The following is a 56,361-nucleotide window of genomic DNA, read 5'->3' on the forward strand; positions in this document are numbered from 1 at the left end:
AAGCCGAAGCCGAAGCCGAAGCCGAAGCCGAAGCCGAAGCCGAAGCCGAAGCCGAAGCCGAAGCCGAAGCCGAAGCCTCTCTTACGTCGCCTGATCAGACCGTCGCAGAACCGCCGGTCGAAAAACGCGGCGGCTTTATCCCGGCGCTTATTGGCGGTGCGATTGCTGCGGCGGTCGGGTTCATTCTGGGTCAAAGCGGCGCGTTCTCCTCGGGTGAGTCCGACGCAATCGCCGCGCTTGAGGCGAAGCTGACCGCACAATCCGATCAGATATCAACACTGTCGAAGTCTCTGACCGACGGGTCGGATCTGTCCCAGAAGATTGACACGCTGACCGGCCAAATCGCGCCAATCACCGCTGATCTGGATGGGGTGAAATCCAGAATATCCGATCTGACCAACAAGGTTGATCCGCTTGCCAGCCGTTTGGCCGAGTTGGAAAGTGGCGCGCTGACGCAGGGCGCTTCACCTGAAACCGGCGCGGCCATCGAGGCCGAGCTGAAAAAACTCCAGGACTCTTTGGCCGCGCAACGGGCCGAGGTGGAAAAGATGGTGTCCGACGCTCAGACGCTCGAGGCCGAGGCTGCAGCAAAATCGCTGGCGGCGACCAATGCAGCCCTTCTGTCACGGGTGCATGAACAGTTGAATACGGGTCAACCTTATGGCGACCTGATCGCCGAACTGAAGGCCGCAGGCGTAACCGTTCCCGAGGCGCTGGCAGCACCGGCAACCGAAGGTGTCGCGACGATTGCAGCACTTCAGGACAGCTTTGCGCCCGCTGCGCGCACGGCGTTGGCCGATGCGCGGGACGCGGACAAGGGCACCGGAATTGTCGCGTTTTTGCAGCGCCAGACAGGTGCACGTTCGGTTACCCCGCAAGAAGGTGACAGCCCCGATGCGGTCCTATCGCGGGCTCAAGCCGCTTTGTCGGGCGGAGATGTCTCTGCTGCCCTGGATGAGCTGAAATCCCTGCCCGATGCAGCCAAAGCTGCATTTGAAGGGTGGGAACAGGCGGCCCAGACGCGGGTTTCTGCTGTGGATTCTGCAAATGCGCTTGCCTCAAGCGCGAACTCGAACTGAGGGGCCTGCTATGCTGTGGTCACTGTTTAAGATCCTTGTTTTTGTTGCGATTGTCGGCTTGTTGGCTCTTGGCGCCGGATTCCTTATGGAAACCAAAGGCGGGGTGCAGATCACAGCGGGTGGCACGGAATACACGCTTGGTCCGCTTCAATCGGTCATTGCGCTGGGCGTGATGATCATTGCGATCTGGCTGTTCTTCAAGCTGCTGACCCTGCTGATCGCCACGCTGAAATTCCTCAACGGGGATGAAACAGCCCTGTCGCGTTATTTCGACCGCAGCCGGGAACAGCGCGGATATCAGGCATTAACCGATGGGATCATGGCGCTTGCCTCGGGTGAGGGGCGGATCGCGATGAACAAGGCGGCCAAGGCCGAAAAGCTGCTGAACAAACCCGAACTGACCAACCTGCTGGTGGCCCAGGCCGCCGAGATGAATGGCGATACCCAAAAGGCATCTGAAACCTATAAGAAACTGGTGACGAATAATGCCACGCGTTTTGTGGGGGTGCGCGGTATCATGAAGCAGAAGCTGGCCGAAGGCGATGATGACACCGCCCGGAAGCTGGCCGAAAAGGCATTGGCCATCAAGCCACGCCATCAAGAAACGCAAGATATCCTGCTGGGCCTGCAGACCAAGTCGCAGGATTGGGCTGGGGCGCGATCAACGCTGACCGCCAAGCTGAAATCCGGGCATTTGCCCCGCGATGTGTTCAAGCGCCGCGATGCGGTGCTCGCCTTGTCCGAGGCAAAGGGCATTCTGGACGAAAACTCGACCGTAGAACAGCAGGAACAGGCAATCGAGGCCAACCGCCTTTCCCCTGATTTGGTGCCTGCCGCAGCGATGGCTGCCCGTGCCTATATCGAAAAAGGCAAGCCGCGTGCCGCAACGAAGATTCTAAAAAAGGCATGGGAGGCACAGCCACATCCCGATCTGGCCCATGCTTTTGCCGATATTGCACCGGATGAATCACCGGCCGAGCGCATCAAACGCTTTGCGACGTTGACCCGCATACACTCGCAGAATCCGGAAACCTGCCTGATTCTGGCCGAGTTGAACATCGTCGCCGAAGATTTCCCCGAAGCCCGCCGCGCGCTGGGGGATGTGGTCGAAAAACAGGCTGATGCCCGCGCCTATACGCTGATGGCAGCGATTGAACGTGGCGAAGGGGCCTCGGATGTGGTTGTGCAGGGCTGGCTGGCAAAGGCGCTGAACGCGCCGCGCGGGCCGCAATGGGTCTGCGACAACTGCCATGACATTCAGCCAGAATGGGGTCCAGTCTGTCAGAACTGCCACAGCTTTGACACGCTCAGCTGGCAAACGCCTCAAACGCCAGAGATCGCCTCGGCCACCGGTGTTCACATGCTGCCGCTGATCGTTGGCGCGCTTGAGGACAAGGCCGACACCGATATGGATGAGGTCGACGAGGCCGATGAGCCTGAGGTTATCGAGGCAGAGATCGAACCGGTTCGGCCTGATATCGAACCGGCCATCGACGAAAAGACCTAGCGCGCACTTTCCACGTCGAAGGCGTCGTTCCACAGCTTGAACAGCTCGGCCCGTCGGTTCTGATCTCTGGCTACCAATAGGGCCGGCGATAGGGCGATGAACCTTCGGGCGCTGGGCGTTAACCCCGTATCGGCGGTGTCCATCTGGGCGACGAGACCCGAAGTTGCCAGCAGGGTTTGCGCCTGTGGCGACAGGAGAAAATCCAAGAATTCCGTGGCGGCTTGTTTGTTCCGCACCTGGCGCGGGATCATCAGGGCGCGTGACAGGACCAGAGTATAGTCTTCTGGCAGGATCACCCCAATGCCCGGGGCCTTGGCATTGGCCACATAAGACCCCAAAACGTTATAGGCGATCAAAAAGCGCCCGTTGGCCACATCGCGGATGATTTCCGCAGAACAGCAAGTGGCCACCGCGTCGATACGTGCAAAACCTTCGATCAAAGAGCCGAAAGTCGTGGCCTCAAGGCTGTCTCCATAGGCAAACAGATAACCCAGACCCGAGGCCGCGATGTCATAGGTTGCCACGCGCCCACGCAACAGATCCGGCTGGGTTCGCATCATGTCCAGCAGGGCGAACCGGCTGCGTGGGACGTTCTGATCCTGTAACAAGGTCTTGTTATAGACGATGACGGCGGGTTCGGTGGTGATCCCCCACAGCTCATCCCGCCAGCGTCGCGCGGCGGGCAGGGCATTGGTAAGGTCGGATTGAAACCGGTGTCCGCAGGCCGAATTCACCAGCCAAACCATCTGTTGAATCGCGGATGAGAACACGATGTCTGCAGAATTCTCACCTGATTTACAGACCGTGCGGCTGTGTTGGAACAGAGCGTTAGATCCCCATTGTTCATAAGTGACCTGCAGATTGGGGTTCAGCGCCGTGAATCGTTCGAGCACGGGGGCGATGATCGCAATGTCGGTGGTTGACCGGATCAACATCGGATCCTGACCTGCGCCGAATTCTGCGATGGCTTCTTGGGCGCGCGAAAGCGAAGGAATCAAACTCAGCGCTACAAGGGCTAGGGCTCGGATCATGTGCTGCTCTCATCTGTTCTGGCCGGGAAACTCAGCGCAGCGCGAAACCCGGTTTCATCCCGCCCCATCTCGACTCGGCCGTCAAAGGCCTCAGCGGTGGATTTCACGATGGACAGGCCCAGGCCGGTGCTGTCCTCGCCCGAACCGGTGCTGCGATTGAACCGGTCCCCCAGCTGATCGGCGATTATGGTCGCAGGTCCGGGACCCTGATCGCGCACCCACAGAACAGCGCGCGCGCCCTCTTGCGCGGCGCCAATACGGACGGGTGGCAGACCATGACGCAGAGCGTTGCCAAGCAGGTTCTTGGCGGCTTCGCCGATCGAAAAGGCATCGCCATTCACAAGAACTGGCGTATCGCCGATTTCCAGACGCACCTCGATGGTGGGGGCCATCAATTCATGATCGCTGTGTTCCAGCACGTCCAGCGCCACTTCGCGTAGGTCGACGGGCAGGCGCGGGGCGCTGTCGATACGGTGGATCACCATGGCGCGCGACAGCAACTGATCCAGCAGCGTGCCCAGTGACCGGGTGCGCCCCAACAACCGATCCAGCGCGCGCGTGCGGGCTGGAAGGTCGGGATCGTCCTGCGCAATCTCGGCCTGGACCCGGATGGCGGCCACGGGTGTGCGCAGCTGATGAGCGGTGTCGGCAATCAGGTTGCGCATCGTGTCCACTTGCCGGTCCAGCCGCCCCATGAACCGGTTCATTGCGCTTAGCATCACCTGCAATTCGCGTGGCAACCCGTCGCTGGCCATCGGTGTCAGGTCATAAGGATCGCGACGGGTCAGGTCATCGGACAGCGCCTCAAGCGGGCGCAGGGCCGAGCGGGTGACAAACCACGACATGATCAGCAGCAACATCCCGGCCACAGCCATCGGCAGCAAGGCATCCCGCATCAGCCCCACGGTCATGGTTTGACGCGCGCGCAATGTCTGACCGACCAGAATCTCCACCTCGCCCGAGAAATCACGCTCGGCAAACAGGCGGGCGACACGGACGAAACGTGCGGGTTCGTCATTCAGATCAGCGGCGAAATAGAACGGCGCAGTGCCAGTCTGTGGCGGCACCTCGATCACGGTGTCCCGGTCCAGCCCGGTTATGAACGGGCCATCCGGTACCTGAACCGCATAGAAAATACGGTCATCAGGCGCCTGTGCCAACAGTTGAAAGGCCGAGACTGGAAGGTCGACAAAGGGTTGGCCATCTTGAATGCGAACGGATTCGGCAATGTCGCTGGCCGCGCCCAGCAGCAGCCGGTCATAGGCCTGCCGCGCAGCAAGGCGACCATTGGCCCAGATCGACAGACCAACGAGAAACCCGCCCAGAATCAGGATCAAAACCACCGCGCTAAGAACGCGGGCCGTCAGGCTGTGGGGCAGGCGCAGCCTAGTCATTCAGACCGATCCGATACCCCACCCCACGCTGGGTGGTAATGCTGATGGCGCTGCCGGTGAATTTTTTGCGGAGCCGTGCGATATACAGCTCGATCGCGTTTTCCCCCACATCGGCGTCTTCGAACCCGTAAAGCGAGTTATACAGCCGTGATTTCGACAGATACTGACCTTCGTGCCGGATCAGGGCGTCCAGGACCGCCGCCTCGCGCGCGGTTAGGTTCAAGCGTTTACCGTTCAGCGTGGCGCTGCGATCCTTGGCGGCATAGCTCAGCGGACCCAGCGTGATCTGTTCGCTTTTGCGATCGGCATCGCGCCGGACAAGGGCGCGCAACCGCGCCTCAAGCTCGCGCTGGTCAAAAGGCTTGCCCAAATAATCGTCGGCACCTTTGTCCAAAGCGGCGACACGATCTTCGACCGAAGTCAGTGCCGTCAGCATTAGCACTGGGGTGCGGTCGCCGCTGTCTCGGATTTTGCCCAGAAAGTTCAGGCCGGACCCGTCAGGCAGGTTTATATCCAAAAGCATCGCGTCATAGGTTTGAACTGCGCGGAAATCACGTGCGGATTCGACAGTGGTCGCCAGATCACAAACGACGCCCGACCGCGCCAGATGAGCTATTACGCCTTCGGCCAGATCTACGGCATCCTCGATCATCAATACGCGCATTGTCCCCCCGCGCCCTGCCCTGAATTTCTGTGACAGGTTCGTGACAGCATTATTCTGTAAACAGTACCAGCCCGCAAGGACAGTCCCTTGCGGGAACAGGTTTCGGTTGCAGGACGCAGCCCAAAAAGACCAGAGGAGGAGACACGAATGAAACTGTTTGGAACAAGCGGCGCGATTGCGGCTGCTGTTTTTGCCCTGTCCGGCGTGAGCGCCAGCGCACAGGAATGTATTGCCCCGGCCAACCCCGGCGGCGGTTGGGATTTCACCTGCCGTCAGGTCGGTAAATCTCTGCAGGATCTGGGTCTGATCGACCAGACCATGCAGGTTGTGAACCTGGCCGGCGGCGGTGGCGGTGTTGCCTTTGCCGAGGTCGTCAACAAGCGCGGCGAGGATAATGAGCTGATCGTAGCGGCCAGCGCAGCCACGGCGACCCGCCTGGCGCAGGGCGCCTATCCAGGCAACACCATGGATCAGGTGCGTTGGCTAGCGGCCATCGGTGCGGATTATGGCGTGATCGCCGTTGCAGCCGATAGCGCGGTTAACACGCTGCCCGACCTGTTGGATCAGATCAAATCCGATCCGACGTCTGTGTCCGTGGCGGGCGGTTCCGCCGTAGGCGGTTGGGATCACCTGAAGGTTCTGATCGCGGCCAATGCCTATGGCATCGAGGACGTACGGTCGGTCAAATACATCGCCTTTGATGGCGGCGGCGAAGCTGTGACCCAACTGTTGGCCGGTTCGGTTCAAGCCTTTACCGGTGACATCTCGGAAGCCAAGGGTTTTGTCGACTCGGGCGATATCAAAGTCATCGCCGTATTGGCGCCTGAACGTCTGCCCGGCGAATTCGCTGATTTCCCGACGGCCAAGGAACAGGGCATTGATGCCATCGGTGCAAACTGGCGCGGGTTCTACGCCCCTGGCGGAATGAGCGATGAGGCCTATGGCGATTGGGTCGGTAAGATCGGTGATCTTTACGCCTCAGATGAATGGAAAGAGGTCATGGCCGCCAATGGTCTGGCCCCGCTGGACCTGCAAGGCGCAGCTTTCCAGGATTTTGTTGCGCAATCCGTGGGTCAGATCCAGACCATCTCGAAAGAGATCGGGATCATCAAATAAGACCAGCACTCACCTGAGAGCGGGGTGTCGCGCCGGGCGCGCGGCACCCCGACCAGACCCATACTTCCCTTACATAGGAGATACCCATGAGTGATCGCATATTCGGGGTCTTCGGCATTCTTCTTGCCATCGGCTTTGCTCTGTCAGCGCTGGCGATTGAAGAGAGCTTTCTGTCAGACGCGGTTGGCCCCAAGGCCTTTCCACTGATTGTCGCCGCCATCCTTGGCCTGTCCAGCGCGGTCATCGCGTTGCGCCCGGATGCCGAGCCCGAGTGGCCCGCGCTGGGCCGGCTGGTCGAAGTCGGCGCCGCTGTAGTCGTGATGATGTTCTATGCCGAGCTGTTGCCGGTTCTGGGATTTGTAATCTCTACCGCCTTTGCTGCGGCTTACCTGGCCTGGCGGCTGGGATCTGGTCCGATCGAAAGCGTAGTGGTCGGAATCGGTACTTCTGTCGGTATCTACGTCATCTTCCATCTGGTTCTGGGCCTGTCACTGGCTCGCGGACCATTGGGTTTCTAAGGGGAACGTCATGGAAACTCTTGCATCCCTTAGCGATGGATTCGCTATCGCGCTGACATGGCAAAACTTGTTGCTGGCCCTGTTGGGTTGTTTTCTGGGCACGATCATGGGCGCGTTGCCCGGTCTGGGCCCGTCGAACGGCGTGGCCATTCTGATCCCTCTTGCGTTCACGCTGGGGCTGGGCGCGACGCCGTCTCTGATCCTGCTGACCAGTGTTTATTATGGGGCAATGTATGGCGGGAGAATCTCATCGATCCTGCTGAACATCCCTGGGGACGAGCCTGCGATGATGACCTGCTTGGACGGGCATCCGATGGCCAAAAAAGGCCTTGCGGGCGAGGCGCTCTCGCTGTCCGGTATCGCCTCATTCATTGGTGCGTTTCTGGCCACATGGGGCCTGATCTTTTTGGCGCCGCAGCTTGTCAAGATCGCGCTGCTGTTTGGACCGGCTGAGTATTTCGCCCTGTTCGCGCTGGCCTTCATGACGCTGGGCGGCGTGTCCTCGACCAATCAGGCGAAATCGGCCTTTGCCGCTGCGCTGGGCCTTGGGTTGGCGACCATTGGTGTCGATACCCAGACCGGCGTGCCGCGGTTCACCTTTGGAGAGGTGCATCTGTATGACGGTCTGGACTTCCTTGTCGCCATTGTCGGTCTTTTTGCCCTGTCTGAAGTGTTCATCTTTTTGGAGAACCGCCATGGCGGGTCGGATGCCGCTGGGCGCAAGTTGAATATTGGGCGGCTTTACCCGCCGATGTCGATGATCAAGCAATGCATGCCGACCATGCTGCGGACCTCATTCCTGGGCTTTCTGGCGGGGGTTCTGCCGGGGGCCGGGGCGTCTCTGGGCTCGTTTATTTCCTATTCGATGGAGAAACGGCTGGTCGACAAGGACAACACATTCGGCACCGGTGATCCGCGTGGCGTGGCCGCGCCCGAGGCTGGCAACAACGCCGCCGCCGGGGGGGCCCTGGTGCCGATGCTGGCGCTGGGCGTGCCGGGGTCAGGGACCACAGCCGTGTTGCTGGCGGTTCTGCTGGCGTTGAATATTACGCCCGGGCCGTTGCTGTTCACCCAGAACCCGGATGTGGTCTGGGGCCTGATTGCGGCACTCTTCATTGCCAACTTTATGTTGCTCGCGATGAATATCCCGATGGTGGGCCTGTTCACCCGCGTCCTGATGGTGCCTTCGCGTATCCTGATGCCCGTTGTGGCGATGGTCAGCTTTGTGGGTATTTACGGCATCTCGGGGTCCAGCTTTGATCTGCTGGTGATGATTGGGTTCGGTGTCATGGGCTGGGTTCTGCGCAAGCTGGACGTGCCGCTGGTGCCGATCATTCTGGGCACGCTGCTGGGCAACTCGATGGAGAATAACTTGCGCCGCGCAGTCACCATCGACAATGGCAACTGGTGGACGCTGGTTGACAGCCCGCTGGCCATCGGCTTGTGGTCCATTGCCCTGATCGGATTTGTTCTGCCTCTGATCGTAGGCGCGCGTGTCAAAGCCAAGATGCATCAGCGCCGCGACGAAGAGGGCGCGATCAGCGACTGACCGCATTGGGCGTCACCGCAAACCGGTGGCGCCCGATTAGGTAAGATTTGGGGTCGCGTATCCTGATCTGAAACAAAAATCTGAAACAAAAAATTGAAACATTTGGCAAAAACCGCGTTATTGATAGGCACAAAGCTGTTGTGCGAAGGATGCCAGAATGGAACTCAGTGACGAAATCCGCATCGCTGCCCCGCGGGACGTGGTGTATGAGGCGCTGAACAACCCCGATATCCTGCAGGAATGTATCCCCGGCTGCGAAGAGCTGACCCAATCTTCGCCGCAAGACCTTGAGGCAAAGGTGGTTCTGAAAATCGGCCCGGTGAAAGCGCGGTTCGCGGGTCAGGTCACGCTGGATAAATCCAAGGCACCGGACGGATTTTCGCTGCAGGGCGAGGGCAAAGGCGGGGCTGCGGGGTTTGCCAAGGGCGGTGCCGATGTGACCCTGACCGAAGACGGGTCCGAGACGGTTCTTGCCTATACTGCTAAGGTGGATGTCGGCGGCAAGATCGCCCAACTTGGCAGCCGTTTGATTGCCGGGACTGCCAAGAAACTGTCGGGGAAATTCTTTACCCGGCTCGGAGAGATCGTCTCAGAACAATCCGGCAGCTAGCCAGTTTCGCGCATTTCAGTTGACGGCGACCTCATTCGGCGCAATCACAAGAAAAACTGGCGGGCCAAATCCGCAGCAGGAGGCCAGAGTGATGGATTACGCGCAGCTGGAACGTCTTGAAAAGCGGGTTTCACTCAAGCCCAATGACCGACAGGCCATCCGGCAGCTTGTGACGATGCTGGAATATTCCAACCTGCCGAAACAGCATCTGGGCGCCTACAGCAAAGCGCAGCTTGAGGTGATGGGCGGGTTGAAAAAGGGCTGGCAGGCAGCCCTGGTCGACACAGGGCGGCAGACCACCGCCTATTCTGGTTGGATGAAAGCCCTGGACATACAGAATATCCAGTTGGCCGTGCCCATCGCCCAGATCTATGTGGGTCAAACCATCACCATCAATGGCGAGCATGGGAATTGCGGCCAACGCCTGAATTTCTTTGAAGAAACCAAGGTGATTTGTGGCCTGTGCCACGAGTGCTACAAGGTGCAGATCCTGCCAGAGAACCTTGAGGGGATGTTTCAGGTCTATTTCTTGCTGCTCAACCTGCAGCTGCCCAGGGACAATGCCAGAAAAAGCATGATTGAGCTGCGCGAAGCGGTCAAGTTCCCCTATAAGGCGTATATCTATTGTGAGTCGATCGCAGAGGCGAAAGAGTGTCTTGCGATTTTCCGTGCCGCACAGGCGGAATTTGAGATCACCGGGGTTCACTCAAAAATATCCCACGGATGTTCTGAATACAGTATGGAATTCCCCGCGTTTAAGTATTCCGAGGGTGCGGGGGACGACTTTGAAACACCATCCGATTGGAGCGGGATCGAAGAGGCGTATTTTACCGACATCCCTATGCCCGCCCCGGAAAGGGCCAGCAATTCCAAGCCGATCCTCAGCCTGCGGGATGTTTTTGCCTTTCGGACATGGGTCAGGTTCGCCGAGCTGATCGGTGATAAATCCTGCGAGAAATACGGAACGCGCCTCGGCCCGGATCTGCCGCAGCCCTTCGTCAAGCGTGTACAGGGGCAGGCGCGGGACCGTCACAAGGAACTGCTTGAGCTTTGCGCGCAGGGATAAGCTGTCGCCGTGTCAGACTGGGAAGTCCAACCCCAGATCCACCGTGCGCGCCGAATGGGTCAACGCACCCGATGAGATATAGTCGACTCCCGTCGCCGCGATTGAGGCGATGCGATCCAGCTTCACATTGCCCGAGGCTTCGGTCTTGAGCTTGCCATCCACCATCGCCACCGCTTCGCGCAGCATGTCATTGTCCATATTGTCCAACAGGACGACCGAGGCGCCTCCGACCTCAAGTACTTCGGCCAGTTGGTCCAGGCGGTCCACCTCAATCTCGACGGCCATCATGTGGCTGGCATGTGCCTTGGTGGCCTCCAGCACCTGACGCACCCCGCCAGCGGCTGCGATGTGGTTGTCCTTGATCAGGATCGCATCTGACAGAGAGTATCGGTGGTTGAACCCGTCGCCATGCAGCACCGCCAGTTTCTCAACCAGGCGCAGGCCGGGGGTTGTTTTGCGGGTGCAGGTGACGCGGGCAGAGGTGCCTTTGGTCTCGGCCACGAAGCCTGCAGTCTTTGTCGCGATCCCGGTCAGGCGACCGGCAAAGTTCAGGGCCACCCGTTCGCCCGACAGGATTGAGGCGGCCGATCCCTTGATGGTCATCAGCGTATCGCCTGCCTTACAGGGTTGGCCATCGGCAATATGCGTGGTGATGTCCAATGAGGGGTCGATCAGGCGAAACGCCAGCGCCGCGACTTGCATGCCGGACACGACCGCATCCTCGCGCGCGTTCAGGCAGGCGTCATAGGTGGTGCCCGCCGGGATCACCGCGCGGGTGGTGACGTCACCATAGCTGCCCAGATCCTCCATCAACGCAGTGCGGATCATCGGTTCAAGGACAAGATCGGGAACGGTGGAGAAACTCATTACGGCTCCTTGCAGGCCTGCGCGCGAATGGCGAGCGCTTGGGAAAAGTACATTTCGGACCTTTTGCCGGGTCCGGCTGAGGGGTCGGGAAAATCGGATCGCTCATGCGCGCCGCGGCTTTCTTCGCGCGCTAAAGCGCCCGCCGCGATCAACGTGGCGGTGGCGCACATGTTCAGGAAAGACGGGTTGTCGCTGTTTGCCGCCTCGAGCCGCGCGATGGTGCCAAGCGCTTTGGTCAGGCCCTTGCGATCACGGATAACGCCAACATAGCGAGTCATGGTCTGGCGCAGCTCGGCCACGGCGGCGGGGTCTGACGGAGTGCCGCCGTCCTCGAAACTGATTTCCAGCGGCGGCGTCGCGCCGGTTGCTGGCAAGGTTCCGGCGATGCCTTCCGCGCAGATGCGGGCATAGACCAAGGCCTCGAGCAGCCCGTTCGAGGCCAGACGGTTGGCGCCGTGCAACCCGGTCGAGGATGCCTCACCGCAGACCCATAAGCCGTCGATACTGGCGTAGCCGCTGGTGTCGGTCGCGATGCCACCCATGTGGTAATGCGCAGCGGGGGCGACGGGGATGGGCTCCTGCGCCGGGTCGATTCCATTGCGGGCGCAATATTCCGCGACCGAGGGGAACTGAGCCTTGATCGCCTCGCCCAGAACCTCGCGCGTGTCCAGCATGGGACGGTTGCCCGCCTGAACCTGCGCATAGATGGCGCGGGCCACGACGTCGCGCGGGGCAAGCTCGGCATCGGGGTGGATGGCCTGCATGAACCGCGCGCCATGACGGTTGACCAGAATGGCGCCTTCACCGCGCAGCGCTTCGGTTGCCAGCGGGGCGGGGTCTTCGCCGACATCCATGGCGGTGGGGTGGAACTGTACGAACTCGGCATCCGAGATCAGCGCACCCGCGCGCGCCGCCATGCCGATCACCTGCCCGCGAATACGCGGCGGGTTGGTGGTCAGCGCATAGAGCCCGCCTGACCCGCCCCCGGCCAGCAAAACCGCAGCCCCGCGCAGCATCACCGGGGCTGACCCGCGATTGTCCGCACGCTGAATAGTAACGCCGGTCACGCGCCCGTCTTCGACATCCAGCCCAAGAGCCATAGTGCCCTCCAGCACCTGGATCGAGGGTGTTTCCCGGACCTGCTCGATCAGGGCGGCCATGATCTGTGCGCCCGCCTGATCGCCCTTGACCCGGACGACACGGGCAAAGCTGTGCGCGGCCTCGCGCGACAGCACGTAATCGCCGCCCGCGGTCCGGTCGAAAGGTGTGCCCAGCGTGGTCAGGTCCAGAATATAGTCGCGCGCCTGACGCGTCACCAATTCAGCCACCTGCGGGTCAACGGTGCCCGCACCGGCATTTACGGTGTCGTCCGCGTGGCTTTCCGGGCTGTCATGGGCGTCCATCGCCGCAGCCACTCCCCCCTGCGCCCAGGCGGAACTGGCACCGTTGCCCAACGCTTCAGGAGAGATCACCACCACCGGATGCGGGACCAGTTTCAGCGCAGCATACAGCGCGCCCAACCCGGCGCCCACGATGATAACGCGGTCGGTGGTGAGGGTTTCCATCTCGGATCAGAGACCCAGCTTTCGCGACAGGTCGATCATCGCCTGCACCGAATGGCGCGCTTTTTCCGCGATCTCGGCTTCAACCTCGACCTGACCTTCCATCGTGTGCAGCACATAGAGGATTTTTTGCAGCGTGATCTTCTTCATGTAGGGGCACATGTTGCAGGGGCCGACAAAGTCGACTTCGGGCAGTTCATCGGCGATGTTCGAGGCCATCGAGCATTCGGTGATCAGCATCGCCTTTTCGGGCTTTTCGGTGCTGACATACTTAATGATCCCGCTGGTCGAGCCAGAGAAATCGGCCTCGGCCACCACTTCGGGCGGGCATTCCGGGTGGGCAATGAGCCGCGTGCCGGGATTCCATTTGCGAAAGTCACGCAGGTCCTGCGCTGTGTATTGTTCATGCACGATGCACGAGCCCGGCCAGTACACGATGTTCTTGCGGCTTTCATTTGCCACGTTCTGCGCCAGATACTGGTCCGGCGTCATGATGACGGTGTCGGATTCCATCGCATCGACGATCTGAGCGGCATTGGACGATGTGCAGCAGATATCGGACGCGGCTTTCACCTCGGCGGTGGTGTTCACATAAGAGACGACCGGCGCGCCGGGATATTTGGCGCGCATCTCGTCAATCCCCTCGGCGGTGATGCTTTCGGCCAGCGAACAACCCGCGGCCATGTCTGGCATCAGCACGGTTTTCTGGGGGCTCAGGATTTTCGAGGTTTCGGCCATGAAATGCACGCCCGCTTGCACGATCACATCGGCTTCGACGTCGCTGGCCTTCATTGCCAGCTGCAAACTGTCACCCACGAAATCCGACACGCCATGAAAGATTTCAGGCGTCATGTAATTGTGGCCCAGAATGACTGCGTCGCGCTCTTTCTTGAGCGCATTGATCGCCTTGATATAGGGCGCATAGATTGCGAAATTCGGTGGCGCCACCACCCGGTCCATCCGGGCATAGGTCTCCTGCATTTCCTCAACCAATTCGGTCGAAGGTGTCAGGTCATAATGCTGAGAAAGCACATTGGTGATGCTCTGGTGAGTGACATTCATCTCGGCAGTCCTGCCTTGCGTATTGGGGTGGGAAAGGGGTCGGAATTCGTGCTGCCCGACCGTCCAAGAAAACGGTTGATTTCAAAGACGCACGCCTCTGATCGCACAATTCGAGCGGTTTTGGTCATGCGATCTGGATCATTCCGCATAACCGATGCCTTCGGTCGATACACATGCATAGCAAATCGGCATGAAAAACCGCTCTGAATGTCCTACTCAGTTGCGGGATGCATACGGTGAATTCCAGGCGCGGTAAACATACAAAACCCCAAGCCAATACCGGTATACGTGGATGAATGCGCTTACCTGCTGCAAATTTGCAGTTCGCGGAACAGTTTGTGGTCATCTCGGGTCGGGTCTCTGACGAGGTGTATGGTCCGGGCGGCACGGCCCAACTTGTTACATTTCGTAAGAATTGAGAAAACATCAGGCAAAACTTGACGCTGATCGTGTCGACGTCCCTTAATCGGGGCGTTGGCGTCCGGGCCAGACCTGGACCCGCCATTTCCGGCCCGGGGAGGGGTCGGGTGGGGAGGAGAAAAAGATTGACTCAGACGCAGTCAGGCGCTGAAGGGATGCAGTCTCTTCCGGCGCTGCTACACCGCAATGTGATTCAGTTCGGGGATGCCCCGGCCTATCGCGAAAAGGAATTCGGGATCTGGCAATGCTGGACCTGGGCCGAGGCGGCCAAGGAAATCCGCGCCATTGCGCTGGGGTTTCTTGAGATTGGCGTTGAGAAGGGCGACCATATCGCCGTCATAGGCCGGAACCGCCCGGCGCACTACTGGTCGATGGTTGCGGCCCAAATGGTGGGTGCGATTCCGGTGCCGCTCTATCAGGACGCGGTCGCCGAAGAGATGACATATGTGATGGAACATTGCGGGGCGAAATATGTCGTCTGCGGTGACCAGGAACAGGTCGATAAGGTCATCGAGATTCAGGAAAAAGTTCATCAGATCAAACACATCCTCTACACTGACAAGCGTGGGATGCGGAAATATGATCATTCCCAGATGAACGCGCTGGACGACATCAAGGCCGAAGGCAGCGCAGGTCATGCTCGCTTTGATGCCGAGCTGGACGCGCGTATCGCTGCGATCACCTATGACGACACTTGTGTGATGCTGTATACCTCGGGCACCACAGGCAAGCCGAAAGGCGTGGTGCTATCGAACCGCAATGTGATCGAAAGCGCCAAGAATTCTGCAGAGTTTGACCACCTGACCCGGAATGAGGACATCCTGTCCTATCTGCCAATGGCTTGGGTAGGTGATTTCATCTTTTCCATCGGTCAGGCCTATTGGTGCGGGTTCTGTGTAAACTGCCCCGAAAGCGCTGACACGATGATAACCGACCTGCGCGAGATCGGTCCGACCTATTTCTTTGCCCCGCCGCGGGTATTTGAAACGCAGCTGACCAACGTCATGATCCGGATGGAAGATGCGGGCAAGCTGAAGCAGCGTATGTTCCACCATTTTATGGCCCATGCCAAAAAGGTGGGTGGGTTACTGCTGGATGGCAAAGCGGTCGGGTTTGGTGATCGGATCAAATACGCGCTGGGCAATCTGCTGGTCTATGGGCCGCTGAAGGATACGCTGGGGTATGGCCGGTTCCGGGTCGGTTATACGGCAGGCGAGGCGATCGGGCCTGAGATTTTCGATTTCTACCGCTCGCTGGGGATTAACCTGAAGCAGCTTTATGGGCAGACCGAGGCGACGGTCTTCATCACCGTGCAGCCCGATGGCGAGGTGCGCGCCGATACGGTTGGTGTGCCCGCGCCAGATGTCGAGCTGAAGATCGCCGAAACGGGCGAGATCTACTATCGCTCGCCAGGTGTGTTTGTCGAATATTACAACAACCCGGACTCGACCGCCTCGACCAAGGATGCCGAGGGTTGGGTGGCCACGGGTGATGCCGGGTTCATTGAGGAAAGCAGCGGTCATCTGCGGATCATTGATCGGGCCAAGGACGTCGGAAAAATGGTCGATGGCTCGATGTTTGCGCCGAAATATGTTGAGAACAAGCTGAAGTTCTATCCCGATATTCTTGAGGTCGTGCTGTTCGGCAATGGCAAGGATCGCTGCGTGGCGTTCATCAATATCGACCTTACCGCCGTGGGGAATTGGGCCGAGCGCAACAACGTCGCCTATGGGTCCTATCAGGAACTGACGGCACATCCGCAAGTGTTAGAGACAATCAAGTCCCATGTGGAAGCGGTCAACAAATCGGTCGCCGCCGATGAAATGCTGTCGGGCTGCCAGGTGCATCGCTTTGTGGTGCTGCACAAGGAACTGGATGCGGATGACGGCGAGATGACCCGAACCCGCAAGGTGCGCCGGGGCTTTGTCGAAGAGAAATTCCACGACATTATCACCGCGCTTTATGACGGGTCTTCAAGCGTTTCGACCACGACCGAGGTGACCTATGAGGACGGCCGCAAGGGTTCGATCAGTGCCACACTTGAGATCGTGGATGCGCCGGTTGTAACGGTCGCGCAACACAAGGTAGCGGCGGAATGAAGTCCGGTCCTGCGCCGCTCGACCTATGGTCATCGCCCGCCCGCCATTCCGTGTATTGCGTAAGTCAAGGAGGGGCTGATGTTGGATAGTTCCGAAGGATATGTCACCGAAGACGGCCGCAAGATCGGCGGCGTCGTGATGGAGATGAAGAACATCACTCTGCGCTTTGGCGGTGTGGTGGCGATCAAGGATATCTCGTTCGACATCCGTGAGGGTGAGATCCGCGCCATTATCGGTCCGAACGGGGCGGGCAAATCGTCGATGCTGAACGTAATCTCGGGGTTCTATGTCCCACAAGAGGGCGAGGTCTGGTTTCACGGGGCTAAGCGCCCTCCAATGCGGCCCTATGAGGTCGCGCGGCAGGGGATTGCGCGAACATTCCAGAACATCGCCCTGTTCGAAGGGATGAGCGTTTTGGACAACGTCATGACCGGGCGCCTGAACTATATGAAGACCAATATCCTGCAGCAGGCTTGGTGGAAGGGTAAGGCCGAGGCCGAAGAGACCGAAAACCGCGAGGCTGTCGAACGGATCATCGACTTTCTCGAAATCCAACATATCCGCAAGACGCCCGTTTCACGCCTGCCCTACGGCTTGAAAAAGCGGGTCGAACTGGCCCGGGCGCTGGCCGCTGAACCCAAGCTGTTGTTGCTGGATGAGCCGATGGCCGGGATGAATGTTGAAGAGAAAGAGGACATGAGCCGCTTTATCCTCGACGTGAATGATGAATTCGGCACCACCATCGCCCTGATCGAACATGACATGGGCGTGGTGATGGATCTGAGCGATCGGGTGGTCGTGATGGATTACGGCAAGAAGATCGGCGACGGCACGCCTGATGAGGTGCGCAACAATCAGGAAGTCATCGATGCCTATCTGGGGGTGAGCCATGACTGATCTACGGAACGGGCTGAGAAAATTCGACGAATTTTCCGGGATGACGCGCCAGATGAAATCTGTTCGGAGGACATAGGATGCCTGAACAACTCGTATTTGCGATGGAAGTCATCCTCAACGGTCTTATGGCCGGGGTGCTCTATGCGCTGGTCGCGCTGGGCTTTGTGCTGATCTACAAGGCGTCAGGGATTTTCAATTATGCGCAAGGGGTTATGGCCCTGTTTGCCGCGATGACTCTGGTCGGGATCATGAACGGGCAGGTGCCGTTTGCACATCTGATCAATGCGACTTTCGGGACGCATATCCATTACTTTGGCTGGAGTGTCCCTGCGCTGCTGGCGATTATTCTGACTATGGCGGTGATGGTTCTGTTGGCTTGGGCCGTGCAGCGGTTCGTGATGCGTCACCTGGTTGGCCAAGAGCCGATCATCCTGTTCATGGCCACCATCGGGCTGGCCTATTTCCTTGAGGGCGTGGCCGACCTGATGTGGGGGTCCGAGATCAAGACGCTGGATGTAGGCCTGCCGCAGGGCATCAACCTCTGGCTCGATGAGGCGACCTATAACGTCTTCGGCTATGGGTTCTTCATCGACAATCTGGACATTGTGGCAACGGTAATTGCGGCGCTGCTGGTGGCGGCGCTGGTTGTGTTCAGCCAATATACCAAGCAGGGCCGGGCGATGCGCGCTGTGGCGGATGACCATCAGGCGGCGCTGTCGGTGGGGATTTCGCTGAATTTCATCTGGATCATGGTCTGGTCTGTGGCCGGGTTTGTAGCGCTGGTCGCGGGCATCATGTGGGGCACCAAGTCTGGCGTGCAGTTCTCACTGTCGCTGATCGCGCTCAAAGCGTTGCCGGTGCTGATGCTGGGCGGGTTTACCTCGATCCCCGGAGCCATCGTCGGAGGGTTGATCATCGGTGTGGGTGAGAAACTGTTCGAGTTCGCCATTGGCCCGATGGTTGGCGGTGCGACCGAGAACTGGTTTGCCTACGTGCTTGCGCTGATCTTCCTTGTGTTCCGGCCGCAGGGCCTGTTCGGCGAGAAGATCATCGAAAGGGTGTAGTCATGACCAAGCTCATCGCCATTCTCAACGTGATCGCATGGGCCGGGTTCTGGGCGTTTGGGTATATTGCCCTGACCTCGGACGATCTGACCGACAGCCAGCTGACGATTGCCGCGATCCTGGCTTTTGCCGGGTTGGTCACGGGTGTCATGGCCTACATGAAACTTGTGCGCGCCTCAGAGGCGAGCGGATATGCCAAAGGCTCCAGCCAACTGAACACTGTCGCCCGCGACCGGGCGCAGGAAGAATGGGGAAAGTAAGACATGTTTTATCGCGAGGCCGGAGATTTCAAAACCTCTTACGTGGAAGACAGCCAGACCTTTCCGATCAAATTTGACCGGTATCGGTACTATGTGGTGCTGGCAGTGGCATTTGGGATCATTCCATTCATCATCAATGACTACTGGGCGAACGCGCTGCTGCTTCCGTTTCTGATCTATGCGATCGCCGCCATCGGTTTGAATGTATTGGTTGGCTATTGCGGGCAGGTGTCGCTGGGTACCGGTGGGTTCATGGCTGTGGGGGCCTATGCCTGCTACAAGCTGATGACGGCCTTTCCCGAAGTCAGCATGTTCATCCATGTCATCCTTGCGGGCGGGATCACCGCCATTGTTGGTGTTCTGTTCGGATTGCCTTCGCTACGGATCAAAGGGTTCTATTTGGCCGTGGCCACGCTTGCGGCGCAGTTCTTTCTGGTGTGGCTGTTCAACCGTGTGCCGTGGTTCTACAACTACTCGGCTTCTGGGCAGATCAACGCGCCCGAGCGGGATGTGTTCGGCATCATCATCACAGGCCCGAATGCTCCGGCCTGGGCAACTTATCTGTTCTGCCTGATCTTCCTGACCTTCTGCGCCATCATTGCACGGAACCTGACTCGGGGAACGACTGGCAGGACATGGATGGCAATCCGCGACATGGATATCGCGGCCGAGATCATCGGGGTAAACCCGCTCAAGGCAAAACTGACCGCCTTTGCTGTCAGCTCATTTTTTGTGGGTATCGCGGGGGCGCTATTCTTTGCAGTCTATCTGGGCGCGGTTGAGGTTGGCGAAGTCTTTGGCATCCAGAAATCGTTCCTGGTCCTATTCATGGTCATTATCGGCGGATTAGGGTCTATCTTCGGCTCCTTCGCCGGGGCAGCATTCTTGGTATTGCTGCCGGTTGTTTTGAAGGTGGTCGGTGTCGATCTATTGGGCTGGCCCACTGATATCGTTGCGCATCTCAATCTGGTGATCGTCGGCGCACTCATCATCATGTTCTTGATTCTGGAACCGCATGGACTGGCGCAGCTTTGGCGTGTGGCGAAAGAGAAACTCAGACTCTGGCCGTTTCCGCACTGACGGGCAGGCCCAAAGACAAGACGGGTGCAAAGCCCGAATTCAACATCGGACCAATCAAGGGAGGAGACACCCGATGAAGACGAAACTGGCAACCCTGGCGCTGGGCGCCATGATGGCCGCAGGTCCGGCCATGGCCGACCTTGTGTTCCCGTCGCTCAGCTATCGGACGGGACCATATGCGGCAGGCGGTATCCCGTTTGCTGATGGCTATGCCGATTATTTCACACTGCTCAACGAGCGTGACGGCGGCATCGGAGGTGTTTCGGCCAATGTGATCGAATGCGAAACCGGCTATAACACCGAAAAAGGCGTGGAATGCTATGAATCCACAAAGGGCGAAGGCGCCTTGGTATATCAGCCATTGTCGACCGGCATTACATACCAGCTGATCCCAAAAGTGACCGCAGATGGCATTCCGCTGCACACGATGGGCTATGGCCGGACCTCTGCTGCGAATGGCAAGGTATTCAGTCACGTGTTCAACTATCCGGCCAACTACTGGAACGGAGCGTCGGGCGCGATCAACTATCTTCTGAGCGAAAACGATGGTGACCTGAACGGTAAGAAAATCGCACTGGTCTATCACAACTCGGCCTATGGCAAGGAACCGATCCGCACGCTGGAGACCCTGGCTGAAAAGCACGGGTACGACCTGACGCTGCTGCCTGTTGACCACCCCGGTCAGGAACAGAAATCGCAGTGGCTGCAAATTCGCCGCGAAAAGCCTGATTATGTAATCATGTGGGGCTGGGGCGTGATGAACCAGGTCGCGGTGCAGGAAGCTGCGAACATCCGCTTCCCGATGGAAAACTTCATCGGTGTCTGGTGGTCTGGCGCTGAATTTGACGTGCAGCCCGCGGGCGACAAGGCAAACGGCTATAAGGCACTGACCTTTACCGGGCTGGGCATGGACTATCCGGTCTATGATGATCTGCAGAAATACGTGGTGGATGCAGGCAAAGCGGCGGGTGCGGGCGATCAGCTTGGCTCGGTTCAGTATAACCGCGGTCTCTATGCCGCCATGCTGGCCGCTGAAGCTGTGAAGACTGCGCAGGGAATCCACAATACCGCTGATATCGACGCATCCATGATGCGCGATGGTATGGAGGCGCTGGAAATGACCAACGCCAAGATGGAAGCGCTGGGCATGACCGGTTTCGGGCCTGAATTCTCGGTCTCGTGCGAAAATCACGGCGGACCCGGCCTTGTCGGCGTTGTGCAGTGGGATGCTGCGGCCGGAACCTGGAACCCGGTTCAGGACTTCCAGCCGACCGATGCAGATGTGATCAACACGTTGATCGAAGAAGATTCTGCAGCCTATGCAGCGGAAAACAACATCACACCTGGGTGTGAATAAGTGGCTGGCCCCGGTCTTGATCCGGGGCCGCGAAACTGACCAGAGCGGCGGGCAGCCGCCGCTCTATCCCAACGGTCCCTCTCGGGACAGGCATGAGGACACGCGCTGATGCTGGATGCGGCACAAACCACTGACGTGCAGGCGGAAACCCTGCTTGAGGTCAACAATATCGAGGTGATCTACAATCATGTGATCCTTGTGCTGAAAGGCGTCAGCCTAACGGTGCCCAAAGGGGGCATTACGGCCCTGCTGGGCGGCAACGGGGCAGGCAAGACCACCACACTCAAGGCGGTGTCGAACCTGCTGCATTCGGAACGGGGCGAAGTCACCAAGGGATCAATCAAGTATCGCGGGACCAGCGTGCATGAAAGTGAGCCTGCCGATCTGGTGCAAAAAGGCGTCATCCAGGTGATGGAGGGTCGCCATTGTTTCGAACATTTGACGGTCGAGGAAAACCTGCTGACCGGCGCCTATACCCGCAAAGATGGTAAGGCCGCGATCCAACAGGATCTGGACCTTGTTTACACCTATTTCCCACGTCTGAAGGAACGCCGCCGCAGCCAGGCGGGTTACACGTCGGGCGGAGAGCAACAGATGGTTGCGATGGGTCGGGCGCTGATGTCGCGGCCTGAGACGATCCTGCTGGATGAGCCGTCCATGGGACTGGCCCCGCAGCTTGTCGAAGAGATTTTCGGCATCGTCCAAGATCTGAACGAAAAAGAGGGCGTCTCGTTTCTGCTGGCCGAGCAGAACACCAATGTGGCGCTCAGGTTCGCACATTACGGCTATATTCTTGAATCCGGCCGCGTGGTGATGGATGGCCCAGCTGCCGAGCTGCGCGAAAACCCCGATGTTAAGGAATTCTATCTGGGCATGTCGGATGACGGCCGCAAAAGCTTCCGCGATGTGCGCTCATACCGCCGCCGCAAGAGGTGGCTGTAGGCGGATGGAGGATTTGGCGATGACGAAATTCTACGATGCGCTAGAAACCCGCTCGGCCGACCAGCGCGCCTCTGAACAGGCTGAGGCGTTGCAGGTACAGATCACGCGCGCGAACTCGGCTCCGGGGTTTGCAGCGCATATGGCGGATGTTGATACGGCAGCTGTAAAGTCGCTGGACGACCTTATGAAGCTGCCAGTTCTGCGCAAGTCCGATATGGCTAAGGCGCAGGCGTCGCGCCCGCCCTTTGGCGGGTTTACCGTCAAACCGGCCCGGCATTTCCATCATGTTTTCCAGTCGCCCGGCCCGATCTATGAGCCCGGCAGCACCGATCACGACTGGTGGCGGATGGGGCGGTTCCTGCACGCAGCAGGTGTCGGGCCCGGAGACATCGTTCAGAATTGCTTTGGCTATCACCTGACCCCGGCGGGCATGATCTTTGAAAGTGGCGCGCGGGCGGTGGGGGCTGCTGTGCTGCCTGCCGGCACCGGCCAAACCGAACTGCAGGTAACCGCTGCGCGCGATGTCGGCTGCACCGCTTATGCGGGCACACCGGATTACCTCAAGGTCATTTTGGACAAGGCCGATGAGATGGGCGTGGCACTGGATTTCGTGACTGCCGTTGTTGGCGGCGGTGCTTTGTTCCCGTCTTTGCGTCAGGAATACGCCAATCGCGGTATCGCCTGTCTGCAATGCTATGCCACCGCCGATCTGGGCAGCATCGCTTATGAAAGCCCGGCGATGGACGGGATGATCATTGATGAGCATGTCATCGTCGAGATCGTCACCCCCGGAACCGGAAACCCGGTCGCGCCGGGTGAAGTGGGTGAGGTTGTCGTGACCTCACTGAACCCCGATTATCCGCTGATCCGGTTTGCCACCGGTGATCTGTCGGCGGTTCAACCTGGTCAGTCACCTTGCGGTCGCACCAACATGCGCATCAAGGGCTGGATGGGACGCGCGGATCAGACAACCAAGATCAAGGGTATGTTCGTGCGCCCTGAACAGGTCGCGGCGCTGGTCGACAAGCATGATGAAATCGTCAAGGCGCGCGTCATTGCCGCCCGCCAGGGTGAGATGGACACGATGACGGTTCAGATCGAAAGCGCCGGCGGAAATGACTTGGCTTATGCGAAATCCGTCGTCGAGGTGCTGAAGCTGAAAGGCGCGATCGAAGTCGTGGCGCCGGGATCGCTGCCGAAAGATGGTTTGGTGATCGAGGATCAGCGCGTCTACGAATGAAGGCTGTGCAACTCTGCGGCAGTATGTGTCGCAGATTTGTTTCGCTGCCCACTGGTGTTTCCGAGCGTTTTGGTCGATTAAAGACGGACTCTGCGCCTTAGCCAGTTAAAGCCGGGATCATGGCCGATATTGAAATCTCTGAGCACGGAAGGCGCAACCGCGGCGCTGTAGGTACACGCCTCGTCGGCGTGGTGGCCTGCCTTGTGGCGGCAGCCTGTCTGTTGCCGATGCTTGCGGTTGTTCTGGCCGCAACGACGGGCGGCACGGATACGGTTTCGCATCTCCTGGAAACTGTTCTGCCCGGCTATGCGATGACGACACTGATACTGGTCGTGCTGGTGGCCACGGGCACGTTTTCCATCGGCGTGGGCGCAGCCTGGCTGGTGACGATGACGCGGTTCCCCGGCGTGCGCATTCTGGAAATTGCGTTGGTGCTGCCGCTGGCCTTTCCGGCCTATGTGCTGGCCTATGCCTATACATTCATTCTTGATCACCCGGGCATCGTCCAGACCACCCTGCGTCAGGTAACGGGCTGGGGCCCGCGCGACTATTGGTTCCCCGAGATTCGGTCGACCGAGGGTGCGGCAGTGATGTTGATCTTAGTCTTGTATCCTTACGTCTACCTGCTGGCCCGGGCCGCTTTTCTGCAGCAGAGTGCAACGGCCTTTCTGGCAGCGCGCGCGTTGGGCAAAAGTCCGTGGCTGGCCTTTTGGCACGTTTCGCTGCCGATGGCGCGTCCCGCGATTGCGGGTGGCGTGCTACTTGCCATCATGGAAACCATCGCCGATTTCGGAACCGTGGCCTATTTCGGGGTGCAGACATTTGCCACGGGTATCTATACCAGTTGGTTTTCGATCGGTGATCGGGTGGGTGCGGCGCAGCTGGCGCTCTGCCTTCTGGGCTTTGCGCTGGTCATGGCCGTGGCAGAACGGATGCAGCGCGGGAAGGCCAAATACTATCAGGCAGGCAAAAGCCACGCCTCGCTGCCATCCGCTCGGCTGAAGGGCTGGCAAGCGGGCGCGGCTTTTGCCCTGTGTGCCATACCGGTGCTGTTCGGATTTCTGTTGCCGGTGTTCATTCTGGTTCAGATGGGGATGGAGTCCGAACAGAACCTTCTGTCACGGCGCTATCTCGGGTTCATTCAGAATTCGCTGACGCTGGCCGGTGTGGCGGCGGTTGTCACGGTTTTTGCGGCCATCAGCGTTGGGTTCTTTCAGCGATTGCGGCCGGGGAGGGTGTCCTCTGGTGCCGGGTACATGGCGCGGCTGGGCTATGCGGTTCCAGGCGGTGTGATCGCCGTCGGGCTGATGGTGCCTTTTGCCAGTTTCGATAACGCACTGGATGCATGGATGCGGCAGAATTTCGACCTGTCGACCGGGTTGCTTGTTACCGGTTCGATCTGGCTGTTGGTCGCCGCCTATATGGTGCGGTTTCTGGCCGCCGCGCTCAGCGCATATGAGGGCGGGCAGAGCACGGTGCATGCCAATATGGATGCAGCCTCGCGGTCTCTGGGGCAGACGCCGCTGGGGACGTTGCGCCGGGTGCATTTGCCGATTCTGACGCCATCGCTGCTGACAGCGCTGTTGATCGTCTTTGTGGACGTGATGAAAGAACTGCCCGCGACCCTGATCATGCGACCTTTCAACTTTGATACGCTGGCGGTGCAGGCCTATCGGCTGGCATCAGACGAACGGCTTGAGGGCGCCGCCGTGCCCTCGTTGGTGATACTGGCAGTGGGGTTGTTGCCGGTGATCCTGATCTGCCGACAGGTTGGGCGACAGCGCTAGCACCGACGAAAAAGTCACACCCGATTGCGGATAGGCTTGATTCGAACACGTTTTCCGGCAAGGCTTGGGGCATGAACATGCAGCCTCCCAGCCGGTTTTCTGCAAACTCGACCCAGATGCCTGTCGCGTTTGACCGCCACGAGATGTCTCATATCCTTTCTGTCTATGGCCGGATGGTCGCCGCCGGAGAATGGCGCGATTACGGGATCTCGAACCTGCGTGATATGGCGGTGTTTTCCATCTTCCGCCGCACGGCAGAGCATCCGATTTATCGGGTCGAAAAAGATCCGCGTCTGCGCTCCCGGCAAGGGATGTATTCGGTGGTCGGTATGGATGGCCGCATCCTGAAGCGCGGCCATGATCTGCGCACGGTGCTGCGGGTGTTGGAGCGCAAGCTGATACGGTCGGTTGACTTGGATTAGAGCCTTTTATGGGCCGTCACAGGCCCATCGCCCTGGTCCAGAATGCGCGTGATCGCAGCATCCATCGGCTCAAAGGTTACATCCATGTGGAACGCGTTTGCATGCAGCAGCATATTGTCACCGTAGACCCAGGCAACATGCCCTTTCCAGAACAGCAAATCACCGCGCTGAGCGGGTGTGCCAGGGGTCAGCGCCTGACCCAGATCACGCTCCTGGTCGCCACTATCACCGGGGCAGGGCAGCCCACAAGCCAGCATTCCGGCCTGAACCAGACCTGAACAATCAAGTCCGAACCGGCTGTTGCCGCCCCAAAGATAGGGCGTTCCCAGAAACAGCTCGGCCACGGCGACCGGATCGGTCAGGGTTACGTTGATCTGTTTGGCGTGTATGGCCGGGATAAAGCCTAGTTCCGTCTCAAGAAATCCATTCTGTTCGGACAGGGCCTGAACCTTGCTGCCAAAGCTTAACGAGGTTCGGTCCCGGGATTTCATCGCGGACTGCTCATAAGCATGGGTTGAGGGCGCGGTGATCCAATGGGTGGCAGGCAATTCGGGAGCCAGACAGTCTGACCGGACCCAGCCCGCATAGCCGTCCTTGTCCGAGGTGATCCGGCTCCAGCCGTCACGCTCTTCATCTGTGCGAACGCTATCCCCATACAACAGCTGGCGATCGCGGGGCCCGTCGGGATCACGCATCAGGTCGATGACCGGCTGTATGATGCGGTGCCGGGTCATATGCCCAAAATCTCAGGCAGGGCCGTCAGAAGGGCGCGGGGCCCCTGACCGAACCCGCCCTTGCTGCGTCCGGGTTCCTTGCTGCGCTGCCACGAGAAGATGTCGAAATGCATATAGGGGCTGCCACCGACAAATCTGCGCAGGAACAAAGCGGCGGTGATCGAACCGGCAAAACCACCTGCCGGAGCGTTATCCAGATCAGCAATGCCGGGTTCAATCAGACCCTCATAGGGGTTATGGAATGGCATGCGCCAGACCGGATCGGCCCCTTTGCCCGCTGCGCGGGTCAGGGCATCAGCGGCGGCATCGTTGTCGGTATAGAATGGTGCAAGATCGGCGCCCACTGCCACGCGTGCCGCCCCGGTCAGTGTCGCCATCGAGATCACCAGATCCGGTTCGCCCTCATCCGCCAGCGCCAATGCGTCGGCCAAAACCAAGCGCCCTTCGGCATCGGTATTGTTAATCTCAACCGTCAGCCCCTTGCGCGAGGTCAGGATGTCGCCGGGCCGGAAGGCGTTCCCCGCAACCGAATTCTCAACCGCCGGGATCAGCACCCGCAGTTGCACGGGCAGCTCCAGCGCCATGATCATCCGGGCCAGCCCCAATACATTTGCGGCCCCGCCCATATCTTTCTTCATCAGCCCCATCGAGGCGCCGGGTTTCAGGTTTAGCCCGCCAGTGTCAAAGCAGACGCCCTTGCCGACAAGGGTCAGCTTTGGGCCTGTCACGCCCCAGTTCATCTCGATCAGACGGGGCGCTTGTGCGGCGGCGCGGCCAACCGTGTGGATCATGGGGAAGTTCTGCTCTAGCAGGGCGTCGCCCAGAACAACCTCGAAAGAGGCGCCGAATTCCTGTGCCAGGGCTTCGGCTGCGCTATGAAGCTGTTCCGGCCCCATATCAGAGGCCGGTGTATTGACCAGATCGCGGGTCAAGGCCTCGGCCCCGGCCAGAATTTCAAGCCGGGCTGCGTCGATACCATCGGGTGCAACCAATCGGGCCCTGGCCGGGGATTGGCTGGCATAGCGGTCAAAGGCATAACCGGTCAGCAACCACCCCAGGCATTCGGTTTCGAGATCCGCTTGGTCTATGCCCGATGCGATGTGATATGTGCCTTCGGGCAGGGCTTCGGCGGCGGCGGCCAAAGGAAAACGTTTGCGGGCCCGGCCTATGGTTGTGCCATACCCCGCCAAAGCAGACTGTATCGCACCGTCAGCGCCGGGAATCAGTAAGACCTGACCCAGTGCACCGGTAAACCCACTGATCTTGGCCCAGGTCGTCACGGCTTCGGGCTGACCCGCCAGCCAATCGTCCAGATCCGGCTGGGCAATGACGTGAAGGGGGACAGATGCGTCCGACGATGGAGCGAAATACAGGGTCATGGAAATCTCGACTGTTGTGGCTTATGCCCAACCTAGCCGTCCATGGACCGTCCGCAAGCCCTGTCAGACCGAAAGATCTTGCTGATCCCAGATCACGGTCAGCGATTTCTCACCCACCCTGATCAGCCGCGACAGCGTGGCCCCGGCGGCGACCGAGTCGCCCGCGTCCACATTCTGCGCCACATCATTCGCCACACAGGCCAGCGCCATCATTCCGATCTGTTCGGCAATGGCCACAATGGATCGCGCACATTTGCGCAGCCCGGCCCAGTCACGCTGTCTCCAGAACCGCTCGCAATTCGACAGGCGCACCGCCAATTCCTCGACCGTGCGACACAGCACGTCCAACGCGTTTTTCTCACCCAGTTGTCGATACAGCCCATTCAGACGATCCGAATCCAGCCGCACTGTTTCTTTGTGTTCAAGCGTGACGATCTTTTCCACCACATTCACCCCAATTCTATACGCCCCCACGGCATAGCCCGAATGTGGTGCGCAATTCCTTTGCAAAACCTTGCCATGGGGCAGGATAATGGCTCGAATTTTCTTCGAATTCAGGTTACAGCAGTCCACCGAGACATGAACAGGGACACAAGAATGGAATTCGCCAAACCTCTGCCAAACTATCTGGTCAATCGGTATCATGGCTGGAAAGCCACCACATATTCGGAAAACCAGGTCTGGTATCGCCGTCTGGCCACCGAAGGGCAGCGTCCGCGGGCCATGGTGATTTCCTGTTGCGACAGCCGGGTTCATGTCACCTCGATTTTTGGGGCGGATCAGGGTGAGTTCTTTATTCACCGCAACATTGCAAACCTGGTTCCGCCTTATGCGCCCGACGGCGATCATCACGGCACCAGTGCTGCCATCGAATACGCGGTGACCGCGCTGAAAGTGGCGCATCTGATCGTGCTGGGCCATTCCCAATGCGGTGGTGTGCAGGGCTGTATCGACATGTGCAAGGGCCAGGCACCACTGCTGGAAGCCAAAGAAAGCTTTGTTGGTCGCTGGATGGATATTCTCAAACCAAAATATGATCTGGTTGCCGATATCGAAGACAGCACCGACCAAGCGCGCCAGTTCGAACGGCAGGCGGTTGTTGCTTCGCTCGAAAACCTGATGACCTTCCCCTTCATCTCCACGGCGGTAGAGAGCGGCTCGCTCAGCCTGCACGGTTTGTGGACAGATATCGGTGAAGGTGGCCTTCAGTGTTATGATCCCGGCGAAAAGAAATTCGTGGTCGTCTGACCCGGCGGATTTTCGACAATTTCAGACAGCGCGGATCAGACTACTGATTCCGCGCTGTTTTTTTGATAAGTTTGGGATGTCATTTTAGGGATTCGGAGCATTCCATGCGATTGATCAAACGTGTTCTTGTCACTTTGCTAGTCTTGATTCTGGTTCTGGTAGGGGTGTCCTTTATATTGCCAGGCAAAGCAGAGGTTTCGCGTAGCATCACGATTGATGCCTCGCCCGAGGTCATCTTTCCTTATGTCAACTCCATGCAGGAGACCGAGAAATGGTCGCCATGGTTATCTCGTGATCCCGAGACGAAGCTGACCTATGGCGGGCCTGATTCCGGGGTCGGGAATGTGCTGAACTGGTCGTCGGATCACCCGCAGGTCGGCACCGGTTCGCAAGAGATCACCGAAAGCGTTGAAAACCAGATGGTCAGAACCGCCTTGGATTTTGGTCCAATGGGCACTGCCATTGCCATGTTTGAACTGCAGTCGGAGGGCAGCGGCACCAAAGTGACTTGGGGGTTTGAATCCGAATTGGGTATGAATCCCATGTCCCGCTGGATGGGGCTGATGATGGATAAATGGGTTGGCGGAGATTACCAGCGCGGGTTGGATAATCTGAAAGCGCTGGTCGAAGGGTAAACGAGGTCAAACCCTTGACCGGAGTGATCAACCGAGGGCCGGATTGGCCAATTAAAACTCAAAAAGCCACCATTATTTCATTTTCTGAACACCGTGTTGGGACATTTAACGCGCTTTTTCCTCGATAAACACATGTTAAAGCAGCAGGGTTAGGTAGACCGCCATGAGTATCAATCGTCGTGTTTTCGCCTCCGGAGCGTTGGGAATCGGGCTAACGGCATTCTTACCGGTTGGGGGCTATGCGTTGGCTATGGCCGCGGGTCAGGTTGCGCACCGAATTCTGGCCGCTGAAAAGCTGAGCTTTCTGTCCGAGAAGGTCGCCAAATCCGCAGTTCTGGTCAGCATCGGTGGAGCAGTTGATCGGAACCTGAGTGAATTGCAGCAGGCGCATGATGAATTTGACGATATCCTGCTTGGCTTCAAAGAAGGCAAAGGGTCGTCCGGTATTGACCGGGAAAGATTCTATTCCGTTAACAAAGCGCTTGAGGAAGTCGCCAGCGTTTGGGTGCCATACCGGACCGCGGTCGAAGACATCGTTGCTGACAAGTCGATCAACGAAGCGCAACTGAACATGATCGTGGGCAATGTCGAAGCACTTGAAGAATCCTGCCACGCCGTGGTCCGCAAGCTAGAAGCGGCCTATGGCGAGGTCGATATTGAACCGTCGATGGCCCTGGCATTGGAATTCGCAGGTCGTCAGCGGATGATCACCCAGAAGATCTGCAAAGAAATTGCGCTGGCCGCCACCGGAAAAGAAACCGCAGAACACCACGAAAAGTTCAAGAAGAACGCGACCAAGTTTGGCAAGATCGTCGATGCGTTGATTGGCGGCGGCAATGAATACCTCAAGATGTCTGAACCGCCCAGCGATGCCTCGCTTGAGGCGCTGAAACAGGTAAAGGCCCAGTGGAACGATCTGCAGCCAACCGTCGAGGCCCTGAACGCCGCAGAGGTGCCAAGCCTGGAGGATGTTGTGCAATTCTGCGCAAAAATGGACGTGCTCGAGAAGGAATCCGAACGGGCGGTTTTGCTGTACGAGGATGCGATCAAGATCGCCTCTTGATTTGGGCTGCGCCGTACCGGCGGGCTACACGAACACCAATCACTTTAATCTGATCCGGGTCCACTACAGAGATGGGCCCGGATTTCTTTTTGCGGCCTAAGAAAAAACAAACCCCGCAAGCGGCGCTGCGGGGTTTGGTCAATCACATAAAGAAAGGGTAGCAGTTATCCCTTCTTCAGGACCTCACGGCCCAGCAATTCGGCGATTTGTACCGCGTTCAGCGCTGCGCCCTTGCGCAGGTTGTCACTGACGCACCACAGGTTCAGGCCGTTCTCGATGGTTGAATCCTGACGGATGCGGCTGATGAAGGTGGCGAAATCACCCGCGCATTCGATCGGCGAGACGTAGCCGCCCGGTTCGCGCTTATCGATCACCATGATACCTGGTGCTTCGCGCAGGATGTCACGGGCTTCGTCTTCGTCCAAGAATTCCTCGAACTCGATATTCACGGCCTCTGAATGGCCGACAAAGACCGGAACGCGGACGCAAGTGGCTGTAACCTTGATCGACGGATCGACGATCTTCTTGGTTTCGACAACCATCTTCCACTCTTCCTTGGTCGAGCCGTCTTCCATGAAGACGTCGATCTGCGGAATGACGTTGAAGGCGATCTGCTTCTGGAACTTGTTCGGCGGAACTTCGGTGGTGGGGTTATAGATGGCTTTGGTCTGATCCCACAGCTCATCCATTCCTTCTTTGCCCGCGCCGGAAACCGACTGATAGGTCGACACGACGACGCGCTTGATCTTGGCGCGGTCATGCAGCGGTTTCAGCGCGACAACCATCTGCGCGGTCGAGCAGTTGGGGTTGGCGATGATGTTCTTGTTCTTATAGTCGTGGATCGCCTCGGGGTTACATTCCGGCACGATCAGCGGAATTGCAGGGTCATAGCGATACAGGGACGAGTTGTCGATCACCACGCAGCCAGCCGCCGCCGCCTTGGGGGCGTAGACCTTGGTCGCCTCGGATCCCACGGCAAACAGTGCCATGTCCCAGCCGGTAAAATCAAACGTGTCCAGGTCTTTGGTCGTGAGTGTCTTGTCGTCAAAGCTTACTTCGGTTCCCAGCGACCGACGGCTTGCCAGCACGGCAAGTTCATCGATGGGGAACTGGCGTTCTGCCAGAATGTTCAGCATTTCGCGGCCCACATTACCTGTGGCGCCGACGACTACGACGCGATAGCCCATTTCATGTCTCCAAAGTTAAGGACGCGCGTTCATAGCCGCGTTGCAGCAAAGAAAAAAGAGGTTTCGCGGGATATTTCCCCCAATGACACCGATTTGACGCGGTGCATCGCCTCAGGCGTCGGTCAGAAGCCGTTCATAGAGCGCCACCAAGGTCTTTGCCTCGCCGTAGATGTCGAAATTCTGTTCCACATGGACGCGGGCGGCGCTGCCGGATAGCGCCAGCGACTCGGAGTTCGACAGCATTTCAGCGGCGGCATCAGCCAGGGCGGGAATGTTCCCCGGTTCGACCACATGGCCCAGTGAGGGGTCGGTCACGATCTCTGCAAAGGCACCGACATCGGTTGCCACCACAGGCACGCCGCAGGCCATCGCCTCGAGCGGGGTCAGACCAAAGCCTTCCCAGCGTTGCGGCGCGATGAACAAGTCCAGCACCTGGTACCACTCGGCGATCTGATCCACAGTGACCTCGGGTTTGAATAGGATGCGGTCAGACAGGCCCGCCTTGGCGACCTTGTCTTTCAGCTCGGCCAGAAAGCCGGTGTGTTTTTCGGTCGCGCGGCCCATGACGATGCCATGGACGTCTTCGAAACGGCCACAAAGGTCGATCATCGCATCGACGAAAGCATCGGTGCCTTTCTGGTGCCGGATACGGCCATAGCACCCAAGCAGCAGACCACCGGGCAGGCCAAGTTTGCCCCGCAGGGCGGCTTTGTCCGCGGGCGGGGTGAAATTCTGCAGGTTGATGCCATGCATGATGACCTGCGCGTCCCGCTCAAGATATCCGGCGGTTTTGCGCGAGGTGGCAACCACCGCGTCCATCTGGTCGATCAGCCATTTGGTATAGCCCGTATGCGCCCGCTGCGAGGCGCTTGTGAACAGTAGTTTCAGGCGCAGACGAAAGACATTGCGCAGGATCAGGCCCAACAGCATCTCGGTATTGCGGCGCGCATGCCAGACGCGCGTGGTCTTGCGCGACAGAAAGGGCAGGCGGCCCAGCGGGATATAGGGCAGGTCGGCTGGAAGGCCCGGTCCGGTGGCGGCGATGTCGATCCATTGCACCTGCAAAGGCACCAGCCGCGCAATCGTCGCGGTCACGCCGGACAGCCTGCGTTTGAGGTTGGGTGCGATGACAACAGGGTCGGACATGGGCTCTCCCGATGGTTCCAGCGTCAGTCAACGCTGTCGCGGCTGAATAGGTAAATCACGCATCCAATGGCAAGCGTGACTGCAAAAAAGCCGAATATCGCTGTGTAGGGCGCGGTTGGACTGATGTCCACTGTCGCGGCATGGACGCGGCCGGTGACAAATTGCGCCAGACCCACTCCGCCGATGCCGAACAGATTCAACAGGGTCATGCCACGCCCGACCAGATGCGGCGGCACGAAGGCGCGGCCATGGGCCATGATGACCGGAAAGCTGGCGCCCATGAAACCGATCACCGCCATCAGACTTACTGACACCCAGACCGCCATGTCGATCCACAGGCACAACAGCCCCAGCGCCGCCGCGCCCAAGGCATTGCCGCCAAAGATCACCCATTTCCGTGTTCCCAGCAGCCGGTCCAGTGGCCCATAGGCAAAGGTGCCGGCAATCATAGCCGCCCCCATGACCAGCGTCGCGGTTCCGATCTGCGTGGTGCTGAGGGCGAAAACGTCGTTCAGATATGGACCTGCCCACAAGCCTCGTGTCGCAGCCGCGGGGGCGTAGGCCACCAGCATCAGCGGCAGGATGGCCCACAGGGCAGGTTCTTTCAGCAGGTCCAGCACTGACCCGCGATGCTCGGTCACAACCGGTTTGGGGTCGTGAACGCTGATCCAGATGCCCGCTGCGATAATGGCCGAAACGACGGCCAGTGTAGCCATTGTGGCGCGCCAGCCCATCAGTTCGACCGCAAGTGCTGTGGGGTAGGAGGCCACCAGATTGCCGACCGACCCAACGCCCAGCATGATGGCTGCTAGCGTGGCAAAGCGGGCGGGCGGGTATTCGCGGGCAAAGATGTAATAGGATGCCATCAGAACGGGCGAGCACCCGACTCCGATCAGCCCCATCGCGACTGCGATATGAAACGGGGTGCTGGCCACTGCAAACAACGCAGCGCCGCCCGCGCCACCTGCCAGCAACAAAACCGCAGCCGTCAAACGCGGCCCGATCCGGTCCAGCGCCCAACCCACTGGCAGTTGCATGGCGGCAAAGACGAGAAACCAAAGCCCCGAGGCAAAGGCCAGATCTTCGGGCCTTGCCCCGATGTCACGCCCCAGATCGACGCTGAGAACGGCAAGAAAGGCGCGAAAAAATTGGCTGAGCACATAGCCCAGACACAGAACCACCAGTCCGGTTTTCATGAGACGCCTCTTTCGCCCAACCCGCCAGCAAATGCTTGGCATGTCCCCGTGATATGTACAAGCGCGTGTGCTATGATGTTTTCAGCGGACATCGAACAAATTTGGGCTATCTGAAGGTCTATTCATATTGTCGAGGAACCAATGAAAGACGCACAGGCCGCATTTTATGACAGCCTTCCGCTGTTGCGGGACTTTAACAATCTGACTGATCCTGAACGCTTTACCGCGGTGCCGACGGAATGGGTTCTTGGTGTCGCAGATGTCGTGGATTCCACCGGTCAGATAGAGCGGGGACGATACAAGGCCGTGAACATGGTTGGGGCCGCGGTGATCTCGGCCATGATCAATGCGCTTCGCGGGCAAGAATTTCCCTATGTCTTTGGGGGTGATGGTGCCGGGTTCGCCGTACCGGCAAGCGCGGCAGAGGCAGCACGTAGCGTTCTGGCCGATTTGCGGCGCTGGGCGGAAGAAGAGTTCGAGATCGCACTGCGCGGGGCCGTCGTGCCCGTCGCCGAAATCCGGCAGGCGGGCAAGGATCTTCGGGTTGCGCGTTACGCGCCATCCGAGGGGGTGGATTATGCGATGTTCTCGGGCGGTGGTCTGGCCTGGGCCGAGGCCGAGATGAAAGCAGGCCGGTTTGAGGTTCCGTACGCAGCCCCCGGTGCGCTGCCGGATTTGACCGGGCTGTCTTGCCGTTGGTCCAACAGCAAGGCGCAGAACGGTCAGATTGTCTCGGTGGTGGTGCAGCCAACTGCCCGCGCAACCGAGACCGATTTCGCCGACCTGTCACGGGCTGTTCTAGTGGCCGCTGAAGGATTGGACCGGTCCGGCCACCCGATGCCGGAAAGCGGCCCTCCGATCCGCTGGCCGCCGCCTGGTTTGGCGCTGGACGCCCATGTGTCCCGTGCGGGTCGCAATCTTTTGCTGCAGAAAGTCAAGCTGTTGGCGCAGAATTTGATGATCGGGCTGCTGTTCAAATCTGGCAAGCGATTGGGGAATTTTGAGCCAGAACACTATAAGCGCACGGTCAGTCGCAATGCGGATTTCCGCAAATTCGATGACGGGCTGAAAATGACGCTGGATTGTGACCCGGCCACCCTGAACCAGATTCAGACCGTTCTTGAACAGGCCCGGAAACAGGGCAGGATCCGATACGGGCTGCACGCGCAGGATGAGGCGATGATGACCTGCTTTGTCCCCTCGGCCACCCGTGACGATCACGTCCATTTCGTCGATGGTGCCTCGGGCGGGTATGCTCAGGCGGCCTCGGCGATGCGGGCTTAGGCCTTCCACCTTGCGGCCAGGGCACGCGCCGCCTGTGTCAGCAGCATCACGTCGATCCCCACCGCCTGGAACTGGGCGCCCATGTCCTTATAGGCCTGCGATGCCTCATCCGTGACACCAAGAATGCCCGGGGCTTTGCCTGCTGCAACGATGCGCTTCATCGCGTCGGCGATCACCGCCTGGACCTCGGGCGCGGCGCTGTTTCCCTGAAAACCCATGTCAGTGGACAGGTCAGACGGACCGATAAACACGCCATCCACGCCTTCTACCTGTGCAATGGCATCCAATGCGGCGATACCGGCGCGGTTTTCCACCTGTAACAGCAGACATATCTGATCGTCTGCGGTCTGAATGTAGTCCTGAACCGTTCCGTATTGCGTTGCGCGTGAGGCCATCGCGCCGACGCCCCGCACACCTTGGGGCGGATAGTGGCAGGCACGAACCAGATCGCGCGCCTGTTCGGCACTTTCCACCATCGGCACCAGGATTGTCTGAGCACCTGCGTCCAACACCATCTTGATCAATGCGGTGTCGCCCACCGGGATTCGCACGACGGGATGTGTCGGACTGGCGGCCAGCGCGATCAGCTGATCCCGGATGGACCGGATATCATTCGGCGCGTGCTCACCGTCGATCACCAGCCAGTCGAATCCGGCAGTGCCAATGATCTCGGCTGTTACCGCCTCAGCAAAGCTGGACCAACACCCAATCAGATGGTCGCCGTTTTTCAGGGCTTGTTTGAACGTGTTGACGGGTGCGGACATGTGGAACCTCTAGTTTAGCGAGCGGGCGATTTCAGTGATCACGTCAAATGCCATTTGGACGTCTGCCTGCGTGGTCTCAAACTGACCGGCCTGAAAGCGGATCACCAAGTCGCCATCAACGCGGGTTTGAGTCAAGTAAATGCGGCCATCATCATTGATCGCATTAACCAGCCGTAGGTTCAGATCGTCCAGATCGGTTGACCCAAGGGGGGCATAGCGGAATGTCCACAATGACCACATAGGGTTGGTGGTGATTTCGAAATCGGATTCCGCCTTCAGCCGGTCATGCAGAGCCACTGACCATGTTATATGATTGCGCACCCTTTCACGTAGCCCTTCCAGACCATAGGCGCGGATTACGAACCACAGTTTCAGGGCTCGGAACCTGCGGCCCAGCGGTACCGACCATTCAGAATAATTTATGATCCCGTCCTTGCCGTGGGTCTTCAGGTATTCCGGGCTGATCGCGAGTGTCCGTACCAGATCATCGGGGTCCTTCAGAAAATGGGCGCAGCAATCGAACTGAACGCCCAGCCACTTATGCGGGTTGAACACGATGCTGTCGGCTTGCTCGACTCCCTCCCAGTAATGGCGGTATTCGGGGCATATCATGGCCGAGCCAGCCCAAGCTGCATCGATGTGTGAATACAGCCCGTATTTTTGCGCAATCTTCAGACATTCCTCTACCGGATCGGTCGCGCCGGTTCCGGTGCCGCCGACGCAGAGGATCACGCCGGTTGGCTGATAATCAGAGTCTAAATCGGCTTGGATTGCTGTTTCCAGCGCCTGTGGGTCCATCCCGCGCCAGTCGCCTTGTATGGGCACCCGTACCAGATTTTCCTGCCCGATCCCCGCAACCCATATGGCGCGATCAACCGAGGTATGGACCTCGGCCGAGCAATATACGCGCAGCGGTTTCTGTCCGAACAACCCATGTTGGTTGCCCTGCCAATTCAGCGCCTTTTCCCGCATGGTCAGCACAGCGGCCAGGGTCGCGGACGAGGCGGAATCCTGAATGACACCTGCAAAGCCCGTGGGCAGATCCAGGGCCTGCCGCAACCAATCCATCATCCGCGTCTCCATCTCGGTCGCGGCGGGGGATGTCTGCCACAACATGCATTGCGGAGCGATGGCGCTGGTTAGAAACTCGGCCAGAACCGACGGGGCCGAGGCGTTTGCATTAAAATATGCAAAAAAGCGAGGATGTTGCCAATGGGTAATCCCAGGCATCACGATCTGTTCGAAATCGTGAAAGATTTCCTCCATCGCCTGGGAGCGCTCGGGAGGGCGCGCGGGTAAGGCGTTAAGAATATCACCGGGTTCCGTTCTGGCCCGAACCGGATTGTCGCCGACAGTCAGATGGTAATCCTGTGCCCACTCAGCAATCTTGGCGCCCCAATCCGAGAATTCATCCCAATTCATTTTATCTTCCAATCTCCTCTGAACACCGCTTTCGATCCTGTGCCAGTGATGAATATCCGGGTTGAAACGTCAACGCCCTTTGCAGGAATCCAGTGGTCTGAGATTTTTCTGAACATGTTTCCGCAGAGAGAAATGGAATAATTTAGAGTCTAATAAGAGATAAATGCCTGGAATTCCAAACACGGAAAGGTCAGTTGAAGAATGAAGCGAATTCGGCCAGAATTTAACATGGCTCATGAAATTCCATTGACGTCCCGGTCTTTGCCTATTGCGCTGCTGCGCGCGAGGGAACGGGTTATGGGGCCTATCCGTAGAATGCTTGTAGAGGCGGGCGTAACCGAACAGCAATGGCGGGTTCTGCGGGTGCTGGAAGAGGAAGGCCCGCAAGAGCCCACCCATATTGCTGACCGTGCCTGTCTGCTTTTGCCCAGCCTGACCCGCATTCTGCAAAAGCTTGAGGCCAAGGGCCTTGTCGTGCGGAAAAGCCATCCGGTCGACAAGCGCAGGCAGATTGTTGAGATCACGGTCAAAGGGGCAGGGATTATCCGGGATAACATCGACTATACGTTGCTTTTGGCTGAAGAAATCCGCAACACGCTGGGACCAGAGCGGCATGAGGCGTTGCTGGATCTTCTCAACGATCTGCACCAGTTGAAATTACAATCAGATTCTCGGGACTAACAGTGTGTGGGCCCCGCCAGAGGGCCTTTGTGACCTCTCTGGCGGAGTGGCCAGGCCCGAGTGGACCATGTGCCTGGCCTACAGCCGGATACGAGGGGTGTTCAAACGATCCGGCAACGTTTCAGAGAACATCAGACCCCGAAAATCGGGTTTTCTCAGACGCAAACTTACCCAGGGGGATGGGTGTTTGGCCGTGGTCCTCTGAATACTTGCACCCGGATTTCAGCGATTTCTGCCGTCCACGCGGGTGTCTTCGCAAGAAGGCGGAGGATTGGTAGTCCGCCGCCTTTGTGAGTGGTGACGTCTCAGTGCTGAACGCTTTCTGTTAGCAACAAGCTAGCGCGATACAGCGGTTTTCCAAGGTTTAACGGCTAAAAACTGAATGAGCTGTCGCAGTGTTTTCAGCCGCATGTTGAAAGTAAGCCCAGCGCCATAAGTAGCCATGTCTGCGAATTTTGAAACACGCGCAGGCTTACCGGTTCGATTTGGGCAAGCCTGTGCCGAATTATCCCCGAATTGTCGGCAAAAACCGGCGTGCGGGTTTCCAAGGATTGCGACTTGCTCTGGTTTATGCCCTTTAATATCCACTTTAACTAACCTGTTTTATGGCGGCATGATGATGGGTAGCCTGTTCTCTATTCCTGATCCGATCGCTTTGCCGGTTACCGGCGAGGACGACACATACCCGGTTGGGCGAATCTTTTGTGTGGGCAGGAACTATGCCGCACATGCGGCTGAAATGGGACATGAGGTCGACCGTGAGGCCCCTTTCTATTTCACCAAGGCCGCTGCAAACGCGGTCCTGTCTGGGGTGACGACGGCTTATCCTCCGGGGACCGAAAATTTCCACCATGAGATGGAGCTGGCTGTTGCAATCGGAAAGCCGGTTTTTCAGGCTGATATTTCTCAGGTGCAGGAAGCGGTGTTTGGCTTTGGCTGCGCCCTGGACATGACCCGACGTGATCTGCAAATTCGCGAGCGCAACAAACAGCGCCCATGGGATCTTGGAAAAGATTTTGAGAATGCAGCCGTATTTGCCCCTCTGACCCGCGTGAGCGATTGGCAACCCGACCCGCAAAAACGCATCATTTTGCGCGTTAATGGCGAAACCCGGCAGGACGCAACCTTGGATGAGCTGATCTGGTCGATTGACGAGATCATAAGTCACTTGTCCGGCTATTATCATCTGCGACCAGGGGACTTGATCCTGACCGGAACGCCGGCTGGTGTAGGACCGGTTCAGCCCGGAGATTCACTGGAGGGGGAGATTGACGGGTTGCAGCCGGTCAAATTGAGTATATCAGACCCTAAATAGGGTCTTTTTGCCAATTCTCGGCAAATTCTATGTCATCCAACCCGGCAAAGCGACGAACCCGGTCCAGTTCGGCCTGTAGGCGGCGCGTGCGGGCATCTGACCACCGTACTGTACGTTCTGGCCACAGGGCGCTGACCCGCAGCACCGACTGATCGCGATGGGCCTTCATGTCGATCCGGCCAATCAGCCGGTCGCCTTCGAGAAGCGGGAAAACATAATAGCCATAGGTGCGTTTCGGGGCGGGGACAAACACCTCGATCCGGTAGTGAAACCCAAACAGCCGCTGCGCACGGTCACGGTCACGCAGCATGGGGTCAAACGGGCTCAGCACTCTGATCCGACCCGGCACTGGGGGGATCTGCGCGGCTTGTTCAGCAACATCCGGGCGTGCAAACAGTTTCCTGACCTGACCATTGGCACATTCGATCTCGATCTCTTCGACATGGCCTTCGGTCAAGGCGGTTTTGCACCAGTCTCGGGCTTCTGCGCTGCTGACCGTATCCCAAAACGCCGCCAATTCGCCCGAGGTCGCAAACCCCAGCCGGTCAAGTGCCGCATGGCACAGCCAATCCACGGTATGTTCGGCGTCGTAAGGCATATTGCCGGGGCAAAGATGCGTCTCGATCACCCGCTCGGTCAGGTCATAGCGTTTCTGGAACCCCTGCCTGCCGATCACGGTCAGCGCGCCCGAGCGCCAGAGGAATTCAAGCGCGGTTTTCGACGGGTGCCAATCCCACCATCCGCCGGAGCCTTTCTTTTCGTCTTTTCCCACATCCGATGACGAAACCGGCCCATGATCGCGTATATGCTGCAATACGGTTTCAAATTGCTGCTCGAACCCATCGCGACGCCAGTTTTTCCAGCGCGATTTCAGCAGGTCAGCGTCGCGCTGAAACCGTAGATGCCAATGGGGGTAGAACTCCATCGGAATGACTGCGGCATCATGAGTCCAATGTTCGAACAGCCCACGGTCACGTTCATACACATGCTTGAGGTTTTTGGCGCGATAGGCGGGCCTGCGCGAAAACAGGATCATGTCATGGGCGCGGGCGACCGTGTTGATACTGTCCAGCTGAACAAATCCCAGACGCCTGATCAATTCAAGCAGGTCAGGCCCTTTCGCAGCCCCGGACGGCTGTTCTGCCAGCGCGTGCCGGTCCATGAACAGGGCGCGGGCCGCCCGATTGTTCAGCCTTTGCATCGCCATGGGTCAGCGGCGTTTCAGCGTATCGCCATAACTGATCTTGGGGGTCAGAGTTATGCGGTTTTCAACCTCGGAAGCGGGATCGGAAAGCTGAACGGCGATTATCTCGGCTGCCTTGCGCCCAATCTCGTGTCGACATGCATCCATTGTGGCCAGCTTGCGCGGCAGGCCCTGTAACAGTTCGACATTGTTGAACCCTGCCAAACCGATCTGGTCTGGAATGTCTATCCCCTGGTCCAACAGATACAGCAATCCACCAGCACCAATCATGTCGTTGGAATAATACAGGAAATCCAGATCCGGTGAGCGTTCCAACATGGCTTGAGTCATCTCGCGGCCTTTGGCCAAGGCCGAGCCCCCGGAATAAAACTCGCGGTCTTCGATCTCGATCCCATGCTTGCCCAGCACTTCGGTAAAGCCTTCGAACCGTTTCCGAGCGCGGTGATCCAGGGGCATTTTGGTGCCCATAAAGCCGATATGTTCATAGCCCGCTTTCAGGATCGCCTGTGCCATCTCACGTCCAGCGCGGCGATGGGAAATCCCGACCATCGCGTCCACCGGCTTACCATCGGTGTCCATGATCTCGACCACCGGAATCCCCGCCGAATCCAGCATAGCGCGTGCGGCATCGGTATGTTCCAATCCGGCGATGATCACGCCCGAGGGCCGCCACGAGAGCATCTCGTACAGGACTTTTTCCTCTTTTTCGGGCAAATAATCGGTGACGCCGACCACCGGCTGCAGCTCGGTATCCTCAAGAATCTGATTGATGCCGGTCAGCACCTCGGGGAACACCATGTTCGACAGTGACGGGATGATCACTGCCACAAGGTTCACCCGGCTTGAGGCAAGCGCACCAGCGATTTTGTTCGGCACGTATCCCAGCTCTTTTGCTGCGGCCAGAACGCGTGTGCGGGTCGCATCCGACACGTCACCCCGATTGCGCAGAACCCGGCTGACCGTCATCTCAGACACTCCGGACGCTTCAGAAACATCACGAAGGGTGAGCGGGCGTTTGTTTTCTGTGGTCACGGGGTGCACCTGCGTTGTTGTTTTGTCCGATGGTAGCGTGAACAGGACGCATTTTACAACTGCCCTTCAAAGCCGATGACAACCCGAAAAAACCACGCTACAGAGAGTTTTGCGCGGCCCCGTGGCTCAACTGGATAGAGCAGCCCCCTCCTAAGGGGCAGGTTGCAGGTTCGAATCCTGCCGGGGTCGCCAAGATATCTAATGAAATCATTTATTTTCCGAACTTTAGACAGTTCACTCGCTTCGAAAGGTGACACATGACTAAAAATTGGTTCGGATGAGCCAATCAAAATATCCATCGCCTAGAATGAATTTCTTTTTGGGGCGAGTGCGGCAAAACAAATTACTGGTCCGAAAGTCGACCGGATATTGTCCGTTCTTGCTCTGTGACGGGGCCAGCCTCGCGAATTTGTGGCATTCGCCAGCTTAGGCCACCGGTCCTGTTGCGCACCCAGCTAATGAGCGCGGTGCTAGATTTATTCTTCGCTGATCTCAGATTGCATAACACTAGGCTGACCACGGCCGGCCTCCAAAGCCTTACAAAAAACTGGCTTCAATAGGAGGGTAAAAGAAAAAGGGCCCCCAAGCGGCGGCCCTTGATCGTTTTGCAGTGAAAGCTGGGATCAGCCGTTCACGCTGTCCTTCAGCGCCTTCGCAATGGTCATTTTGACCACTTTGTCGGCTTCTTTCTTGAACTGCTCGCCGGTGGCAGGGTTACGCACCATGCGCTCGGGGCGCTCGCGACAGTAGATTTTGCCGACACCAGGCAGGGTCACCGCGCCGCCCGCCGACACTTCGCGGGTGATCAGGCCGGTCATGGCCTCCAGCGCAGTGTTTGCAGCTTTCTTGTCGGTTCCCATTTCCTCAGCGAGAGCAGCAACCAGCTGAGTCTTTGTCATAGGCTTTGCCATTTCTTGGTCTCCTTAACGTGCCCGATAAATAGGGCCTCACCGCGTAACTGTAACGGGATATTGTAGGTGAACACAACGAATAGTAGCGTCGAAAACCCTAAAAATAGGGGGAATTCGTTGCTTTTTTGCTTCAGAGAAAGGCCGTTTCATCAAAGGAACGCAATTTCCGGCTGTGCAGGCGCTCCAGCGGCATGCCCCTCAGGTGCTCCATCGCACGAATTCCGATCGCGAGATGGCGGCTGACCTGCGTGGTATAGAAGGCAGAGGCCATGCCAGGAAGCTTTAATTCGCCGTGCAGCGGCTTGTCTGAAACACAGAGCAACGTGCCATAGGGAACACGGAACCGATAGCCGTTGGCGGCAATGGTCGCGCTTTCCATATCCAGCGCGATTGCCCGTGATTGGCTGAGTCGCTGTACCGGGCCGGACTGGTCGCGCAGTTCCCAGTTGCGGTTATCGACCGAAGCGACGGTGCCTGTGCGCATGACCCGTTTCAGCTCATAACCTTCCAGCTCGGTGACCTCGGCTACAGCCTGTTCCAGCGCAACCTGAACCTCGGCCAAAGGCGGAATCGGCACCCAGACCGGCAGGTCATCATCCAGAACCTTGTCTTCGCGCAGATAGGCATGGGCCAGAACAAAATCGCCCAATGCTTGTGTGTTGCGCAGCCCGGCGCAGTGGCCAACCATCAGCCAGGCATGCGGGCGTAGCACGGCGATATGATCGGTCGCGGTTTTGGCGTTCGACGGACCGACGCCGATGTTGACTAGCGTGATACCCGATCCATCCGCCCGCTTTAGGTGATAGGTTGGCATCTGCGGCAGCTTCAGGGGTTGTTCCAGCGCTCCGCCTTCGGTGGTGATCTCGACATCTCCGGTCGAGACAAAGCTGGTATAGCCACTGTCTGGTTCGGCCAGCTGCGCGCGTGCATAGTTTTCGAATTCCGAGACGTAGAACTGATAGTTGGTGAACAGCACATGGTTCTGGAAATGACTGGGATCAGTCGCAGTGTAATGCGCCAGCCGGGCCAGTGAATAGTCGACCCTTTGCGCAGTAAACAAAGACAGCGGGCCGTCTTCTTCCTCGTGGTCATGGACGCCATTGACGATGTCGTCATGAGTGGTTGTCAGGTCCGGTACGTCGAATACATCGCGCAGGGTAAATCCGGCGGCGCCCTGATGCGGAACTATCAGATCAGGATTGTTGGCCACGGCGAAATGAACCGGAATGGGTGTGTCCGAGGCCCCGATCGTGACCGGCTGGTCATGGTTTCTGATCAGCAGGGCAATCTGTTGGGTCAAATAGGACCGGAACAGATCTGGCCGCGTTACAGTGGTCGAGTGGATGCCCGGTTCCGAGACGTGACCGAAACTTAGCCGGCTGTCGACCCGCGCATAGGAGGAGGTTTTGATGCGAATTTCCGGGTAATAGGCTCTGAAGCGTTCAGTTGGTGCTCCGTGCTCGATCACATTGGCAAAGTTCTCGCACAGGAAGCTGGTGGCTTGCTCGTACAGTTCTTCCAACCTTGCGACCGCGGCTGCGGGATCGGTGAAGTTCTCGGGCGCGGGGGCCTTAGGTGCTCGTATTATTGTCATGCAAGGGGTTCCAAAAGATCGATCTTTTCAAATTTGCGCACATCCACCAGCCCGACATCCGAGATCCGCAATTCCGGGATCACCACCAGGGCCAGCAATGAGTGCTGCATATAGGCGTTGTTCAGTTTACAGCCACAGGCCTGCATGGCCCGAACCATTTGTTCGGCCTTGGCGGCTACTTCGGCTGCCGGCCTATCAGACATCAGTCCAGCGATGGGCAGTTCCACCAGCGCCAGTTCCTCACCGTCTCGGAAAATGGTGATGCCACCGCCGATCTCGGCCAGCCGATTTGCGGCAAGGGCCATCTGTTCGCGGTCGGTCCCAACAACAATCATATGGTGACTGTCGTGGGCAACGGTCGAAGCCATTGCCATGCGCCCCTGATATCCAAACCCCGAGACAAAGGCGTTTGTGACCCCGCCTGTTGCGCGGTGGCGTTCGACAAGCGCAATCTGGCAGACCTCACCCTCGGCTTCAACCAGGCCGCCAATGATGGGCAGTTCGGCTTTCAACGCTTTGGTCGGGGCCTGGTTTTCGACCACACCAATCACATTGGCCTGAACGCGGTTCGCCCCTTTGGGGGCCTCGATCTGAAAATCCGCGCTGGTCAGGGCATGGCCCAGATGCACGGTGTTTCGAGCGGCTGCAGGCCAATTCAGATGCGGGCAGTCCACAGTGATCTTGCCGTCCTCTGCCACGATTTGGCCGCGCGCTATGACAAGCTCGATGGGCAGGTCCTTCAGGTCCGAGCTGAGGATGATATCCGCCCTGCGCCCGGGCGTGATCGAGCCGATATCGCGCTCCAACCCGAAATGCGTGGCTGTGTTGATGGTCGCCATCTGCAACGCGATCAACGGATCACAGCCGCAGGCAATCGCATGGCGCACCACGCGGTTCATATGCCCTTCATTGACCAGGGTACCAGAATGGCAATCATCCGTGCACAGGATGAAGTTGCGCGGATCCAGCCCTTTTTCGGTGATGGCGGTGATCTGAGTTTCCACGTCATACCAGGCCGATCCCAATCGCATCATCGACCGCATCCCTTGACGCACCCGCGCGATGGCATCGGCCTCGCAGGTGCCTTCGTGGTCGTCGGCAGGGCCGCCTGCGACATAAGCTGCGAAATCAGGCCCTAAATCAGGCGAAGCATAGTGCCCGCCAACGGTTTTCCCTGCCCGTTGGGTCGCGGCAATCTCGGCCAGCATCTTGGGATCGCCATGAATGACGCCTGGGAAATTCATCATCTCGCCCAGTCCGATGATGCCCGGCCAGTTCATCGCCTCGGCCACGTCTTCGGGGGTGATCTCATAACCGGTGGTCTCAAGCCCTGGCGCCGACGGCGCGCAAGAAGGCATCTGGGTGAAAATGTTAACGGGCTGCATCAGCGCCTCGTCATGCATCATACGAACGCCGTCCAGGCCCAGCACGTTGGCTATTTCGTGCGGGTCAGTGAACATGCTTGTCGTGCCATGAGGGATAACGGCCCCCGCAAATTCGGCCGGGGTCAGCATTCCTGATTCGATATGCATATGCCCGTCGCACAGGCCGGGCAGCATATACCGCCCCTCTGCCTCGATGATCCGGGTGTTCGGGCCGACGCAGTGCGAAGCATCGGGGCCAACATAGGCGATACGTCCATCGACAATCGCGATGTCATGATCGGGCAGGGCTTCGCGGCTGTGCACGTTAACCCAGATCCCGCTGCGGACAACAAGGTCAGCGGCTTGACGCCCTGCGGCGACATCGATCAGACGGGGGGCGGTATCGGGCCAGCTTGGGAAAGGTGTGAATTCCATGGCCCAACTTTCCCGAACGCACGGAAAGGTGCAACCCCTGCTCGGCAGTTATCATGATTCCGTCATGCAGCGCGTCAGCGCTGTTGTGCCTAGCCCCGTGAAGGTCCCGTAAGAGCCGCTATGCTAGGCAGGAGAGCCACGGCCTAGCCAGGGAACGTTTTCGCAATCTCGCGCCGGACCCATTCGGCAAAGGCAATCGCTCCTGGTGACTCTTCTGCCTGAGGCGACAGCAACAGGTAATAGGCCTCTGGTACAACTGCGCGATATTCGAATGGTGCAACCAATCGACCTTCATCAATCAAGTCGCGCGCGATTGTGTCATGCGTCAGGCACAAGCCACCCCCGGCCATCGCAACCGACAGGCTGACCAGATAGGTGGTGGAATATGTGATCGGAGGATTTTCCCAAATTAGACCCTGATCTTCGATCCAATTCTGCCAATTCGACAGCAGGTTTGAGCAGTCATACAAGGGGATTCGCTGTAGTGTATCCAGCGACACCTCATAGCCCGGCGCGCAAACCGGATAATAATGATCGGATCGCAGCAGTTCGGTTCGCACCGTGTCCGAAGGTCTGAGCGAAAATCGAATTTCTACCGCAGCCCCCTCCGCCATTTCCCGGGGCTCCCACAACTCGGTGAATATGTTCAGCTGTACAGACGGGTGTTCGGCCTGAAACATTGGAAGGCGGGGGGCCAGCCAGTTGACCGCAAAAGTGATGTTGCATTGTACCTGCACCGCGTTCTGCTGGGCCCCGGTCACGGCCCGCGTTCCGCGCAGTAATGTGCGAAATGCCTCACGCACGACAGGGAGATAGCTGATCCCGGCCCCGGTCAATTCAAGTGCGCGGGGACGGCGCAGGAAAAGCGGTTGGCCAAGATAGGCCTCAAGCGACTTGATTTGCTGGCTGACTGCACTTTGTGTCATGTTTAGATCGCGCGCTGCCGCGGTAAAGGACAAGTGGCGGGCCGCGGCCTCGAAAGTCCGAAGCCAACCCAACGGGGGCAGCTGTTTTTGCATGGGCATAACCTGGCCATTAGTTCAGCTTATGAAATAGGCGCGATTTTTTCGTTGGTCAATTTTTTCTACTGCGGGCACGATTTTCCAATCAAGCAATCCGCTGACAGGAGACGGAAATGAGCGTTGCCAGCTTGCGCCCCAATATTGACCATTGGCCTGAACGTGTGGATCTGGCGGCTACATTTCGATGGGCTGAACGTCTGAATATGCACGAAGGGGTCGCAAACCATTTTAGCTTGGCGGTGAATCAGGACGGCACACAATTCTTGATGAACGCCAATCAGATGCATTTTGCACGAGTAAAAGCATCGAATCTGCTATTTCTGGATGCCAAAGACGCTGATGTCATGACCCAACCCGGCGCACCGGACCCAACTGCATGGGGCCTGCATGGTTCGATTCACCGGCACTGTCCTCATGCCCGCTGTGTAATGCATGTGCATTCCATCTTTGCCACGGTTCTGGCCTCGTTGGCCGACAGCACATTGCCGCCGATCGATCAGAACACCACTACGTTTTACAACCGTTATGTGGTCGATCACGAATTTGGTGGACTTGCTTTCGAAAGCGAGGGGGAACGTTGCGCAACCATGCTGGCAGACCCAAAAAAGAAAGTCATGATCATGGGTAATCATGGGGTTTTGATTTTGGGTAGTAACCCGGCAGATGCCTTTAATAGACTCTATTATTTCGAACGCGCTGCTGAAACGTATATCCGTGCCTTACAGACGGGCCAACCACTGCGCGTTTTGTCAGACGAGATTGCGGAAAAGACCGCGCAGGAGTTGGAAGATTATCCCGATCAGGCCGAGGCACATCTGCGTGAGATCAAAGCGCTGTTGGATGCTGAAGGCTCGGATTACGCAAGCTGACGAGATACCCAGATGACGGATTCTGATCAAAATCCCGAAGCAGCCCGCTGGCACTATCACCCTCAGGGGCCGGTGGCCTTGAACCCGTTGTTCAACTGGCCACTCTGCCCATCAGCGGTGTTGAGGTGGTATGGTGGCGCGTGGCTGCAAATTACTTCTCTGACGCTGTGCATGGGGCTTGCTGTAACGGTCTATGTGCTGTTTTTCCCTGTATTAGAGACTATGAAAGCCTTTCAGCCCGGCTGGATGTTCCGTATCTGGTTGCTGAACATGATTCCACAAACTCTGGTCGCGGGCGGGCTGCACTGGTGGCTGTACATGCGCAAGGGGCAGGGCATGTACAAGAAATTCGACCGCCGGAACCTGACCCGGGATAACGGGACCTTCACTTTTCGCAATCAGGTCTGGGACAATATCTGGTGGACCTTGGGCAGCGCCATGACCGTCGCCACGATTTACCAATGGGGTATCTACTGGGCAATGGCCAACGGCTATGTTCCCACCGTCACATGGTCCACCGCGCCGGTCTGGTTTATGGTCTGGATGTTGCTCATCCCCATGTGGTCGGGGCTGCATTTCTATTGGGTGCATCGGCTGGAGCATCACCCGAAGCTCTATAAATATGTCCACGCCGTGCATCACCGCAACGTCAATATCGGGCCGTGGTCGGGGATTTCAAACCATTGGTTTGAGAACCTGTTGTACTTCACCACCTATTTCATCCACCTGATCGTGCCGTCGCACCCGATGCATCTGTTATTCCACGCCTATTTCCAGCAGGTCAGCCCGGTTCTGTCCCATTCCGGGTTCGAAAAGCTGAAAGCCGGGGAGACCGAGGCCGCCCGCGCAGGCGATTTTTTCCACCAGCTGCATCACCGGTATTTCGAGTGCAACTATGGCACCTCAGAGATCCCGTTCGACAAGTGGTTTGGCACCTATCATGACGGCTCGGCCGAGGCGACGACGCGCACGCGGGCTTATAAAAAGCAGATGTATACCTAGCCGACCCGTAAGGCACGGGGGGTGATCCCGAATTCGGCCCGGAAGGCGCGGGTCAAGGCGCTGGGATCGTCGTATCCGGCCCGCAGGGCGATCTCGCTGACAGTCAGGTCGGTTTCTGCCACCAGCTTCCGCGCCAAATTCAGGCGCAAGCGGCGATAAACCTGAGCCGGACCAGCACCCAGTTCGGCCTGCATTCGTGTCGACAATGCCTTGTGTGAGCGTCCGACCTGTCTGGCGATATCCGTAATGGGCAGCGGGGTTTCAAGATTTTCCTGCATCAGCGCCAGGGCCTTGTTTACATAGCCGGTGGTCGCCCCGGCCCCGCCGGAATGCGACCGCGCGGAATCGCGGGTCATGAACAGCTGCGCCACCTCAAGGGCCAGCGCCTGCCCATGGTCCTGACCGATCAGATGCAGCACAAGGTCAAACGCGGCCATGGCGCCGGAACAGGTGATGCGGTTCCGGTCGATGACATAGCGCTCGCGCTGGGCGTCGACCTCGGGGAATCGCTCGGTAAAGCTGGTCAGCTCTTCCCAATGGATGGTGGCGCGATACCCGTCCAGCAGTCCGGCCAGCGCCAGCAGCCAGCTTCCGGTGTCCAGCCCAGCCAGAACGTCATAGCGATTTGCGGCGGATCGCAATCCGGTCAGCGTCGGCCAGCCGCCATGCGCGCGAAACCCATATGATGGCATCACCATCAATGTACCGCCGCGGGCAGATTGCAGTCTTGCGTGCGGCGTAACCTGCAACCCCGAGGATGATGTGACCGGCCCTTCTGTCAGCGACAGGAATTCCCAGTCATACAGTTTTCGTCCAGCCAGCGAATTGGCCGCACGCAGGGGTTCGACCGTGTTGGCAAGGCAATGGTTTGAAAACCCATCAAAAAGCAGGACCCCGAATTGCTGCATCGCGGCAGGCGATTTTGTCCATCTTCGCATGGTTAACGTCTATTTCTGCACGATGAACTTTGCAACCCGGGCCACGATATCGCAAGCCCCAGATGTGGAGACCGCAGATGCAATATGGCCTGACCGACGAGCAAGAGATGATCGCCGCGACTGTTCGCAGTTTCGTCGAGAAAGAGATCTATCCACATGAAGAGCTGGTTGAACGTACCGGCGAGGTTCCGCAGGAAATAGCGGATGAGATCAAGCGCAAGACAATTGAATTGGGTTTCTATGCCTGCAATTTTCCCGAAAGCGTCGGATGTGCCGGGCTGAACCATCGGGAATTTGCACTGGTCGAGCGCGAACTGGGCCGGGGATCGATGGCCTTGAACCACTTCTTTGGCCGTCCGCAAAACATCCTGATGGCCTGCCAGGGCGAGCAGGTCGAACGCTATCTAATGCCCGCTGTGCGGGGCGAAAGGATGGATGCACTGGCGATGACCGAGCCAGGTGCAGGTTCGGATGTGCGTGGTATGAAATGTGCCGCAGTTCGAGACGGCGGAGATTGGGTCGTCAACGGGACCAAACATTTCATCTCGGGCGCGGAGCATGCCGATTTCATTATCGTTTTCATCGCGACGGGTGAAGATCAGACGCCAAAAGGTCCAAAGAAACGGATCACAGCCTTTCTTGTGGATCGCGGCACGCCGGGATTCACCATCCGGGACGGGTATAAATCGGTCAGCCACCGGGGCTATAAGAACATGGTCCTGGACTTTGACGATTGTCGCCTGCCCGACAGTCAGGTGTTGGGCGAGGTCGATGGCGGGTTCGAGGTGATGAATACCTGGCTTTATGCCACCCGCATCACCGTGGCGACCATGTCGGTCGGGCGCGCACGTCGCGCCTTTGACTATGCGCTGGACTATGCAGCCACGCGTGAACAATTCGGTCAGAAAATCGGCAAGTTCCAGGGCGTGTCATTCCAGATCGCCGATATGATCACCGAAATCGATGCCGCTGACCTGTTGACGCTGGCAGCGGCCGACCGGCTGGACAAAGGGCTGCCTGCAAACCGCGAGATTGCCTCGGCCAAGCTCTATGCGTCCGAAATGCTGGCACGAGTGACTGACGCCGCGATTCAGGTGCATGGCGGCATGGGGCTGATGGACGATTACCCGCTGGAACGGTTCTGGCGCGATGCGCGTGTCGAACGCATCTGGGACGGTACCAGCGAGATTCAGCGTCACATCATCAGTCGTGAGCTGTTGCGGGCACTTGGCGCATGACAACGGCGCTGGCACGGGCGTTGAACCCCAGCTCCATTGCCGTGATCGGTGGTGGGGCTTGGTGCGCGTCAGTCATTCAACAGGCGCGCAAGTTCGGGTTTCAGGGCGATATCTGGCCGGTCCATCCCAAAGCCTCTGAGGTGGCCGGAGAGCGCGCCTTTGCGCGGCTCGAGGATTTGCCCACGGCCCCGGATGTGGCCTTTGTGGGCATCAATCGCCATGCAACGATCGAGGCGATTCAGGCGCTGGCAGCGATCGGGGCCGGGGGGGCGGTCTGTTTCGCCTCGGGTTTTACCGAGGCGCGAGCCGAGGATGATTTGGGCGCCGATCTGCAGGACCAGTTGATTGCAGCCGCCGGCGAAATGCCTGTTCTGGGTCCCAATTGCTATGGTTTCGTCAACGGGCTGGATCAGGTCGCAGTCTGGCCGGATCAGCACGGGATGCAACCGGTGGAACGAGGCGTAGCGATCCTGACGCAAAGTTCGAATATTGCAATCAACATGACCATGCAACGCCGGGCCCTGCCGCTGGCGTTCATGCTGACCTGCGGGAATCAGGCGCAGACACATCAGGCTGACGTTGCCTCAACACTTCTGGACGACGACCGGATCACCGCTATCGGTGTTCATATCGAAGGGTTTGGCGATCTGCGAAAATGGGAGGCTTTGGCCGACAAGGCACGCAGACGGGGCGTATCGGTCGTTGCTTTGAAAATGGGCCGCTCGTCCCATGCGCAGGCGGCAACGATTTCGCATACCGCGTCTTTGGCGGGTGGTGATGCGGGCGCACAGGCGTTTCTGGACCGGTTGGGAATCGCCCGGCTGGACGACATTCCCAGCTTTTTGGAATGTCTCAAGCTGTTGCATGTTACGGGGCGATTGCGCGGCAGCGGGTTGGGTACCATCAGCTGCTCGGGCGGCGAGGCCAGCCTAGCCGCAGATATGTCCGAGGGACGCGATCTGCATTTCCCGCCATTGACCAAGGCGCAGCAAGCTGACCTGCGCGCAGCTTTGGGGCCCATGGTGGCGTTGGCGAACCCGCTGGATTACCACACCTATATCTGGCGGGACACCAAGGCGATGACCCGCGCGTGGTCGGCGATGACCGGGCCGGAACAGGCCATTACCATTGCGATTGTGGACTATCCTCACACCGACGCATCGGATTGGGAATGTGCCACCCAAGCGGCGTTGAACTGCGCCGCCCAAACCGGGCGACCCTTTGCCGTTGCCGCGACCCTACCCGAACTTTTGCCAGAGGATGTGGCGCAGCGCCTGCTGGACGGCGGTGTGGTGCCTTTTGCCGGTCTGCATGAAGCCTTGGCTGCGGTTGAGGCCGCCGCGCGGCCGGTTGCGGCACCGGCTGATCCGGTACTGTTGCCCTCGCAGGCTGAGGCAGACCATGTCTTGACCGAAGCAGAGGCCAAACGGGCGCTGGCAGATCATGGTCTGCGGATTCCTCAATCCGTAGTGACGCGTCCGGACAAGGCTGCGCATGCTGCATCGAATCTGACCGCGCCTTTCGCGGTCAAGGGCGTCGGGCTTGCGCATAAATCCGAACACGGTGCGGTGCGCCTTGGCGTCGGCTTGGACGATCTGAGCACGGTTGCGACCGAGCTTGGAACCGACGAAGTTCTGATCGAAGAGATGGCCCAAGGCGGTGTTGCCGAGTTATTGATCGGCGTCACCCGTGATCCGGCCCATGGCTATGTTCTGACGCTAGGGGCTGGAGGCGTGGTGACCGAAATTCTGCGCGACAGTGTTTCAGTGCTGATCCCGTCATCCCGGGACGTGGTCCGTCAGGCGCTGGGCAAGCTGAACTGTGCGCCGTTGCTGGAGGGGTATCGCGGTAAACCGGCGGCGGATACCGAGGCGATCCTGAATGCAGCCGAGGCTGTGCAAGCCTATGTTATTGCCAATGCAGCCCATGTCAGCGAAGTTGAAATCAATCCACTCATCTGCAATCCTGATGGCGCTGTGGCCGTGGATGCTCTGATCCGAAAGGCACGTATATGAACCCGGTTAAAACCAAGCGCGATGGCGCGATTCTGCAGGTCACTCTGGACCGACCCAAGGCAAATGCCATTGATCTGGCCACCAGCCGGATCATGGGTGAAGTGTTCCGCGAATTCCGCGAGGATCCTGAGTTGCGCGTGGCCATCCTGACCGGTGGTGGCGAAAAGTTCTTTTGCCCGGGGTGGGACCTGAAGGCCGCCGCGGACGGAGACGCCGTGGACGGAGATTATGGAGTCGGCGGTTTTGGCGGGCTGCAGGAATTGCGGGATATGAACAAGCCTGTCATCGCCGCGGTGAACGGGATTGCCTGTGGTGGCGGGCTGGAACTGGCGCTGAGTGCGGATATGATCATCGCTGCAGAGCATGCCAGCTTTGCCCTGCCCGAAATCCGGTCGGGCACTGTGGCCGATGCGGCCAGTGTAAAGCTGCCAAAACGCATACCCTACCATATCGCGATGGAACTGCTGCTGACTGGCCGCTGGTTCGATCCGGTTGAGGCAAAAGGGTGGGGCCTGATCAACGAGATCGTCCCAGGTTATCAGCTTTTAGACCGGGCATGGGAACTGGCCCGTTTATTGGCCAGCGGCCCCCCGCTGGTTTACGCGGCGATCAAAGAGATCGTGCGCGACGCCGAAGATTCCAAGTTTCAGGATGCCATGAACCGGATCACCGGGCGGCAGTTGCCGACGGTGGACATTCTATATGGTTCTGAAGACAACCTCGAAGGCGCGCGCGCCTTTGCCGAGAAACGCGACCCGGTCTGGAAAGGGCGCTGAGCGGGTTCAGATCTTCTCGAACATTGCGATAAGGGCGGTATCGTCCCGGTTGGGCCCGGCAGACAGGTCGCCGTAGATTCGAACTTCGGGCAGGGACAGGTTTTGTATCTGCCCATGGGCAAGCTGGTGCAGTGCGTCAGCAAATCCCAGAGATTCGTAGTGTTTCGCGTTAATCGACAGAGCGAATTGCGCGCCTGTCCGGGCCACGTTCAACAGCGCGGGCAGGGCCTCGGGGCCGAGATGGCCATGGGTAAATGTGCCCGAGGACACAATGCCCGAATAGCTGTCGCGCGGCACCGGGATGCCCTGGTTCAGGTCAGCCTCAATCGCGTCGCGGTAGATGTCTTTGCGCAGAGCCTGATCCAGCATCTCGGCGCTGATATCGGTGGCGTCGATCGGACCAACGCCCAACCCGGCCAGTACCGCACCGCAAAGCCCGGTGCCTGCACCGACATCCAAAACCGGACCCTGTCCCCCGGCGCTGACAAAGGCGCGGGCGGTGTGGATATGCAACTGATAGTCCTCGCGCGCCGCAAAACCGTCATCATAGTCGCCGGCCCATTCGGCATAAAGCCGTTTGTGGTCCTCGGGGCTGTCTAGCGCATAAGCTGCATGCAGGTCGGGCGATTTTGTACTCATGACTCATGAAAGGCGTATGTGGGGATTCGAATCAAGTATCCAGTGGCGGGTGCTTGCATCTTGGACCATTGGCGATCATCAAGAAGGATATGGTTAAGACACTCTTTTCATTCGGTCACGGATATTCGGCGCAGGCCCTGTCGCGGCATCTTGAACCGGCGGGTTGGCGTGTATTCGGAACTACGCGCGATCCGGCGCAATCGGGTGCGGTCCGCGCATCCGGTGCCGAACCGGTGATCTGGCCCGGTCAGACGGTTGATTTGGACGGGGTAACACATCTGTTGATTTCGACCGCGCCGAATGCGGGCGGAGATCCAGTGCTGGCGGCGCTTGGCGACAAAATCGCTGACCGCGCAGGTCAGTTCGATTGGGTCGGATACCTTTCCACAACCGCAGTCTATGGGGACCACAAAGGCGGTTGGGTGGACGAGGCGACCCTTCCTTCACCAATTGCCGAGCGCGGCAGGTGGCGCGTCCGGGCCGAGACACAATGGCAAGACATTCCGGGCCTGCCCGTCCACATCTTTCGCCTTGCCGGGATATATGGCCCCGGGCGCGGCCCATTTTCCAAACTTAAACGGGTGGGAATGCGCCGCATAATCAAACCGGGGCAGGTGTTCTCGCGCATCCATGTGGCGGACATCGCGCAGGTGCTTGCGGCGTCGATGGCATCGCCAAACCCAGGTGCGATTTACAATGTCTGTGACGATGAGCCGGTGCCGCCACAGGATGTCATCGCCTATGCGGCTGAGCTGCAAGGCCTGCCTCTGCCCGCTGCGGTTCCGTTCGACCAGGCCGATATGTCCCCGATGGCCCGAAGTTTCTATAATGAAAACAAGCGGGTCAGGAATGACCGGATCAAGGATGAACTGGGTATCCGGCTTTTGTATCCGGATTACCGCGCTGGACTGCAGGCCCTGATGAAGGACGGCTGAGCCCTTATCGGGCGGTGGCTTTGATCAGGTCCGCGGCTTTCTCGGCGATCATGATGGTTGGGGCGTTGGTGTTTCCCGAAACCAGAGTCGGCATGACCGATGCATCGACCACGCGCAGCCCCTCGATCCCGCGCACGCGCAGTTCGGGATCAACCACGGCCATCGCATCCACACCCATTTTGCAGGTTCCGACCGGGTGATAGATCGTATCGGCGCGAGCGCGAATATGGTGCTCCCAATCCGCATCGGTCTGAGCGTCATCCATGCCGTACATCGCTTTGTGCCGGAATTTACTGAAGGCCGGCGCGTGCAGAATGTCTTTGGTCATACGCGCGCCCTTGATCAGCGTGTCCAGATCGCGGTCATCGGACAGGTAAGCCGGATCAATGGCCGGAGCGGCAAAAGGATCGGCGCTGTGCAGCCCGACCGTGCCACGGCTTTCGGGGCGCAATTTGCACACATGGCAGCCGAACCCATAGCCATAATGCAGCTTCCTTGCATGATCATCGGCCAAGGAAATGACAAAGTGCAGCTGGATGTCGGGGCGATCCAAAGCCGGGGAGGTTTTCAGAAACGCGGCGCCCTCGGCAAATGGCGTGGCCGCCATCGACTTACCGGTCTTACGCCAGCGCCAAATATGTCCTGCCAAATTCAGTGCGGCAGCGACACCGATGCCGAATGTGTTGGTGTCCCGGGTTTTATAGAGCAGCGTGAAATCCAGATGGTCCTGCAGGTTCTTG

General features: G+C 58.6%; 52 protein-coding genes and 1 tRNA gene (1 of these 53 only partly in view). 30 read left to right on the forward strand and 23 right to left on the reverse strand.

Features of this window, described 5'->3' with window-relative positions:
• Both AC2FIP_RS20180 and AC2FIP_RS20185 read left to right on the forward strand, forming a co-directional pair.
• Nucleotides 1–1,079 (forward strand): COG4223 family protein (locus AC2FIP_RS20180; protein WP_496787903.1); only part of this gene is annotated, 1,079 nt, incomplete at its 5' end.
• A gap of 10 nt (nucleotides 1,080–1,089) precedes the next feature.
• Complete coding sequence (locus tag AC2FIP_RS20185) at nucleotides 1,090–2,586, forward strand: heme biosynthesis protein HemY (protein ID WP_496787905.1); 1,497 nt, start codon at nucleotides 1,090–1,092, stop codon at nucleotides 2,584–2,586.
• Here the strand turns inward: AC2FIP_RS20185 and AC2FIP_RS20190 are convergent.
• The 3 genes from AC2FIP_RS20190 to AC2FIP_RS20200 are packed head-to-tail and all read right to left on the reverse strand — an operon-like array spanning nucleotide 2,583 to nucleotide 5,675.
• Complete coding sequence (locus AC2FIP_RS20190; RefSeq protein WP_496787907.1) at nucleotides 2,583–3,617, reverse strand: ABC transporter substrate-binding protein; 1,035 nt, start codon at nucleotides 3,615–3,617, stop codon at nucleotides 2,583–2,585. The two genes, AC2FIP_RS20185 and AC2FIP_RS20190, sit on opposite strands and share 4 nt — an antisense overlap.
• Nucleotides 3,614–5,011 (reverse strand): sensor histidine kinase, encoded by a 1,398-nt coding sequence (locus AC2FIP_RS20195; protein WP_496787910.1) that lies wholly within the window; start codon nucleotides 5,009–5,011, stop codon nucleotides 3,614–3,616. Before AC2FIP_RS20195 ends, AC2FIP_RS20190 begins: the two co-directional genes overlap by 4 nt.
• Nucleotides 5,004–5,675 (reverse strand): response regulator transcription factor, encoded by a 672-nt coding sequence (locus AC2FIP_RS20200; protein ID WP_496679327.1) that lies wholly within the window; start codon nucleotides 5,673–5,675, stop codon nucleotides 5,004–5,006. Before AC2FIP_RS20200 ends, AC2FIP_RS20195 begins: the two co-directional genes overlap by 8 nt.
• Before the next feature lie 147 nt (nucleotides 5,676–5,822).
• Here AC2FIP_RS20200 and AC2FIP_RS20205 point away from each other — a divergent pair, with 147 nt between their 5' ends.
• The 5 genes from AC2FIP_RS20205 (at nucleotide 5,823) to AC2FIP_RS20225 (ending at nucleotide 10,534) form a co-directional block, all read left to right on the forward strand.
• Nucleotides 5,823–6,791: a Bug family tripartite tricarboxylate transporter substrate binding protein gene (locus AC2FIP_RS20205; protein WP_142637503.1), complete on the forward strand. Its 969-nt coding sequence runs from the start codon at nucleotides 5,823–5,825 to the stop codon at nucleotides 6,789–6,791.
• An 86-nt stretch (nucleotides 6,792–6,877) separates the two neighbouring features.
• A complete protein-coding gene (locus tag AC2FIP_RS20210; RefSeq protein WP_271950677.1) occupies nucleotides 6,878–7,309 on the forward strand; it encodes a tripartite tricarboxylate transporter TctB family protein in 432 nt (143 codons plus the stop codon).
• Between the two features lie 10 nt (nucleotides 7,310–7,319).
• Nucleotides 7,320–8,858, forward strand: a complete 1,539-nt coding sequence (locus tag AC2FIP_RS20215; RefSeq protein WP_496787912.1) for a tripartite tricarboxylate transporter permease — start codon at nucleotides 7,320–7,322, stop codon at nucleotides 8,856–8,858.
• A gap of 157 nt (nucleotides 8,859–9,015) precedes the next feature.
• Complete coding sequence (locus AC2FIP_RS20220) at nucleotides 9,016–9,468, forward strand: SRPBCC family protein (RefSeq protein WP_142637510.1); 453 nt, start codon at nucleotides 9,016–9,018, stop codon at nucleotides 9,466–9,468.
• Nucleotides 9,469–9,559: 91 nt separating this feature from the next.
• Nucleotides 9,560–10,534 carry a hypothetical protein gene (locus AC2FIP_RS20225; protein WP_496787914.1) on the forward strand — a complete coding sequence of 325 codons (975 nt, stop codon included), beginning with the start codon at nucleotides 9,560–9,562 and terminating at the stop codon, nucleotides 10,532–10,534.
• 12 nt (nucleotides 10,535–10,546) lie between these two features.
• Here the strand turns inward: AC2FIP_RS20225 and nadC are convergent, their stop codons facing one another.
• Genes nadC through nadA form a run of 3 tightly spaced genes read right to left on the reverse strand, consistent with a single transcriptional unit; the run spans nucleotide 10,547 to nucleotide 14,025 of the window.
• On the reverse strand, nucleotides 10,547–11,401 hold the full coding sequence (gene nadC, locus AC2FIP_RS20230; protein WP_496787916.1) for a carboxylating nicotinate-nucleotide diphosphorylase: 855 nt from the start codon (nucleotides 11,399–11,401) through the stop codon (nucleotides 10,547–10,549).
• Nucleotides 11,401–12,966 carry an L-aspartate oxidase gene (locus tag AC2FIP_RS20235; protein ID WP_496787918.1) on the reverse strand — a complete coding sequence of 522 codons (1,566 nt, stop codon included), beginning with the start codon at nucleotides 12,964–12,966 and terminating at the stop codon, nucleotides 11,401–11,403. The genes nadC and AC2FIP_RS20235 overlap by 1 nt, the downstream gene beginning before the upstream one ends.
• Nucleotides 12,967–12,972: 6 nt before the next feature.
• Nucleotides 12,973–14,025, reverse strand: coding sequence for a quinolinate synthase NadA (nadA, locus tag AC2FIP_RS20240; protein WP_496699050.1), 1,053 nt, complete (start codon nucleotides 14,023–14,025; stop codon nucleotides 12,973–12,975).
• Between the two features lie 575 nt (nucleotides 14,026–14,600).
• Here nadA and AC2FIP_RS20245 point away from each other — a divergent pair.
• The 10 genes from AC2FIP_RS20245 (at nucleotide 14,601) to AC2FIP_RS20290 (ending at nucleotide 25,593) form a co-directional block, all read left to right on the forward strand.
• The gene (locus AC2FIP_RS20245) at nucleotides 14,601–16,544 is read left to right on the forward strand and encodes an AMP-binding protein (protein WP_496679343.1); all 1,944 of its coding nucleotides are present in this window, start codon (nucleotides 14,601–14,603) and stop codon (nucleotides 16,542–16,544) included.
• A 78-nt stretch (nucleotides 16,545–16,622) separates the two neighbouring features.
• Nucleotides 16,623–17,441, forward strand: coding sequence for an ABC transporter ATP-binding protein (locus AC2FIP_RS20250; protein ID WP_142637523.1), 819 nt, complete (start codon nucleotides 16,623–16,625; stop codon nucleotides 17,439–17,441).
• 77 nt (nucleotides 17,442–17,518) lie between these two features.
• Complete coding sequence (locus tag AC2FIP_RS20255) at nucleotides 17,519–18,505, forward strand: branched-chain amino acid ABC transporter permease (RefSeq protein ID WP_496787921.1); 987 nt, start codon at nucleotides 17,519–17,521, stop codon at nucleotides 18,503–18,505.
• Nucleotides 18,506–18,507: 2 nt separating this feature from the next.
• Entirely contained in the window at nucleotides 18,508–18,765 is a 258-nt protein-coding gene (locus AC2FIP_RS20260) for a hypothetical protein (protein ID WP_496693118.1), read from the forward strand.
• A gap of 3 nt (nucleotides 18,766–18,768) precedes the next feature.
• Entirely contained in the window at nucleotides 18,769–19,845 is a 1,077-nt protein-coding gene (locus AC2FIP_RS20265; RefSeq protein ID WP_142637529.1) for a branched-chain amino acid ABC transporter permease, read from the forward strand.
• 73 nt (nucleotides 19,846–19,918) lie between these two features.
• Nucleotides 19,919–21,202, forward strand: coding sequence for an ABC transporter substrate-binding protein (locus AC2FIP_RS20270; RefSeq protein ID WP_271950686.1), 1,284 nt, complete (start codon nucleotides 19,919–19,921; stop codon nucleotides 21,200–21,202).
• Nucleotides 21,203–21,310: 108 nt separating this feature from the next.
• On the forward strand, nucleotides 21,311–22,144 hold the full coding sequence (locus tag AC2FIP_RS20275; protein ID WP_496679309.1) for an ABC transporter ATP-binding protein: 834 nt from the start codon (nucleotides 21,311–21,313) through the stop codon (nucleotides 22,142–22,144).
• 19 nt (nucleotides 22,145–22,163) lie between these two features.
• Complete coding sequence (locus AC2FIP_RS20280; protein ID WP_496787924.1) at nucleotides 22,164–23,384, forward strand: phenylacetate--CoA ligase family protein; 1,221 nt, start codon at nucleotides 22,164–22,166, stop codon at nucleotides 23,382–23,384.
• A gap of 119 nt (nucleotides 23,385–23,503) precedes the next feature.
• Nucleotides 23,504–25,171: an ABC transporter permease gene (locus tag AC2FIP_RS20285; protein ID WP_271950692.1), complete on the forward strand. Its 1,668-nt coding sequence runs from the start codon at nucleotides 23,504–23,506 to the stop codon at nucleotides 25,169–25,171.
• Nucleotides 25,172–25,242: 71 nt separating this feature from the next.
• Nucleotides 25,243–25,593, forward strand: a complete 351-nt coding sequence (locus AC2FIP_RS20290) for a DUF2794 domain-containing protein (protein ID WP_496751043.1) — start codon at nucleotides 25,243–25,245, stop codon at nucleotides 25,591–25,593.
• Here the strand turns inward: AC2FIP_RS20290 and AC2FIP_RS20295 are convergent.
• From AC2FIP_RS20295 to AC2FIP_RS20305, 3 genes are all read right to left on the reverse strand, one after another.
• A complete protein-coding gene (locus AC2FIP_RS20295; RefSeq protein ID WP_496787927.1) occupies nucleotides 25,590–26,327 on the reverse strand; it encodes a C40 family peptidase in 738 nt (245 codons plus the stop codon). The two genes, AC2FIP_RS20290 and AC2FIP_RS20295, sit on opposite strands and share 4 nt — an antisense overlap.
• Complete coding sequence (locus tag AC2FIP_RS20300) at nucleotides 26,324–27,706, reverse strand: leucyl aminopeptidase family protein (protein ID WP_496787929.1); 1,383 nt, start codon at nucleotides 27,704–27,706, stop codon at nucleotides 26,324–26,326. The genes AC2FIP_RS20295 and AC2FIP_RS20300 overlap by 4 nt, the downstream gene beginning before the upstream one ends.
• A 63-nt stretch (nucleotides 27,707–27,769) precedes the next feature.
• Nucleotides 27,770–28,159, reverse strand: a complete 390-nt coding sequence (locus AC2FIP_RS20305) for a hypothetical protein (protein WP_496690522.1) — start codon at nucleotides 28,157–28,159, stop codon at nucleotides 27,770–27,772.
• Between the two features lie 144 nt (nucleotides 28,160–28,303).
• On the opposite strand from AC2FIP_RS20305, the gene AC2FIP_RS20310 reads away from it, so the two are divergent.
• The 3 genes from AC2FIP_RS20310 to AC2FIP_RS20320 all read left to right on the forward strand — a co-directional run bounded on the left by AC2FIP_RS20310 (nucleotide 28,304) and on the right by AC2FIP_RS20320 (nucleotide 30,652).
• Nucleotides 28,304–28,954 (forward strand): carbonic anhydrase, encoded by a 651-nt coding sequence (locus tag AC2FIP_RS20310; protein ID WP_496693092.1) that lies wholly within the window; start codon nucleotides 28,304–28,306, stop codon nucleotides 28,952–28,954.
• Between the two features lie 104 nt (nucleotides 28,955–29,058).
• Nucleotides 29,059–29,589 (forward strand): SRPBCC family protein, encoded by a 531-nt coding sequence (locus AC2FIP_RS20315; protein WP_496787931.1) that lies wholly within the window; start codon nucleotides 29,059–29,061, stop codon nucleotides 29,587–29,589.
• A 163-nt stretch (nucleotides 29,590–29,752) separates the two neighbouring features.
• Entirely contained in the window at nucleotides 29,753–30,652 is a 900-nt protein-coding gene (locus AC2FIP_RS20320) for a type IV pili methyl-accepting chemotaxis transducer N-terminal domain-containing protein (protein WP_496787932.1), read from the forward strand.
• Between the two features lie 164 nt (nucleotides 30,653–30,816).
• Here AC2FIP_RS20320 and AC2FIP_RS20325 read toward each other — a convergent pair whose 3' ends face one another.
• The 3 genes from AC2FIP_RS20325 to AC2FIP_RS20335 all read right to left on the reverse strand — a co-directional run bounded on the left by AC2FIP_RS20325 (nucleotide 30,817) and on the right by AC2FIP_RS20335 (nucleotide 34,181).
• On the reverse strand, nucleotides 30,817–31,839 hold the full coding sequence (locus AC2FIP_RS20325; protein WP_496787934.1) for an aspartate-semialdehyde dehydrogenase: 1,023 nt from the start codon (nucleotides 31,837–31,839) through the stop codon (nucleotides 30,817–30,819).
• A gap of 111 nt (nucleotides 31,840–31,950) precedes the next feature.
• Nucleotides 31,951–32,985 carry a glycosyltransferase family 4 protein gene (locus tag AC2FIP_RS20330; RefSeq protein ID WP_496787936.1) on the reverse strand — a complete coding sequence of 345 codons (1,035 nt, stop codon included), beginning with the start codon at nucleotides 32,983–32,985 and terminating at the stop codon, nucleotides 31,951–31,953.
• 23 nt (nucleotides 32,986–33,008) lie between these two features.
• A complete protein-coding gene (locus tag AC2FIP_RS20335; RefSeq protein ID WP_496693087.1) occupies nucleotides 33,009–34,181 on the reverse strand; it encodes an MFS transporter in 1,173 nt (390 codons plus the stop codon).
• Between the two features lie 141 nt (nucleotides 34,182–34,322).
• Between AC2FIP_RS20335 and AC2FIP_RS20340 the strand changes: the two genes are divergently transcribed.
• The gene (locus tag AC2FIP_RS20340) at nucleotides 34,323–35,465 is read left to right on the forward strand and encodes a DUF3095 domain-containing protein (protein ID WP_496787938.1); all 1,143 of its coding nucleotides are present in this window, start codon (nucleotides 34,323–34,325) and stop codon (nucleotides 35,463–35,465) included.
• Here AC2FIP_RS20340 and AC2FIP_RS20345 read toward each other — a convergent pair.
• Nucleotides 35,462–36,229, reverse strand: a complete 768-nt coding sequence (locus tag AC2FIP_RS20345) for an HpcH/HpaI aldolase family protein (protein ID WP_496787940.1) — start codon at nucleotides 36,227–36,229, stop codon at nucleotides 35,462–35,464. The two genes, AC2FIP_RS20340 and AC2FIP_RS20345, sit on opposite strands and share 4 nt — an antisense overlap.
• A 9-nt stretch (nucleotides 36,230–36,238) precedes the next feature.
• Nucleotides 36,239–37,651: a pyridoxal phosphate-dependent decarboxylase family protein gene (locus AC2FIP_RS20350; RefSeq protein ID WP_496787942.1), complete on the reverse strand. Its 1,413-nt coding sequence runs from the start codon at nucleotides 37,649–37,651 to the stop codon at nucleotides 36,239–36,241.
• Nucleotides 37,652–37,879: 228 nt separating this feature from the next.
• On the opposite strand from AC2FIP_RS20350, the gene hpaR reads away from it, so the two are divergent.
• Both hpaR and AC2FIP_RS20360 read left to right on the forward strand, forming a co-directional pair.
• Nucleotides 37,880–38,332 carry a homoprotocatechuate degradation operon regulator HpaR gene (hpaR, locus tag AC2FIP_RS20355; RefSeq protein WP_142637561.1) on the forward strand — a complete coding sequence of 151 codons (453 nt, stop codon included), beginning with the start codon at nucleotides 37,880–37,882 and terminating at the stop codon, nucleotides 38,330–38,332.
• Between the two features lie 616 nt (nucleotides 38,333–38,948).
• Complete coding sequence (locus tag AC2FIP_RS20360; protein WP_496787944.1) at nucleotides 38,949–39,647, forward strand: fumarylacetoacetate hydrolase family protein; 699 nt, start codon at nucleotides 38,949–38,951, stop codon at nucleotides 39,645–39,647.
• Here AC2FIP_RS20360 and AC2FIP_RS20365 read toward each other — a convergent pair.
• Nucleotides 39,640–40,854 (reverse strand): winged helix-turn-helix domain-containing protein, encoded by a 1,215-nt coding sequence (locus AC2FIP_RS20365; RefSeq protein WP_496787946.1) that lies wholly within the window; start codon nucleotides 40,852–40,854, stop codon nucleotides 39,640–39,642. The two genes, AC2FIP_RS20360 and AC2FIP_RS20365, sit on opposite strands and share 8 nt — an antisense overlap.
• Before the next feature lie 3 nt (nucleotides 40,855–40,857).
• The gene (locus AC2FIP_RS20370; RefSeq protein WP_496787948.1) at nucleotides 40,858–41,883 is read right to left on the reverse strand and encodes a LacI family DNA-binding transcriptional regulator; all 1,026 of its coding nucleotides are present in this window, start codon (nucleotides 41,881–41,883) and stop codon (nucleotides 40,858–40,860) included.
• Nucleotides 41,884–41,998: 115 nt separating this feature from the next.
• Between AC2FIP_RS20370 and AC2FIP_RS20375 the strand changes: the two genes are divergently transcribed.
• A tRNA-Arg gene (locus AC2FIP_RS20375) sits at nucleotides 41,999–42,075 on the forward strand.
• A 431-nt stretch (nucleotides 42,076–42,506) separates the two neighbouring features.
• On the opposite strand, the gene AC2FIP_RS20380 is transcribed toward AC2FIP_RS20375, so the two are convergent.
• The 4 genes from AC2FIP_RS20380 to AC2FIP_RS20395 all read right to left on the reverse strand — a co-directional run bounded on the left by AC2FIP_RS20380 (nucleotide 42,507) and on the right by AC2FIP_RS20395 (nucleotide 47,206).
• On the reverse strand, nucleotides 42,507–42,794 hold the full coding sequence (locus tag AC2FIP_RS20380; protein ID WP_142637567.1) for an HU family DNA-binding protein: 288 nt from the start codon (nucleotides 42,792–42,794) through the stop codon (nucleotides 42,507–42,509).
• A gap of 130 nt (nucleotides 42,795–42,924) precedes the next feature.
• Complete coding sequence (locus AC2FIP_RS20385) at nucleotides 42,925–44,388, reverse strand: AMP nucleosidase (protein WP_496787950.1); 1,464 nt, start codon at nucleotides 44,386–44,388, stop codon at nucleotides 42,925–42,927.
• Nucleotides 44,385–46,187, reverse strand: a complete 1,803-nt coding sequence (gene ade / locus AC2FIP_RS20390; protein WP_496787953.1) for an adenine deaminase — start codon at nucleotides 46,185–46,187, stop codon at nucleotides 44,385–44,387. The genes AC2FIP_RS20385 and ade overlap by 4 nt, the downstream gene beginning before the upstream one ends.
• A gap of 143 nt (nucleotides 46,188–46,330) precedes the next feature.
• Nucleotides 46,331–47,206 (reverse strand): LysR family transcriptional regulator, encoded by an 876-nt coding sequence (locus AC2FIP_RS20395; protein WP_496698996.1) that lies wholly within the window; start codon nucleotides 47,204–47,206, stop codon nucleotides 46,331–46,333.
• A 116-nt stretch (nucleotides 47,207–47,322) separates the two neighbouring features.
• On the opposite strand from AC2FIP_RS20395, the gene AC2FIP_RS20400 reads away from it, so the two are divergent.
• Complete coding sequence (locus tag AC2FIP_RS20400; RefSeq protein WP_142637575.1) at nucleotides 47,323–48,078, forward strand: class II aldolase and adducin N-terminal domain-containing protein; 756 nt, start codon at nucleotides 47,323–47,325, stop codon at nucleotides 48,076–48,078.
• Nucleotides 48,079–48,090: 12 nt separating this feature from the next.
• Complete coding sequence (locus tag AC2FIP_RS20405; protein WP_496787954.1) at nucleotides 48,091–49,080, forward strand: sterol desaturase family protein; 990 nt, start codon at nucleotides 48,091–48,093, stop codon at nucleotides 49,078–49,080.
• On the opposite strand, the gene AC2FIP_RS20410 is transcribed toward AC2FIP_RS20405, so the two are convergent.
• Entirely contained in the window at nucleotides 49,077–50,018 is a 942-nt protein-coding gene (locus tag AC2FIP_RS20410) for a GlxA family transcriptional regulator (RefSeq protein WP_496787956.1), read from the reverse strand. The genes AC2FIP_RS20405 and AC2FIP_RS20410 overlap by 4 nt on opposite strands.
• Nucleotides 50,019–50,095: 77 nt before the next feature.
• Between AC2FIP_RS20410 and AC2FIP_RS20415 the strand changes: the two genes are divergently transcribed.
• From AC2FIP_RS20415 to AC2FIP_RS20425, 3 genes are read left to right on the forward strand one after another with little or no spacing between them, the layout of a single operon-like run.
• The gene (locus AC2FIP_RS20415) at nucleotides 50,096–51,256 is read left to right on the forward strand and encodes an acyl-CoA dehydrogenase family protein (RefSeq protein ID WP_496787958.1); all 1,161 of its coding nucleotides are present in this window, start codon (nucleotides 50,096–50,098) and stop codon (nucleotides 51,254–51,256) included.
• Nucleotides 51,253–53,271, forward strand: coding sequence for an acetate--CoA ligase family protein (locus AC2FIP_RS20420; protein WP_496787960.1), 2,019 nt, complete (start codon nucleotides 51,253–51,255; stop codon nucleotides 53,269–53,271). The genes AC2FIP_RS20415 and AC2FIP_RS20420 overlap by 4 nt, the downstream gene beginning before the upstream one ends.
• Complete coding sequence (locus AC2FIP_RS20425; protein WP_496787962.1) at nucleotides 53,268–54,047, forward strand: carnitinyl-CoA dehydratase; 780 nt, start codon at nucleotides 53,268–53,270, stop codon at nucleotides 54,045–54,047. The genes AC2FIP_RS20420 and AC2FIP_RS20425 overlap by 4 nt, the downstream gene beginning before the upstream one ends.
• Nucleotides 54,048–54,053: 6 nt before the next feature.
• Here the strand turns inward: AC2FIP_RS20425 and AC2FIP_RS20430 are convergent, their stop codons facing one another.
• Nucleotides 54,054–54,686, reverse strand: coding sequence for a class I SAM-dependent DNA methyltransferase (locus AC2FIP_RS20430; RefSeq protein WP_496693133.1), 633 nt, complete (start codon nucleotides 54,684–54,686; stop codon nucleotides 54,054–54,056).
• An 89-nt stretch (nucleotides 54,687–54,775) separates the two neighbouring features.
• Here AC2FIP_RS20430 and AC2FIP_RS20435 point away from each other — a divergent pair, with 89 nt between their 5' ends.
• Nucleotides 54,776–55,621: an SDR family oxidoreductase gene (locus tag AC2FIP_RS20435; RefSeq protein WP_496787963.1), complete on the forward strand. Its 846-nt coding sequence runs from the start codon at nucleotides 54,776–54,778 to the stop codon at nucleotides 55,619–55,621.
• Nucleotides 55,622–55,625: 4 nt separating this feature from the next.
• On the opposite strand, the gene AC2FIP_RS20440 is transcribed toward AC2FIP_RS20435, so the two are convergent.
• On the reverse strand, nucleotides 55,626–56,361 hold the end of the coding sequence (locus AC2FIP_RS20440) for a GMC family oxidoreductase (protein WP_496787964.1). It continues 884 nt past the right edge of the window; only the last 736 of its 1,620 coding nucleotides appear in the window; its start codon lies beyond the right edge, outside the window; the stop codon is at nucleotides 55,626–55,628.

It is taken from the genome of Ruegeria sp. CDSB114, from assembly GCF_059611025.1.

Bases quoted from the DNA above. Each gene is read 5' to 3' on its own strand.
- AC2FIP_RS20185 (WP_496787905.1), top strand. From the start codon at position 1,090: ATGCTGTGGTCACTGTTTAAGATCCTTGTTTTTGTTGCGATTGTCGGC.
- AC2FIP_RS20190 (WP_496787907.1), bottom strand. From the start codon at position 3,617: ATGATCCGAGCCCTAGCCCTTGTAGCGCTGAGTTTGATTCCTTCGCTT.
- AC2FIP_RS20195 (WP_496787910.1), bottom strand. From the start codon at position 5,011: ATGACTAGGCTGCGCCTGCCCCACAGCCTGACGGCCCGCGTTCTTAGC.
- AC2FIP_RS20200 (WP_496679327.1), bottom strand. From the start codon at position 5,675: ATGCGCGTATTGATGATCGAGGATGCCGTAGATCTGGCCGAAGGCGTA.
- AC2FIP_RS20205 (WP_142637503.1), top strand. From the start codon at position 5,823: ATGAAACTGTTTGGAACAAGCGGCGCGATTGCGGCTGCTGTTTTTGCC.
- AC2FIP_RS20210 (WP_271950677.1), top strand. From the start codon at position 6,878: ATGAGTGATCGCATATTCGGGGTCTTCGGCATTCTTCTTGCCATCGGC.
- AC2FIP_RS20215 (WP_496787912.1), top strand. From the start codon at position 7,320: ATGGAAACTCTTGCATCCCTTAGCGATGGATTCGCTATCGCGCTGACA.
- AC2FIP_RS20220 (WP_142637510.1), top strand. From the start codon at position 9,016: ATGGAACTCAGTGACGAAATCCGCATCGCTGCCCCGCGGGACGTGGTG.
- AC2FIP_RS20225 (WP_496787914.1), top strand. From the start codon at position 9,560: ATGGATTACGCGCAGCTGGAACGTCTTGAAAAGCGGGTTTCACTCAAG.
- nadC (WP_496787916.1), bottom strand. From the start codon at position 11,401: ATGAGTTTCTCCACCGTTCCCGATCTTGTCCTTGAACCGATGATCCGC.
- AC2FIP_RS20235 (WP_496787918.1), bottom strand. From the start codon at position 12,966: ATGGAAACCCTCACCACCGACCGCGTTATCATCGTGGGCGCCGGGTTG.
- nadA (WP_496699050.1), bottom strand. From the start codon at position 14,025: ATGAATGTCACTCACCAGAGCATCACCAATGTGCTTTCTCAGCATTAT.
- AC2FIP_RS20245 (WP_496679343.1), top strand. From the start codon at position 14,601: ATGCAGTCTCTTCCGGCGCTGCTACACCGCAATGTGATTCAGTTCGGG.
- AC2FIP_RS20250 (WP_142637523.1), top strand. From the start codon at position 16,623: ATGTTGGATAGTTCCGAAGGATATGTCACCGAAGACGGCCGCAAGATC.
- AC2FIP_RS20255 (WP_496787921.1), top strand. From the start codon at position 17,519: ATGCCTGAACAACTCGTATTTGCGATGGAAGTCATCCTCAACGGTCTT.
- AC2FIP_RS20260 (WP_496693118.1), top strand. From the start codon at position 18,508: ATGACCAAGCTCATCGCCATTCTCAACGTGATCGCATGGGCCGGGTTC.
- AC2FIP_RS20265 (WP_142637529.1), top strand. From the start codon at position 18,769: ATGTTTTATCGCGAGGCCGGAGATTTCAAAACCTCTTACGTGGAAGAC.
- AC2FIP_RS20270 (WP_271950686.1), top strand. From the start codon at position 19,919: ATGAAGACGAAACTGGCAACCCTGGCGCTGGGCGCCATGATGGCCGCA.
- AC2FIP_RS20275 (WP_496679309.1), top strand. From the start codon at position 21,311: ATGCTGGATGCGGCACAAACCACTGACGTGCAGGCGGAAACCCTGCTT.
- AC2FIP_RS20280 (WP_496787924.1), top strand. From the start codon at position 22,164: ATGACGAAATTCTACGATGCGCTAGAAACCCGCTCGGCCGACCAGCGC.
- AC2FIP_RS20285 (WP_271950692.1), top strand. From the start codon at position 23,504: ATGGCCGATATTGAAATCTCTGAGCACGGAAGGCGCAACCGCGGCGCT.
- AC2FIP_RS20290 (WP_496751043.1), top strand. From the start codon at position 25,243: ATGAACATGCAGCCTCCCAGCCGGTTTTCTGCAAACTCGACCCAGATG.
- AC2FIP_RS20295 (WP_496787927.1), bottom strand. From the start codon at position 26,327: ATGACCCGGCACCGCATCATACAGCCGGTCATCGACCTGATGCGTGAT.
- AC2FIP_RS20300 (WP_496787929.1), bottom strand. From the start codon at position 27,706: ATGACCCTGTATTTCGCTCCATCGTCGGACGCATCTGTCCCCCTTCAC.
- AC2FIP_RS20310 (WP_496693092.1), top strand. From the start codon at position 28,304: ATGGAATTCGCCAAACCTCTGCCAAACTATCTGGTCAATCGGTATCAT.
- AC2FIP_RS20315 (WP_496787931.1), top strand. From the start codon at position 29,059: ATGCGATTGATCAAACGTGTTCTTGTCACTTTGCTAGTCTTGATTCTG.
- AC2FIP_RS20320 (WP_496787932.1), top strand. From the start codon at position 29,753: ATGAGTATCAATCGTCGTGTTTTCGCCTCCGGAGCGTTGGGAATCGGG.
- AC2FIP_RS20325 (WP_496787934.1), bottom strand. From the start codon at position 31,839: ATGGGCTATCGCGTCGTAGTCGTCGGCGCCACAGGTAATGTGGGCCGC.
- AC2FIP_RS20330 (WP_496787936.1), bottom strand. From the start codon at position 32,985: ATGTCCGACCCTGTTGTCATCGCACCCAACCTCAAACGCAGGCTGTCC.
- AC2FIP_RS20335 (WP_496693087.1), bottom strand. From the start codon at position 34,181: ATGAAAACCGGACTGGTGGTTCTGTGTCTGGGCTATGTGCTCAGCCAA.
- AC2FIP_RS20340 (WP_496787938.1), top strand. From the start codon at position 34,323: ATGAAAGACGCACAGGCCGCATTTTATGACAGCCTTCCGCTGTTGCGG.
- AC2FIP_RS20345 (WP_496787940.1), bottom strand. From the start codon at position 36,229: ATGTCCGCACCCGTCAACACGTTCAAACAAGCCCTGAAAAACGGCGAC.
- AC2FIP_RS20350 (WP_496787942.1), bottom strand. From the start codon at position 37,651: ATGAATTGGGATGAATTCTCGGATTGGGGCGCCAAGATTGCTGAGTGG.
- hpaR (WP_142637561.1), top strand. From the start codon at position 37,880: ATGGCTCATGAAATTCCATTGACGTCCCGGTCTTTGCCTATTGCGCTG.
- AC2FIP_RS20360 (WP_496787944.1), top strand. From the start codon at position 38,949: ATGATGGGTAGCCTGTTCTCTATTCCTGATCCGATCGCTTTGCCGGTT.
- AC2FIP_RS20365 (WP_496787946.1), bottom strand. From the start codon at position 40,854: ATGGCGATGCAAAGGCTGAACAATCGGGCGGCCCGCGCCCTGTTCATG.
- AC2FIP_RS20380 (WP_142637567.1), bottom strand. From the start codon at position 42,794: ATGGCAAAGCCTATGACAAAGACTCAGCTGGTTGCTGCTCTCGCTGAG.
- AC2FIP_RS20385 (WP_496787950.1), bottom strand. From the start codon at position 44,388: ATGACAATAATACGAGCACCTAAGGCCCCCGCGCCCGAGAACTTCACC.
- ade (WP_496787953.1), bottom strand. From the start codon at position 46,187: ATGGAATTCACACCTTTCCCAAGCTGGCCCGATACCGCCCCCCGTCTG.
- AC2FIP_RS20395 (WP_496698996.1), bottom strand. From the start codon at position 47,206: ATGCAAAAACAGCTGCCCCCGTTGGGTTGGCTTCGGACTTTCGAGGCC.
- AC2FIP_RS20400 (WP_142637575.1), top strand. From the start codon at position 47,323: ATGAGCGTTGCCAGCTTGCGCCCCAATATTGACCATTGGCCTGAACGT.
- AC2FIP_RS20405 (WP_496787954.1), top strand. From the start codon at position 48,091: ATGACGGATTCTGATCAAAATCCCGAAGCAGCCCGCTGGCACTATCAC.
- AC2FIP_RS20410 (WP_496787956.1), bottom strand. From the start codon at position 50,018: ATGCGAAGATGGACAAAATCGCCTGCCGCGATGCAGCAATTCGGGGTC.
- AC2FIP_RS20415 (WP_496787958.1), top strand. From the start codon at position 50,096: ATGCAATATGGCCTGACCGACGAGCAAGAGATGATCGCCGCGACTGTT.
- AC2FIP_RS20420 (WP_496787960.1), top strand. From the start codon at position 51,253: ATGACAACGGCGCTGGCACGGGCGTTGAACCCCAGCTCCATTGCCGTG.
- AC2FIP_RS20425 (WP_496787962.1), top strand. From the start codon at position 53,268: ATGAACCCGGTTAAAACCAAGCGCGATGGCGCGATTCTGCAGGTCACT.
- AC2FIP_RS20430 (WP_496693133.1), bottom strand. From the start codon at position 54,686: ATGAGTACAAAATCGCCCGACCTGCATGCAGCTTATGCGCTAGACAGC.
- AC2FIP_RS20435 (WP_496787963.1), top strand. From the start codon at position 54,776: ATGGTTAAGACACTCTTTTCATTCGGTCACGGATATTCGGCGCAGGCC.